Consider the following 57,671-nt stretch of genomic DNA (forward strand, 5'->3'; position numbering starts at 1 on the left):
CCCCACGGTTATCCGCTCAATCACACGGCTTAAGCGCTCAATCCCCACGGTTATCCGCTCAATCACACGGCTTAAGCGCTCAATCCCCACGGTTATCCGCTCAATCACACGGCTTAAGCGCTACAATCCCCACGGTTATCCACATCACGCCCCTCAGCAAGCAATCTTATCAGCCACACCAACCATTCAATCACCAAAAGATCATCAACTTTACTCCACATCCACTATTTTCCCCAGGAAATAACTAAATTTCTCTTTAAAATTTCATTTAACCTAATAGTCTATGGCTTGTTGGGGTATATTGATAGTAAGACACGTACGATAGCAGGGGAGGGATTTCTATGTTCATGACTATAATTAAACGCTTCTTTAAAGAACGCTTTTTTGATCAGGCGGCGCAGAACGCTTACTATTTGTTGCTTTCGGTATTGCCTTTTTTGCTTGTAGTGCTGTCTATTGTACAATTCTTACCTGTAGAAGAGGCTAGTATTTTAGCGTTGCTACGTCCATTTGTGCCAGATGAATCTTTTCAGCTGATTGAGCAAAGTGTTCAGTCTGTACTCTATAAAAGTCATGGCAAGTTACTAGCACTCAGTGTGCTAGCTGCATTATGGACCACATCCATTGCGGTACAATCATTTGCCCGTTCATTGGACATGGCGAATCGGAGGCTTCATCAGCAACCGCTATGGATTAGCATAATCCGTAATCTCGGTGTAACTATTCTATTCATGCTTATCGTACCGATGTCTCTATTTTTGCCGTTGATTGAAAAACTTATGCATACAGTCATTGCGTATTATGATGTGCTAGATGCATGGGAAGGCTGGTTGTATATTTGGCCCAATATAAAATGGGGTCTTGGCACATTCTTTTTATTTTTGTTCTTCTTATTATTTTATCAACTTATGCCAACGGGAAAGATGAAATGGAAAGAGGCGTTGCCAGGAGCTTTGCTTTCAGCATTTGGCTGGCAGTTAGTTTCATTATTATTCGGAGAGTATGTATCACGGGTGGATTACTCTAGGCTATATGGACAATTAGCCGGGATTATCATGCTAGTGTTATGGTTTTATCTAACGGCAGTAATTATTATTCTTTCTGGATTATTGAATGCAGAGTGGAAAAGGAGGAGACGGATTACATGAAGATTTTAGTGGTGGATGACGACATACATATTTTGGAATTGGTGAGTATTCATTTGCGACAGGCAGGGTATACCGTCGTGAAGGCAATGAATGGACTAGAGGCACTTGAGGTAGTCGACAAAGAGTGGCCAGATTTAGCGGTGGTAGATGTGATGATGCCAGGCATGGATGGCTATACGCTAACGAAAAGGCTTCGTGAGGATACGGAAATCCCAGTTTTGTTGTTGACAGCTAAAGGCGAGATGGAGGACAAGGAGCGTGGCTTTTTGGCTGGATCAGATGATTATTTGGTAAAGCCATTTGAACCGAAGGAGTTATTGTTCCGGATCCATGCTATTTTGAGACGTTATGATAAAGCGGTAGACCGGATGATTCAGGTCGGTCCTTTAGTGATCAATCGCCAGAGTTATGAAGTAGTGCTTGGTAAGAAGTCATTATTGCTTCCATTAAAAGAGTTTGAATTGTTGTCAGTGTTAGCTTCTCGCCATGGTCAGGTGTTTACGCGCGAAGTGTTAGTAGAGCGCGTATGGGGCTTTGATTATGAAGGAGATGAACAGACGTTGAGTGTGCATATTAAACGTTTGCGGGATAAGCTCGAGAAGCTTACGAGTCAGGTGAAGATTGTGACGATACGTGGTGTTGGGTATAAGCTTGAGGTTTTGGAATGAAGTCGCTGTACGGGAAGTTTCTCGTCTTAACAGTTGGGATCATGGTGTCAAGTGCGATAGTAGCGTTCCTTTCCGTCAACACCTATTACCACCGATATTTAAAAGATGAGAACGATGCGAAGAATGTTAAAGTTGCCGAGGAGATTGCTTTGTTCATCGAGGCGAATGACAGCATAAATTTACCAGCCTACTTTGATATGCTGGCCGGAGCGGGGTATAAGCTGCTCGTCAAATCGCCTGATGGTGACTCGATTGTCTACGGGGAAGCATTTCGGGATGATAACCTAGAGTATGGAGCGGTTCAGAAGGTCTATAGTGGCCAAGTCTATCATGGTATGCGGGACCTAAAGGCAGAAACGTTTGTGACGGGTTATTTCTCTAATGAATCCGCTAATACAGTAGGTGTACCGTTTATGTACGATGGAAAAACGTATGCATTGTTTTTGCGACCAGATATTAAAATGCTCTTCACGGAAATCCACTATTTGCTCGGTGGCATGGTTATAGTCATGGCGATTATCAGTATTCTCGCGATGCTCGTCGTTGCGCGGAAGCTGATTGCACCAATTGTTGTATTGACGAGAGCGACGAAGAAGGTAGGCGAGGAGCAGTTCACGAGTGAGCTGTCGATTGATCGTCGAGATGAAATTGGGCAACTGGCGAATAGCTTTCAACAGATGATTGATCGTTTGAGTGAGAATGACCAAATTCGAAAAGCGTTTGTCAGTGACGTATCGCATGATTTCCAGTCACCATTATTGAATATTAAAGGATATGCAGATTTGTTAATGGATGAAGAGTTACCAGCTATTGAGCGTATACGTTATGCGGGAATCATCCAGTCTGAAACAGAACGCCTATCGACTTTGACGAAGCAGCTACTATTGTTGACATCACTCGACCAGCTTATCTCGCCATTGCAGAAAAAAGTATTCCGTGTGGATCAGCAAGTGAAAGAAACTGTGCGAAAAGCACAATGGTTATTGCAAGAAAAAGAAATGTCCGTCATGCTTGAAGTCGATGACATCACGTATGAAGGTGATCCTGCATTTCTTGAGAAAGTATGGGAGAATTTATTGTCGAATGCACTGAAATATTCGCCGGATGGGGGAACGATTGACATCCGATTGACTGAGAGGAACAATGAGGTCTATTTCTCTATTGAAGACACAGGAATTGGTATGTCAACTGAAACTAAGAATCGAATATTTGACCGTTTTTATCGTGCAGACCACTCGAGAACGCGCGAAGTGGAAGGGACCGGTCTTGGATTATCTATTGTTGAACAGGTAGTACGTCTTCATGATGGCCGTGTGGAAGTGGTCAGTGAGTTAGGTAAAGGTACCCTATTCATTGTATATTTACCGAAGCTGTAACAGGCTGTTCATCTTCCGTTCATCTCGGAGTGTTATAATAAATGTAATATAAAGACGACAGGAGGAAATATAAAATGCAAGAAAAGTGGAGTGTACGATTGATTCGTATTGCAGCAATTTTTGGTTTAATTGGGACGGTTCTTGGTTCCCACATGGCAGGGGCCGGTTCGTATGCGTTCCGTCCGATTCACGCGCATATTTTACTTGTAGGCTGGTTGTCTGTGTTTTCATGGGGCGTGTTCTACAAGATTTACCGGGTCCGTGCTAGAAAGCTGTTAACACTGCAAGGCTGGACAGGGATTATCGGTTCGATTGGTTTAACGGCGGGAATGTGGTTGCAGTTCATGCAGCCGTTTAATATAAATGAAGTATTCTCGCTCATATTCTATATCGTAGGCGGTACCGTGTTATTAATAAGTTTTGCTTTATTCGTAGTTGTAACATTTATGATCGAAAAAACACCTGCTGCACGTCAATAAATAATTACCCAAGAATCTGGTTCACTCCGGATCCTTGGGTTTTTTGTTGTCGAATTTTACGGGAAAATTTTCACTGATAATCAGTAGTTTCAACAAATATTGCATCACTCCTATGACATACTAGAGCGACCTAACAGATGAAGGAGCGAATGACAATGACTGCTCGCAATCGGTTTCACCTCATTATGATTTGTTTTACTGTCTTGATTGCTGGAACGTTGTTAATTAAACAAACGGCGAGTTCAGAACAACAAAAGATCGAAACAATAGGAATAGATTATGCCTCGATGAATCAGTCCGTAGAAAAGGTGCTGAAAGATATGCCCGAAATAGCAAAGGAGCTGGCATCTATTCAATCCGGAAAGCATGAGAATCAGCTCGACCAATCATTTTCAACAAGTAAGACGGAGTTCCGTTTACGTGTGAAAAATAATCTTACTGGGCAAGAGCACTCTTCTCCGTTTCTGAGAGGTATCGCGGAGAAGCAAACAGAACATTATCAAGATGCTTTAGATATTGCTAAAGAAGCATATGGGATTACAGTAACGGAAGACGAAATAGATGCGTATATTGAAGAGAATGTATCGACAATTTGGGACGCGGAAAAACGAAAGTATGCGAAGTCGCTACAATTAACACTAAATGAACTGGACTATCAATTTGATCGAGACGTCTATGTGATGAATGTACTCTGGGAAAGAGTATTACCTATCGTGATGCAAGAGTTTCCGCGAAAGCGTGGCGAAAGTGGACAAGCGTATGGAAAACGATTGAAGGAAGAGTTTTTCAGTGGTCAAGAGGATTCTGTTTAGGAAATGCTAATAATATAAATGCGAGAGACTAATCATGAAAGGAGATTAGTCTCTTTTCTGCTGTATACAGCACTAAGAGTTTAAGAGTTTTGTAAGAGGTGGTCATTATACTCGTATGAGTGAAGAATACGTCTATCGAAGGAGAAGGTGCAATGACTCGGAAATTTATAGGTTGGGCTCTTGTCATTGGCGGAGTGTTAATCGTTTGCTATCCGATGTTGAAGAATATCGCATACGACAAACAGCAACAGGAACTTCTTGAAGCCTTTGATCAGCTCGGTGCCATGGAAGACGTGGACTTTACGGATGAACCAGAAAGGGTATCGTCAGCGGAAGCACCAGTGGATAAGAAAAGCCCTTCACTTCAAGGTAGTCGTGGAATTGTCTCGATCGATAAAATTGATTTGAAGATGCTAATGTTCGATGGGGTTACGGAGAATGAACTCGGCAAAGGTGCGGGGATCATGGAGCCACAAAAAGACTTCACGAAACATAATGTTGGCCTTGCAGGACATCGCGCAGTAGCGGATGGCAAGCAGTTCAATCGGCTTGGAGAACTGGAAGTAGGCGACGACATACAGGTGAATACAAAGAATGAAATCCTTCATTACCGCATTACCGATACATTTATCGTACATAAAACAGACGTATCCGTATTAGAAGACAAAGAAACACCGCAACTCACACTCGTCACATGCACACCACTCGGTAGCTGGAATCCGCCGGACCGATTGATTGTGCAAGCAGAACTTCAAGAAGTGGAGAAGCGTTAACCAAGTTATTTATATCTACATATAGATAAGAGTTGTAAAAGAGGGATATTCATTTGAAGGGTCAGCAACAAACGACCCTGCCATACACAATGAAGAGAGAAGAGGGGAAGAAATTTTGAAGAAACAGATCAACATATTCATGCTTACACTTCTGATCATAAGCCAAACTATTCTAGGGCCGATTGGTGCAAGTGTGGCTAGTGCGGAAAGCTTTCCGCAGTCTACGTCGAATGATGTAGGGAATGAGGAAAATAAAAGAAATTCTGCTGAGGCGGATACAGAGAAGGTTGAGGTTCCCGAACAAGATCTAGTTAAGCCTGAGGAGCCGAAAGAACCGGTAAAGCCCAAGCCAGAAAATGAAGGATCTAATGATTCTGAAGAACAACTAGATAAACCTTCTGTGGATTCTGATGAGAAACCGGATGAAAACCCGGTTATAAAACCGGAGACTAAGCCAGACGAAGAGAATAAAGCGGAAAAACCAACTGATAAAGAAGATGAGATGGATGTAACGGAAGGCGAGGGTGAAGATTCTTCTGATCAAGAATCCTCTGACGAAGATGGAGATGAGGAAAGTGATGAAACTGCTGATGAAGATGAAGAGCAACTTGACGAAGATGAGAATGAACTATTAGTTGAAGAAAATATAAATCTTCAAGACAATGTCAATTTGAATTTTAATCATCTGATCGTTAATGGAACGGCTATCAGCAATGCAAGCGATGCAGCAAATGTTACTCCTACTATAGGGGACAAGGTTGAAGTTTATTATAAATTTATAATTAATGCAAAGCAGGAATCGGGTTTAGGATCGCACTTTACTTTTGACCTTCCACAATCCTTGTTGAACTTTAATCAAGGCGGTCTAAATGGCACAGTCAGCGAAGACGATGTGACATTTGAATTTACTACAGTTGGTAAAACTGTAACGGTAAAATTAATTGAAGGTACGCTTGAAGAAGAGTCTTTCTTTAATGGGACTTTAAAGTTCTTTGCAGAATTTAATGCAGACGGAACAAATGAAGGGTTAGAACAAGAGCTGGTAATACCTATAGCTGGATCGGATTCAATTACAATTCCATTCGTATTCAAACCAAAAGCTACTGGGCAGTCGATGACGAAGTCAGGTAAACCGGTTATTGAAGGAAATGCTCGTTATATAGAATGGGAAGTTTGGACGAATCGTGAAGGGACTTTATTGGAAGGTGCAACACTAAATGATACTGCGGATGGCAAGCATGAACTTGATGGAGACATCACAGTAGAGAAATTTGCAGTAGGATTATCAGGTGTAGGCAGTAGTAAGGATACAACTACTGCGACTTCATTCCCTGTAAGCTTAGAGAATGGACGATATGCATACAAGTTAACTTATAAGACGATTGTTACGCATGAACAAGAAAATGTTACAGAGAAGTTCACTAATACTGCTACTCTGAATAACAAGGGAAGTGAAATTTCTGCGAGTGCAGAAGTTAGCCATACTTATGGCGATAAGCTAAAGAAAACCGCTATTGTAAAGGATAAGTACAAAGCGAAGTGGCAAATAGCCTATAATTACTTCGGCAGTAAAATAGATTCACGGACATTAGTAGACACTATCAAAGGTCCGCATAAAGTCATTCCGGGTACTATCAAAGTATATAGTGTGACGGTAGACGCATCTGGATCGGGAACAATAGGATCGGAAGTCGCACGATCGGCAACCATTCATGATGATGGTAAGGGCTTCGATATTATTTTAGAATCTCCAAATGGTGAAGCGTATTTAATAGAGTATGAAACAGAAAATGAAAGCGATTTTGTTATTAATGGCGAAAACGTTGAAAATACAGTAACTGATGGACAAAATACAAAGTCAGATAGCTTTGGAATTAACGAAAATATCTTCTCTAAAACACGTGGTGCAATTGACTATGATAATAAAATCATTACGTGGACAATTAAAGTGACTGTAGAAAACGAAATGAATAATTTCATTATTGAAGATACATTTACAAATTTCGGTGAAGGTGGAACTCGTCAAACATTACTCGGTGAAGAGGGCAAGCAGTTTAACATATCTAATGGTAGTGAACCTATAATCACAGTAACTGATAAAACAGAAGGCTTTAATTTAAACTTTGGTAGGTTATCAAAAGGAACCAACTTTACTATCACTTACAAAACTAAGTTTGATATTCTTGAAAACGGTACAGCATATGGCGCATATGAAAATAAAGCGAATGCTAAATGGACTAGTCCCGTTGATTCTAAAGAATATAATGTTGAAAAGACAGCTGGATACTATCCAGGCGAAAGCTCACCAACAGGTCAAAACGGATATAAAAATGGTTCATTTGACTACGTAGATCAGGTTTTCAATTGGAATGTTGCAGTTAACATCAATAAACAAGCAATTAATGGATCTGTTCTTACGGATACTATTGAAGAAGGACATGAACTGATTACAGATTCAATCAAAGTTCACAAATTAATTTTATCTGGTGATGATAAAGGTGTACCAGGTGCGGAAGTTACTAGTGGCTTTACAAAGACAGTAGATTCAAAGCAAAAATTCACTATCAAATTCACTGAACATACGACTGATGCTTATATTATCACTTATCAAACAAAAGACTCAGATAACATTATTGGGAATGGCGGTAAAGCAATATACGAAAACAAAGCGGACTTCGTTACAACGAATAACAACACATTCCCGTTAAGTGCCGGCGTAACAGTAAAACATGCAAATGAATTGATTAAAAAAAGTGCCGAAATAAATGGAATTGAAGAAACTATTTCATGGACCATTGATGTGAATACATCTCATTCCAATTTGGGGCATATCACTTTGACAGATACAATGTCTAAGAATCAATTAATTCTAGAAAATACATTCCAGAAGCGTGAAATTAAGTTGAATGATACTGGCGGAATCAGCCATGGAGCATGGGAAACAGTATCACCGATTGTAAATAAGGAAAACAATAGCTTTACACTTGAACTAGGTAACTTAGATCAAAAGGGTTATCAAGTCAGCTATAAAACTTTCTTCTTAGGTGGAAATGGAGATAAATTCTCGAACGAGGCTTTCATTAACTATGAGGGAGAAGAGTCGGGAATATCCAAGGGTGACAATATCACGGATAAGAAATTCAATTTTAATGATGCAAGTGGTACAATTTCCTCTGCGAAAGGAAAACTGGAGCTACACAAAACTGGCTATAACTCAATTACAGGTGCTTCCAAAGATTTAAAAGGCATCACATTTGAATTGTGGAATAATAGTGGAACCATCAAACTTGCGGAAGCTATTACAAACGATGACGGAAGACTGACACTTGATGATATTCGCTATGGTAAATATAAGTTGAAGGAAACAGGAACTCCTAATAACTACGAAAAGTTGCCAAGCGAAGGACTAACAATCACGATGAACGATTCAATTAACTTCAATGAAAATGGCGGGGAACTTTATGAAGTTGTAAACAATGAAAAGGTGGACGTCGGAAACGCCTGTGAAGAATTTTCTCTACTCATCAAAGATACAAATAGCGACGCACGTAAAGACGTTGAACTAACATTTATAAGTGAAAACGGTAAAACAATCGTAACACGTACAACAGACGCGAATGGTAAAGTATCTGTGCCACGCAAAGAACTCCCAGCCGGAAAGTATACGGTTAAAGAAACAGGCGATAATGGAGTATACGAAACACTAGTTATTTCTTATGAAAAAAATGCTGACGGAGAATGTAAAGCAGTTGAAATCCAACCGGAAATAAAATGTACTGCTTTCACAGTAACAGTGAAGGAAACTGCAGATAAAGTACGTACAGGTGCTAAAGTAACATTGAAAAAAGATGGTAAAGATATTGTGACGGTAATAACAGATGAAAAAGGTGAATTCACAGTTCCAACAACTACTGCGGCTGGAGAATATAAGCTCTATGAAGGAAAGCAATTCTTGGGCGCAGTAAAAATCGACTATAATGACGGGAATTGTGGTGCAGAAGTTATCCAAGCACCAACTTGTCTAGACTTTGTACTAACAATTAAAGATGTCGATGGTGAAAGTCTAGATTCTTCCACTACAGTAACAGTAAAAGATAAGAATACAGGTGAGGTAATTGTAGAAGACGCCAAAACTGATAATTCAGGAAAGCTTGCTATCTCAGATTTAAAGCCAAGTGAATATGAAGTTCACGATGTAGATGGTGAATATCTAGGCGAGTTTGACGTTGATCTTGATTGTGCAGCAGAAATTCAGCCAGCACCAAAATGTACAGACTTCTTATTTACTGTAAAAGATGAAAACGGAGCGATTCGTCCTAATGTCGAAGTAACTGTAAAGAGTAAAAGCGGAGAATCTATGATTACAAAGACGACAGATGAAAAGGGAACAATCAAAGTACCTTCAAACACTTTGCCATCAGGTAAGTATGATGTCTACGAAGGAGAATTATTCATTAAAGAAGTAACAGTCAGTTATAAAGGAAACTGTGAAGGAGTTATAGCAGCTGCTCCTGTATGTGAAGATTTCACACTAACTGTCCAGTATAGAAGTGGAGAAGTTCGTCCCGATGTTGAAGTGACAGTAAAAAGTATAACGGGAGAAACCATTATTACTGCAAAAACAGATAGAAATGGTCAAATCAAAATCGATAATAAGAAAATGAAGCAGGGCACATATCAAGTATTTGAAAAGTCTTCTCTTATTAACTCATTCAAGGTAACTGATACATGTTCAGCAACAGTTAAGCCTAAACCACTGCCGCCTCAACCTGAAGTGTGTACAGACTTTACAATTGCTGTATTTGAAGAAGGCAACCCAGCAAGACCGGACATTGAGGTGGTCTTGAAAGACAGAGACAAAGAAGTGGCAAAAGGAATAACAAATATTAATGGAGATGTAAAAATTTTCAAATCGGTTCTGCCGAATGGTGACTATGAGGCATATGTGGATGGCAAAAAAGTTGGTACTGTGAAAGTAACGGATACTTGTCATGAAACAATCACCATCCCAACTAATCCAACATGTGAGAATTTCACCTTAACGATCATGGAAAACAATAATCCGATCATAAAAGGTAAAGAAGTTATCTTAAAGTCAGGTGACAAAGAAATCACAAAAGGCAAAACAGACGTAACAGGAAAAGTAGTATTCCCAATCAACGTTAAGCACGGGAAGTATGATGTAATCGTTGATGGCAAAAAAGTCGGGACAGTTACCGTAACAGAAACGTGTGAAGGCACAATTTCATATGCTCCTGTATGTGACGACTTTACTGCTACCGTAACGAAAGATGGTAAACCAGTAAAAGATAAAGAAATCGTCTTGAAAAAAGATGATAAGGAAGTAGCAAAGGGTAAGACGGATAAAGACGGCAAAGTAACATTCCCAGGTAAAATGCCGACAGGAGATTACGATGTCTATGTAGAAGGAGAAAAGTCAGGTAAAGTAACGGTTGGAAATCCTTGTGAAGCAGGAACCATTGTATTGGCTCCAACTTGCGAGTACTTTACGCTCACAGTGTATGAAGACGGTAAACCAGTAGGCCCGGGCAAACAGATCATGCTGAAACAAGGTGAGACAGTTAAAGCGGTGGGTACTACAAATGCACAGGGGAAGATTGTGTTTGATATTGCAAAGCTAGCTAAAGGTGAGTATGATGCATACCATCAAGAAGTAAAAATAGGAAAAGTGAACGTTACGAATACATGTGAAGAGACATTGACTCTAACGCATGCACCAGTATGTGAAGAGTTTACTGTAACGGTAACAGAAGACGGAAGATCGGTAGGGGCAGGAAAAGAAGTTATCTTGAAAGATGGAGATAAAGAAGTAGCAAAAGGTATAACAAATACCGATGGAAAAGTAATATTTCCTGGGAAATTACCGAATGGAGCCTATGATACATCCGTAGATGGTAAGGCAACAGGTCCTATTACAATTACAAATTCATGTGAAGCTGTCCTAAATGTAGAAGGATCATCTGGTGGCGGTAATCCAGTGGATCCAAACGAACCAGGTAAACCAGGCGAGCCGGTAGATCCAAACGAGCCAGGAAAACCGGGCGAGCCAGTGGATCCAAATGAGCCAGGAAAACCAGGTGAGCCAGCAGATCCAAATGAGCCGGGTAAACCAGGTGAGCCAGCAGATCCAAATGAGCCAGGAAAACCGGGCGAGCCGGTAGATCCAAACGAGCCAGGAAAACCGGGCGAGCCAGTGGATCCAAATGAGCCGGATAAACCAGGTGAGCCAGCAGATCCAAATGAGCCAGGAAAACCGGGCGAGCCAGTGGATCCAAATGAGCCAGGAAAACCAAGCACTCCATTGACACCGAGCACACCAAATATACCAGCCGGTTCTATTGGAGCCGCTGGAAGCAATACGAATGGCAGTAATGGCACTATCAGTAGTATTAGTGGAAGTAAAAACCCTAACACCTCGACAGGCAGCAATTTACCTCAAACAGGTGAAATTTATCCAATCATCCCAATCACACTAGGAATCTTGCTGATTGCAGGTGGTGTATGGGTTTTACGCAGAAAGAAGCATGCGTAAAAAATAAGTAGAAATTAGAAAGGTCAGCCACTTATGGGGCTGACCTTTTTTATAGTTCGTTTAAGAATTTTGTAAGAGTTTAACAGTATATTATATAAAAGAAGAAGAGTATCTCACAAAGGGGTGGACTATATGGCTTCTTCAAATTTTATGTATGATTTAGATACAAAAGAATACCTTTCAAATAAATTAAAGAATTTGTCAAAAAGACATGATCAAGTGCCCGTTGCAGGTTGTAGCAGTAGCTCAAAAGAATCTGTTCAGGAGTTAGAAAAAGAAATACTTTATTGGCGACAGCTTGCATGTCAAGACGACCTAACGAAATTACCAAACCGAAGAGCGTTTTACTTCACAATTGAATCTTACCTTCGAAAAGCAGATGATCAAGCAGAAAAGGTAGCATTTTTCTATATCGATATTAATCAATTTAAATTGCTTAATGATACGTATGGACATTGTGAAGCTGATAAATTATTGCAGGAACTAGGGCGTCGATTACAGGCATTCTCTGCAGTAGAAGAAGTTTTTCATTTTAGTGGTGATGAATTTGTCATTATTTATCGTTATCAAAATGATTTCCGATTAAAAATTAGTAATATCCTATCAACTTGTAATAAACCATTTCAATTGGCAAATGAAGAGATAAAAATAAACATTAGTATTGGAACTAGTTTATATCCAGTGCACAGTACAGATGTTGCTACATTGCTTGAATACGCTGATTCGGCCATGTACTCGGCAAAGCGCAGTAAAAACAATACGTATTATTTATATCAATAAATATATACAGATGAAGTTAGATTCTATTAATCTGAGACGGGAGGGGACAACTATGATTGCATACATGATAAATGATTATTATATATGTACGTCCTACGAAGAAGTATCTTCACTACTTCATGATATTTTGCATCACTCGCGCTTACCAAATACTATGGATATATATATATTTCATATTTGCAAAGGGAACTTAAATATAGAAAAACAAGAATTCATATCAGACAATGGATTAGTAATAAATTTGTCCTATAAAAAGTGTGAGGATATATATTACAATATAAATTAGACAGTAATTGGGAGGATAATGAATGCGAAAGATGAAAATAACAATTGTATGGACAGTCTATGAATAAAAGGTTATGGTTGATTGTCCCCTTTTTTGTAGTGGTTTTAATAGCCTTTCGACTAATCTGGATCGATTCCAACCAAAATATTCACACAGTAACTGCTGAAAATGGAGTGATAGATCTACGGGGTATGGGTGATTTATCGGAGGATATATTGCTAAACGGAGAATGGAAGTTTTTTGCGGAAGAGTTTATTACTCCAGGTGAAAGTTCCAAAAGGGTACCATCATTAATTCAAGTACCCACTGATTGGCAAGAACAATTTTCAGGTAACACGTCCTACGGTTATGGGACATATAGTTTGAAGATTTATGTAGATCGAGACGACACGAATATCTATCGATTGTATGCGAAGGACATCGTGTCTGCTTCGCGTTTTTTTGTGAATGGTGAGGAAAAGGTACAACTCGGAAAAACAGCAACGAATAGGAAGCAGGAAGAAGTCGACTATCGTCCTCAGACATTGCAGATAGAAAGTAATGCCGGGGAAATCGAACTCCTTATTCATGTATCAAATTTTCATTCATTGAAGACTGGCGGTATCATACAGCCGATGAAGTTTGGAGAGTGGTCGGCTGCAGAACAATCTGTATTTAAAGATTATGGTTGGCAACTTGCTCTTATGTCTATTGTAGGCTTGCATGGTGTATATTCATTTCTAATTTATTTCCTGTTTTCAAGGAAGAAGGATATGTTGTATCTTGCCTTATCTTTTCTCTCTGTAGCTATCTCGATAGCTATAGCAGATGATAAGTTATTGCTTTATTTCTTTCCGGAGATTTCATTTGCGGCTTGGTCGAAAATGAATGTAATCGTCTATTCAGGCGGTGTTTACCTAGTAGTATTGTATATTAAAGCTTTAGTGGATACTGTAGAGCACTCCTTTAGCAAGTGGGAGCGCTATTACTACCGGCTTCTAGGCATAGGATATGGAATACTCGTTATTTTGACACTTTTTTCAGTAGAGCTCGATGTACTGTTCCTCTATGCACTGATGCTTTTGATACCCTTACCGACTCCTTTTCTAATGTATCGGTTGTCGAAACGTGAAAAAGGGAACTATTTATTCTTTTTACTTGCAGGTATCAGTCTGATGTCTAGTATGATATGGGGATTATTTAAGGCGCAAATAATGCCAGAATTACCCTATTATCCCTACGAAATGCTCATCAGTTTGTTACTGTTTGGATTATTTTGGTTTAAACGTTTTTATATGGAGACGGAGAAAAGTCATAGTCTAGCTGCTTCACTACAAGAAGAAATTCATCAAAAAGATGAGTTTTTAGCCAATACATCGCATGAATTACGTAATCCTTTACATGGAATACTGAATATTACACAGACAATCTATGATAATGATCAGGATAAATTGTCACATGAGACAATTCGTAATCTGGAAACGCTTCTTTCTGTTGGTCGACAAATGACTATAGTTTTGAATGATTTGCTAGATAGAGAACACTTAAAAGATAATAAGTTACAGCTTGAGCAACAAGATGTCAAAATCTTGCCGATTCTGACAAATGTATTTGATACACTTAAATTTATGAAAGAGGGTAAATCTGTATCACTCGAACATTCCATTCCAGTTCAGTTCCCTAATATTATGGCGGATGAAAACCGATTGTATCAAATCCTGTTTAATCTAGTTCATAATGCGATAAAATTTTCAGCAGAAGGAGTAGTTCATGTATCAGCCGATGTGCAGAATAGGATGGCTGTCATTCGGGTAGCCGATGAAGGAATCGGCATGTCTCCAAAAGATGCACATATGATATTTCAACCCTATAAACAGGCAGAATCGGGTATTACCTCTACTGGGGGTGGGGGACTTGGTTTAGGATTAAGTATTTGTAAACAATTGATTGAAATGCATGGAGGAACGATTATTGTAGAAACGAAAGAGAATGAAGGCTCTACTTTCACATTTACATTGCCTCTTTCAGAACATCAACAACAACAGAGTTATGTTCCCGTTCCAGATCCAGTTCAACAAAAATTGAAATCTCTTGATTCAGGGACATCCTCAGCAAGTAATGCTACGGAACGTATTTTAGTCGTTGACGATGATCCAATGAACCTTCAAATTATTAAGCAGATGCTAAAAGCGGATGGATATTTGGTTGTAACGTGTACTTCAGCAAATGAAGCAATCAAAGAGTTGGAACGTGGATGTTGGAGTCTAGTAATCTCGGACGTCATGATGCCATATATGTCCGGCTATGAGCTGACACGCGAGTTGCGAAAGCGATTTTCACTGGCAGAGTTACCCATTCTATTGTTGACTGCCCGGACCCAGCAAGTTGATATTCAAATGGGGTTTGACGCAGGAGCTAATGATTATGTTAGAAAACCAGTAGAAAAGGTTGAGCTGATCATGCGTGTACGGGCGTTGACGAATCTAAATCAAACGATTGTTGAAAGGATACAAATGGAAGCGGCATGGCTACAAGCACAAATACAACCGCATTTCCTGTTCAATACACTTAATACAATTAGCGCACTCAGCGAGATTGATCCGGAAAAAATGGTGAAGTTACTGGATAAATTCGGAACATACCTTGAGCAAAGTTTTACAATCCAAAATCTTGCATCAACTGTCTCTTTGGAGAAAGAACTGGAATTAGTAGAGGCTTATATATATATTGAAAAGCAACGCTACGGAGACCGTTTGCAAGTTGAGATGGATATTGCACCAGTCCAAGTTGAAGTACCCCCTCTATCCATCCAAACATTGGTAGAAAATGCGATAGAACACGGCGTGCTGAAGAGACCTGAAGGTGGTACTGTATGGATTAAAGTGTCGGAATGTGACGATACAGTAGATATATCGATTTCTGATAATGGATTAGGGATGGAACAAGATCTAGTAACGCTTCTGCAAACGGATACGAATATCCAAGCAGGTGTAGGCTTACCGAATACACATAAACGACTTCGCCAGTTGGGTTATTCAGGATTGACAATCGATAGTATACCGAAGATAGGCACTGTCATTCGATTCTCTATAGACAAATAGTAAAAGGAAGAAAATCAATACGATTTTCTTCCTTTTACTCATATATTAGCACATAATATTTGATTAAATAATTCATTGGTAGATTCACTAGGGGATATTCCTAATTCTTCAATCAACTTCTCTTTGAAGTTATGATATGCCTTGATAGCCTCAGTTCTTTTACCTTGTTGCAGATAGTGTATTAAAAGTTGCTGTAGAGCTTGTTCTGAATATGGATCCAAAAGAACTAAACGTTCCAGTGAAGTTTGGAGTTGGGGAGTATCCTGATGAATTGTGTAATAACTAATCATTCGGTGAAGTAATTTTATCGCCTGCTGTTTCATATGTTCGGCATGTGTGTAAGACCAATCATAACCTTCTAATTCCAGGTAATCACCTTTATACTTTTGAATACTTTTTTCAAACTTCTCAATAGTAGCATCTGTCGCGTTGATATGTTGCTGAACGAGTTGATTCATTTCCAGTGCATCGCAGTGGAAATTCACTAATTCTAGGCGATAGCTTTGATTGGTAAAAACAATCACTTTGGAAAACCCTAAACTCTCTAGTGTTTTTCGTAAATGGGAGAGAGTGGTATGTAGTTGTATCTTAGCTTTCGAATATTCAGTATCGGGCCAAAGCGTTTCAATTAGTACATCACGATGGATTAATTCTTTATGATGCGTAAGGAAATAGGCAAATAGTTCTTTAATTTTTATCGTTTTCCATTTAACAAACTCTTGCTTATATTGCACAATGAATTCTTGGAAACATTGTATTTCTAATTGTTTTCCAGATTCAGGTTGTAAAATGGAGGCAGAAGAGAGTGCTTGTGTTAATCGTGTAATAGTTTTTTCAAGACGCTCATTTGTAAGAGGTTTTAGTATGAAGTCAATGGAATTTAACTCGAATGCCTGTATTGCGTAATCACGATAAGCTGAAACAAATACTATTTTAATCGTTGGATCTATACTTAAAAGATGTTCAGCCAGATCTATTCCATCGATTCCAGGCATGGAAATATCCAAAAAAGCCACGTTAAAAGAAAGATCTTTTATATCTTCGAGCAAATGCAATGAATTGGTAAATGTCTTGAGGACTTGCACCTCTTTGAATGTTGCCAACTTATGCGTGAGCAATTGTAAAGCTAACGGCTCATCATCTACTAAAATGGCACGAATCACACAGATCATCTCCTTCATTTTCAAAATACTATTACTAGTATATGACATTTACTATGAGTTTGTCTTACAAATGGTAAAGCATTTCCTGTTGCTAGTGTAAATAATAAAATCCACAGAAATCACGGCAAGAATATGTGCTGTATGCTATATTAAAGACAACATTCTAATGAAATGGAGCGGGAAAAATGATAGAAATTGAAGGGATGGTGATTGGCATGGAATTGGGCAATGTCTTAACGTTACTCTTATCTATCGCTACAATTCTCAATATCCTGCTATTGGCATGGGTTTTGTTTATCGAAAGAAGAGATGTAGGAAATACATGGGCGTGGATTATGCTTCTAGTGTTCATTCCTATCCTCGGTTTCTTTATTTATCTGTTCTTCGGACGTAGTTTAAAACAGAAGAATTTCTATAATCTTTCTGTTGCAGAAAGAAAGGCTGAAAAAACGGAAGTTGATAAACAATTATTGCCAGAAAACTTGGCCAGACTAGAAGATAATACGTTATTAAAAGAACATGCCGAATTAATTCATATGAATCTAAAATCAGCTCATTCACTGCTTTCCAAAGATAATCATATTGAAATATTTGATGACGGACATAAAAAGTTTGCTGCCTTGTTTGATGATATTAGCTCTGCTACAAAAGAGATCAATATCCAGTATTATATTATTCAGTCTGATTCCCTTGGGACTAAGTTACGTGATCTTTTGATTCAAAAGGCGACAGAGGGAGTTAAAGTCAGACTCTTGTATGATGAAGTAGGCTCAAAGAAAACACCTCCCAAATTTTATAATGAATTACGCGCAGCAGGTGGAAGAGTGGAAGTATTCTTTCCATCGTTGTTTCGTCTAGTAAATTTTCGAGTCAATAATAGGAATCACCGAAAACTTTGTATTATTGATGGGGAAATCGCGTATATTGGCGGTTTCAATGTTGGAGATGAGTATCTTGGACTTGATGAAAAGTTTGGCTATTGGCGCGATACGCACTTTAGGATTAGAGGCGGCGCTGTCAATCATATTCAAGCGAAATTCATTTTAGATTGGCATCAGGCGAGTAAAAAGGAACCCGGTGATTGGGGAGATTACTTATTTCAAACCGAAAAAAATATTGGCACGAGTCCAGTACAAATTGTTTCAAGCGGTCCGAATTCCGAGACGGAACATCTGAAGAATATGTATATCAAGTTACTATTATCTGCTAAAAAAAGTGTCTACATTCAGACACCGTACTTTATTCCGGATACAAGCTTTATGGATGCCTGCAAAATTGCGTTGCTGTCAGGCATCGATGTACAGATTATGATTCCGTGTAAGCCTGATCATCCGTTTGTCTACTGGGCTACTTGGTCGTATGTCGGGGATTTGCTTGATTATGGCGCGAAGGTATTACTGTATGAGAATGGTTTCTTGCATGCGAAGACTATTGTGGTGGATGAAGAAGTAGCTGTAGTAGGTACTATGAATATCGATTCACGTAGCTTCCGATTGAATTTTGAAGTGACCGCGATTGTCTATGATGACAAAGTAGCGGCGCAGTTGACGGGACTGTTCCGTCAAGACGCGGAACAGAGTTCTGAGTTGACGAAGGAACGTTATGAGGAGCGGTCATTACTAATTAAGTTTAAGCAATCGATTTCACGGTTGTTGTCACCCATACTCTAATGGTGTAAAACGTATATTATATTGTTTAGTAATGGGTACGCGTAATCATAATAGTATGCAAAAAAGAAGCAGCCTTGTGCTGCTTCTTTTTATTAGTATTTACGTTACATAAAGACCAAGTTCAGTTTTCCGTCTTTTAGCTCCAACGAAGCATCGAACTTTTTCCCATCGGCCGAAGTGAAGCCTTTGATGACGTTTGTCTGCCCTTTAGTACATAATAATTTCACTTGAGGCACAGTTAGTTTCTTTTTCAGGAAGAGCCCTGGGAAGGTTTGCTTGCAGCCATTTTTATAGTTACTACAACCGTAGAATTTAGGATGTTCAATGATGTTGCCTTTGCCACATTTTGGACAGGGCGCGACTTCAGTTCGTGTATACGAGCTTTTGCCAGAAGAGGGACGTGGCGGCAGCACGATATCAATCGTCTGTTTTTCAATCTGGACAGGTACGTCTTCAATCAGTTTTTGGATGAATTTCGATACACTCCCCAGAAAGTGTTGACCTGTTCCTTCACCATTGCCGATTTTCTTTAAGTACGTCTCCCATTTCGCTGTCATGGAAGGGCTGGCAAGCAAGCTACCTTCAATGGTCTGACAGAGTACGCGTCCTTTGTCGGTGATCGATACAATGTTTTTCGTCACGGAAATATAGCCATGCTTTTTAATGGTTTCAATAATTCCGCTTCTTGTCGCTTCTGTTCCAAGCCCTTCAATTTCTTTCAAAATATCCGTTTCGCTTTGATCTTCTACCAGCTTCCCGCATGTTTTCATCATGGCGATCAACTGGCCTTCTGTATAAGGTTTTGGAGGCTGTGTCGCACCTTCTTTGATACCAATTTCGCTTTGCACGGTTTCCTCTCTCTCAAGTGGCGGTAAGGCGGGTTCTTCGGTATCCTTTGCCTTCTTTGGCGCAGCAAAAAGTTCTTTCCAACCTTTATCGCGTTCGGTTTTGCCCGTTGTGAAGAATGGCAAACCGTTGACGTCGGTCGTTACTTTCGTTTCTGTATATAAGTAATCCCGATGGAACATAGCTAGTGTCGTTCGAATGACTTCTTCATAAAGATTGCGCTCAAGTGGTGACAACTTTGTCAGTGCTGCAGGGGTCGGTAGCTTTTTTGTCGGGATGATAGCATAGTGTTCCTGTACTTTCGAGCTGTCAACATATCGTTTTTTCGGTGTGCGGGAAACGACCTCAAAAGGTTGCTCAATGAGTTTTTGATAGTCTTCCACAGCCGCTAGCAAGTAGTTGAATTCACTTGGTGTGATGTGACGTGTATCCGTCCGTGGATACGATACAAGCTTCTTTTCGTATAGAGTCTGCATGGTTTTCAATACAGTCGCAGGACTTGCTTTCCATCGTCGGTTGGCAGTTGCTTGCAATGTTGAAAGTGAATGCAACTGTGGCGGTGGTGTCCGTTTGTCTGTATGGGTCAGCTCACTAATGACCCCGGGCGTCCGTTTTGTAATATTGCGGCTGTTGAGTGCTTCCGCAATTAATTCACGCTTAGGTTCCTTAAGCTTTGCTTTTCCTTTATACGTACCGTGCGCCGCAGTAAAAATGGCTTCCGCTTCGAAAAAAGGTTCCGATACGAACGTCTCGATTTCGCGCTGACGTTGATAAATCAAATAAACGGTAGGGGATTGCACACGACCGATAGGAAATACTTCCTGAACGCCTTTGGCTTTCAACAACAGTGTATAGAGCCTAGAACCATTCATCCCTACGAGCCAGTCGCTGATTTGTCGTGCCTTTGCTTCTTCATAGAGTTGTAGATCTTGTCGATTATCCCGTAGATTCTCGAAGCCTTTTCGTACTTCATCCGATTCCAGCGAGTTAATCCATAGTCGCTCAATCTTCTGGTTGCGAGCTCCCGTCATATAATAGATGGAATAAAATATATTTGAACCTTCGCGATCCACGTCACATGCGTTGATGACATGATCAGTCGCGCGAATAAGCTTCTTGACTACTTGGAATTGCTTATACTTTCCTGGTGCTACTTGAAACTCATAACGCTCGGGTAAGATAGGTAAACTGCCGAGGTTCCAGCGTTTCCAAGCAGGATTGTACGTATGCGGCTCTTTTAATTCCACGAGATGCCCAACACCCCATGTAATGAAGGCGCCTTGGGGGAATATATCGCACGGTTGAATTTCTGTATAGCCGTCGTGTTTACGTGTAGTAAATGCGTCTGCGTAAGCTTTGGCCTGGGATGGTTTTTCTGCTAATATTACTGGTCTCATAAAAACACCTCTTTGGCTTCGATAATAGAAACGCTAGTTCCAATATTATCGCATAAATGGAGGAAGTTTACGAATTCATGTTTTGGGGTGACTATAGAATGAAGAAAATAGAAAGGATATCTAGCTGAATCATTGAGTTGAAGATGTCTTCTGTATTAAAGATAAAGAACACTTGAAAAGCCAATTATTTGTTGTTATTTTTTACGGCATTGGAGGTTTTCAATATGTAGATTTGGAAGACTGTTTGATCAAATGACTGCTAGTAGTTGTGATAAAAGGGCAAAAGAAAAAAGCGTGTTTTAAAAAAGACTAATTAAAACACGCTCTTATAGTACTGAATGGGATTAACCTTTTATAAAAAGGATAGATCATTTTTGTAAATCTTCATTGACTAAATATGTGGTACTTGAGAAAATATTTTTTTCGACTGACTTGAACCAATTGTTAATTTACCTTCATTCATTTTCAAGATATAGAATACCTACAAAGTTACCCCTCTATCTCAAGTATAATCTTACCGATATTGCGGTTCTCTTCCATATGGAGATGAGCTTTTCCAACCTTTTCTAAAGGGAATGTAGTGTCAGTAACGGGTACTATATTTTTTTGTTCAAAATAAGGGATTACGTTTTCGGCAAATTCTTTGGTCAAAAGAGCTTTGTATTCGTCACTTCTTGGGGTTAGTAATGTCCCTGTTAATTGAATGCATTTTGACATCAAATTAAATAAGTTTACCTTTTCGATCTCACTTCCACCTAGTATTCCGATAAGAACCCATCGACCTTCATTCTTAATACTGGCTAAATTTTTCTCCCAGTAATCAGCACCAATAAAGTCTAAAATCAAATCTACGCCTTTACCGTTTGTTGCTTTTAGAACCTCTTCATCAAATGACTGCTCCTTGTAATTTATAAGGACGTCAGCTCCAAGTTCTCGGCAAAAATCGAGTTTGCTTTTAGAACCAGCAGTAACAATAACCTTAGCATTACAAAGTTTTTTTGCTAATTGAATTGCTGCCGTTCCAACTCCGCTTGCACCTGCATGAATTAATACGGTTTCCTGATTTTGAAGTTTGCCTAGCCAAAATAATGTTTGGTAAGCAGTTAAGAACACTTCAGGAATCGCTGCAGCTTCTTCAAACGATAAGGAATCGGGAATTTTCATCGCTCGATCTGCTGGCATAACAGCAAACTCTGCATAACCGCCACCATTAACAAGTCCCATCACTCTATCTCCAACCGAAAAGGAACTATCACCATTTACTTCAACCACAGTTCCGGCAATTTCTACGCCCAAAATAGGGTTTTCAGCATACCCTACTTTCCCTTCACGGGTTATAATATCTGTACGGTTTACCGCTGTTGCATGAACACGTATAAGCAATTCCTTCTCTTTTGGTTGAGGACTAGCAACTTCAACAAGCTCCAGTTGTTCTGGACCACCTGGTTTCTTTACAATTATAGCTTTCATAAATATTCCTCCTTTTAAAAATACCCTTAGAAAAAATCTAAGAGAAAAAGCTTCGCAACATTTTAGCGCGCGACTTTATTTTAACTATCCCAACCTTTTAATCGATTTACAATTATCGAGGCTTATCATGCTAGGATGGCTAACCAATTATACATCCTTTTCTAACAGTTTTCAGCTTCAGTTAAATCTAGAAATGTTAGCAGGAGACTAATGTTACTATGATAACCCTTCATATCAAGTGTCAAACCTGAAGACCTCGAAATTTTATGTGAAGCACTGATCATCTAAAACCTTTTTATATGATCGACCTATTTTGTTAAAAGCCAAGCACGTAAATAGTCCGTTTCCTTGTCCAGTAAGAATTAATTCAAGATTGAATAATGTCTGGCCACAGTTATACAATCTCACATTTGGGAATGGAGTGCTATTAGCCGTGTAGTAGAAAAAAGAGTTTTCATGACAAACAAAACAGGTAGAAGAGTAATAGAGGATCTAAAAAATTAATTACCTGTAACCTTTTCCCGTCTTATTCGAACTACTGTATAGAAACTATATTAAGGAGCGGATTTTTTATGAAGTTGAATAAATTTGTACCATTTGCGATGTCGACATTGCTTATTGGCGGCGTGGCGGTACCTGAAGCAGTTAGCGCAAAAGAGGAAGTGAAGGCCGAAGTGACATCTGATGAAAAAGCTTTTGTTAAAGTAGAAGGAACAATCGAAGGCATAGAAAAGAACGAGGAGTTCACACTGTACACGATTAAAGGAAAAGAAGAGTCTTCTGCATTGGCTATTAACAAAGAAACGCTAATTTTTGATAATACGGGAAAGAAGGTCGAATTGAAGAAAGGTGACAAAGTATCTGCCTATACCCATGCAGATAAACCCATGATTATGATTTACCCACCGCAGTACACTCCAGATGTAGTCATTGTAGAAAAAGATAAAGAGAACACTGCAGTAGTTGGAATATTTGATGACGAAATGGTGGATTCGTACTTGAAGCTACAGTTGAATATAGGTGACAGTACAGACATTTCCAGCATTTCGGGTAATAAAGTAAAAGCTGATGACTTGAAAGGTAAAGACTTGCTGGTATTCTACAAAGAAACAACGCGAAGTATTCCAGCTCAGACAACGCCAGAGAAAGTAGTTGTACTTGACGGAAATACAGTAGATGAAGATGCTACTGTAGAACAAATCATAGAAGACGATCATTATATGGTTGATGGTGTGAAGATGGTGCCGCTTCGTTTGCTTGCTGAGAAACTTGGATATGTAGTGGATTCGACTGGTAATGGTGCGATCATATCTAAAGGTGCTCCATCTTACACAATTACACGTGGTCAGAAGGAATATGGCTACAATAAATCATTGTTGAAGTTTGAAGTGGCACCGGAGCTACTTGAACCGAAGAAGACCTATGTACCAGTAGAGCTTATTGATGAATTGATGGAGTAATTAAACCATATAAAAAAGGCAGGGGTCCGTGGACTCTTGCCTTTTTTGATATTTACATCAAGACTTCCTTTTCTTTTCTATTGGATAGAGGTTTGTAAAGTAATCGTTCGTAATGTCCCGTACTTGTCCACTTAAGAATAGTACCGCAATCACGTTAGGAATTACTACGATTGCGAGTAATAGATCAAGAAAATGCCAGACGAATTGCAATCCACCAAGTGCTCCGATGATGATCGCCGTGATATATGCCCCGCGTATTACGACAGAGAAGTTGGGTCCAAATAAGAACTCTGCCTGCTTTTCTCCGTAATATATAATGACTACAATCGTTGTAATCACGAACAAGAATAATACAATGGATATGATAATTCCACCGAGGGAAGCACCGAATACTGTACTATACGCTTCTGTCACCATGTTCGCCGCGTTGTCTGCGTCAATGACTTTCCAAACATCTGTAGTCAGTATGACGAGTGCAGTCATAGTACAAACGATCAATGTATCCACGACGACTTCAAAGACGCCCCAGAAACCTTGTTTAGCGGGATGACTATTCACTGCCGCTGCATGGGCTATTGGTGCTGTACCGATACCGGCTTCATTGGAATATAATCCGCGGGCGAGTCCCCATCGAATTGCTGCGGCTACACCGGCCCCTGCGAAACCGCCTGCCGCTGATATCGGTTCAAATGCATGTGTGAAAATCAAGCCAAATGCTGTAGGTACTGCATCGATATGAGCTCCGATAATAATGAGTGCTGTTAAAATGTAGACCACGACCATGGATGGAATTAGACGTTCCGTTACACGTCCAATCGCTTTAATTCCTCCGAATGAAATGAGTGCAACCAGTAAGGCGACGAACATACCTGTTACGATTGGAGGTAAACCGAATGAACCTTCAAGGGTCGTTGCGATGGAGTTAGATTGCACCATAGTACTCGCCATAACTTCTAACATGAGGGCAAATGCAAAGATATACGCAACCTTTTTCCAGCCAAGTCCTTTTTTTATGTAATACATCGGACCACCGACGTAATCACCGGCAGCATTCTTTTCACGATATTGGATACCGAGTACGACTTCAGAATATTTCGTACCGATTCCAATCAGTGCGACAATCCACATCCAGAAAATCGCACCAGGCCCACCTAGGGCGATGGCTACAGGCACTCCCACGATATTCGCTGCTCCCATTGTGGAGGCAAGCGCAGAGGTGGTTGCTTGAAAAGGAGTTAGCGTGCCGTTCCCAGAACCTTTAGACATAACCTTTCCAAAGGTTTGACGAAAAATGTGAGGCATATATCGGAACTGGAAGAATTTTAGACGAATGGTGAGAAACAATCCGCCTCCTAGAAGTAAAATGATGATGGGGAATCCCCATAAAAAGTCCGAGACGATTTCTACCCATTTCGTAAACGGATTCATTGGCAACGACTCCTTTGGTGGTTTGATACTACTCAAACAACTAGTTATTTCGTTTCGGTTTACGAAGTAGTTGTCTACTATACTAGTGAATGTATGGAAGAAATGTCAAATGAAATTGGAAATGTACTTATTTTTAGTGCTTGAGTCATTGCTGATAGATACACAACGAAATTATATTTGGAAGAGTAAGGACAAGCCTTCTTGCCACAAATTACTGTATAAAATATATAGAATTATTTGAAATCAATTGACAAACAGCTAAAGACCATGTAATATTACGTTCAATATTACATTGCAGACGAAGAATGGAACTAGTAAAAATGTTTATGTCTATATAGAGAGCTGATGGTTGGTGGAAATCAGCAGACGCACATTTTGAACTCATCCATGAGTCACTCCCTGAAAGTTCTACAGTAAGGGACGTCGGTTTCCTCCGTTAACGGGATAGACAGTAATAGCTGTCGATAAGGGGATTTGCCAAGTATGGCGAATCAATTAGAGTGGTACCGCGAGTATAACCTCGTCTCTATATTTCAATATAGAGATGAGGTTTTTTTGTTTTTATTTTTTTAAAAAAAGGAGTGCAAAGAGATGAGCAGAAAAATTTGGGTTTTTGATACAACATTACGTGATGGAGAACAGGTACCAGGCGCTAAACTGAACCTTTATGAAAAAGTAGAGATTGCACAACAATTAAAGAAGCTTGGCGTCGATATTATCGAAGCTGGTTTTCCTGCTTCATCCCAAGGTGATTTTGAAGCGGTGAAGGCTGTTGCGCAAAGAGTAGGCAACACGAATGACATCATGGTCACAGCATTGGCACGCGCAGTTCAAGCAGATATTGATTCGGTTTATCATGCAGTAAAGTATGCAGAAAATCCGATGATTCATATGGTGTTAGGCACTTCTGATATTCACGTGGAAAAAAAGTTCAATAAATCAAAGGACCAGATCCTTCAAATAGGCGTAGACGCAGTGAAATATGCAAAAACATTAATGCCCCAAGTACAATATTCAACGGAAGATGCTTCACGTTCGGAGTTCGAGTATTTATGGCATACAATCGAGTCCGTTATGAAAGCGGGTGCAACTATGATCAATGTGCCTGACACAGTGGGCTTTGCAGAGCCTGAAGAATTCGGTGCGATGATCTATAAATTAAATGACCGCATGAAAAACTTGAATCCGGATGTCTTATTAAGTGTTCACTGTCATAATGACCTGGGAATGGCGACTGCAAATACACTAGCAGCAGTCAAGAATGGCGCGGATAAAGTAGAATGTACAATTAATGGAATCGGAGAACGAGCAGGAAATGCTGCACTTGAAGAGGTAGTCATGGCATTGAAAACAAGAAGCTCAATTTATAATGTGAGCACACAAATCAACACAAAAGAAATTATGAATACTTCTCGCCTTGTATCTAGCTTCATGGGATTGGATGTGCAAGTGAACAAGGCGATTACGGGTGATAACGCCTTTGCACATTCGTCAGGTATACATCAAGACGGTTTATTGAAATCCCGCGATGCATATGAAATTGTTCATCCGGAAGACGTCGGATTAGATGATATGGAATTGATTTTGACGGCACGGTCAGGGCGACATGCAGTGAAAAACGCCCTTGAAAAGCTAGGATTCACTCATATGAAGCCCGAGGAATTCGAAGGTATTTTTGAAGGATTCTTAACGTTGGCAGATAGAAAAAAGGAAGTATATGACCATGATTTATATGTAATTGTTGAGAATTATCATGAAAAGTATGACAAAGAGAATGTAACGAATTACAGTGACCATTTCTTTGAATTTGAAGATCTACAAGTGGTCAGTAACTCTAGTTTCCCTTCAGCCAGCGTCAAGATTTGCAAAGGAGGAGAAGTTTTCAAGTCGAGTGCTGTTGGCACAGGTCCAATCGATGCACTGTATTCAGCAATTGCAGAAATCACAATGATACAAGTTAAATTGATTGGCTATGATATAAGCAGCGTTTCACGGGGTAAAGATGCATTAGGAAAAGTGAAAATTACGATTGCACATGAAGGAGAAAATTATGTCGCGAAGGCAGCAGACACAGATATTTTAAAAGCAAGTGCACTAGCGTACATCAATGCGGTCAATAGCGTAATCGTAGCGAAAATAAAGGAATCATCTGAGCACAAGCTTGCTGTGAATATTTAATTATCAAATTAATTGAGACGAAATACTTCGATTTTTATATTCACTTAGATGATCTGTGAAATACACAATTTATATTTTGAAATCGAGTAAGTGCCACAGGCTAAGCTTTCTAAATAAGGCGACATGTGAATATAATTTTGTCGTTCGAGAAGGAAGCTTTTTCTTGCATTATAGGTAACAGTAAGTGCTGATAAACGTCAATATTAAGCGTGGAGACAAGCGATGGATTGCACGATATGCGAAACAGATATGGTTGTTTGATTGGTCATTCCATAAAATAGAATCTCCAGAGAAAATACTATACAAACAATAATAAAAGGCTACGCTCGGCAAGAAGTTACTCATGCCGAGTGAAGCCTTTTTATTATTGCCAAGTCCATGATAATAGTTCTGTTATTCCTCGTCGCGACAATAATCCCGGATCAGTCGAGATGCTTTTGACTGGCTGATCTGGAGGTCGGATGCCACACCCCTCGTTGAACCAAACTTCTGATAGGATCTCCTGACCATGGTAGCTGTTACATTATCTAATGCCTTTTCTAGTGAATTGGAATAGGCGAGTTCAGGAATTTCTTTTACTTTTTCCAATAGTACTTCCGGTAAATCTTCTGTAGTGATAACTGCATCACTTGTAATTACCAGTCGCTCTATTAAGTTTTCTAGTTGTCGCACATTGCCTGGCCACGAATAATGATAGAGCACATTCAAACAATCTTCAGAAATTATTTTAGTAGAGTGATATTTATTATTAAAATTATTCAGAAAACTATAAGTTAAAGGGATGATGTCTTCTTTGCGTTCATTCAATGGTGGCATGTGTATGTCAATAACGTTGAGTCGATAAAACAAATCTTCACGGAAAGTTTTATTTTCTACCATCTTCGGTAAGTCTTGATTTGTTGCAGCAATAATGCGGATATCCACTGTCTTGCTTTCGTTGCTACCAATCGGAATAAATTTCTTATCTTGGATAACTTGAAGAACTTTCGCCTGTAGAGGCAAAGCCAACTCACCTATTTCATCCAAAAAAATGGTGCCGCTATCGGCTGCCTCAAATAGACCAATTTTACCGTCTTTTTTGGCTCCGGTAAATGAACCTGCCGTATAACCGAATAACTCCGATTCAAGCAAATCCCCTGGAATGGCTGCACAATTCACATTAAGGAAAGGACCATCCTTTCTCTTACTCATTTTATGTAATTGATAAGCGATGACTCCTTTTCCGGTTCCCGACTGACCATGTACTAAGATAGTAGAATCTGTAGGCGCCACCTTTTCACAGAAACGTAGTATTTTTCGCATTTTCGCGTTGTTCGTAATAATTGTACTTGCAAAAACATCATCCAGTGAGTTTGTAAAGTCCAATTCTTCCTCTTTTACAAGCCGTTTGAAGTCCTGTATTTCTGTTGCTGTGCACACAATATATTCAATTTCATTGTGCGAGTTCAATATAGGGAAAGCCCTAGTCAGCAACTCGGCACCTATATGGGTTTGTTGGCGTACTGAAACGGGAGTTTTCTTTTCCAGAACGAGTGGCACTACAGAAGGGGTCCAATAACCATCGTTTAGAAAGTCGTCATTATACTTGCCGAGCACGTCAGTTTTTACCATGCCATAATGCTTTTCGCAATTTCGATTTACATAGACAATTTTAATTTCTTTATCCAACACATAAATTTCATCCGATGAATAATCCAATATGTTAAGCAATGATTCCAAGGAAAGATCCATTTTCACTTGTTCGTTCTCATGGGACATACTATTTCACCTTCCTGTTATTTTTGTGAGTCAATTTTGAGAATATTTATATACTTTCGGTTTACAATTGATTCAATTGTGACTCAATTGTACCAGCGTTTTGTAAAAAAGACGATAACAATCTTATTCCCATGCCAATCTCAAAAGTTGGCACGATACTTGCAATAGTATTTAGTAACGTGGCAAGGATGAGGGAATTCCCTGATTGCCCGGTAACCATATATAAAAATGACAACAAGGAGGCACAATATGAACAGAGCAGCCGAAGTTAGCGATATAACAATTATTGGGGGAGGACCAGTCGGCTTATTCACTGCGTTTTATGCAGGACTTCGACAAATGTCTGTAAAAGTTATTGAAAGTTTACCACAACTAGGCGGTCAACTTTCTGCATTATATCCCGAAAAATATATTTATGATATTGCGGGCTTTCCTAAAGTTAGAGCTCAGGAGCTAGTAGACAATCTGGTTGAACAAATGAATCAATTTGAGACTACTATCTGCTTAGGTGAGACGGTAACGGAAGTCTTGAAAGAACATGACGGTGTTTTCAAATTGACTACAAATAGTGGGGTACATTATTCTCGAACAATTATTATCACTGCTGGTAACGGAGCTTTTCAAGCAAGGAAAATGGAAATCGAGAGTGAAGAGAAGTTCAAAAATCAAAATATTCATTACTTCGTTCAGAATATGAATCAGTTCCAAGGCAAGAAAGTGGCTTTGTTTGGTGGAGGAGATTCAGCAGTAGATTGGGCATTGATGCTTGAGCCGATTGCCGAAAGGGCTTCCATTATTCATCGGAGAGATAAGTTTCGTGCACATGAACATAGCGTAGAATTGTTGAAACAATCCAGCGTGAATTGTTTGACACCATTTGTTCCAGTTGAATTGGTGGGAGACGAGAAAGTTGAAAAGGTTATCATCAAGCATTCGAAAACAGATGAGTTAGTAGAGCTCGAAGTCGATGACGTATTGATCAATTATGGTTTTGTTTCATCATTAGGCCCTATCAAAGACTGGAATCTTGAAATAGATAAAAACTCTATAGTGGTAAATTCAAAAATGGAAACGAATATTGAAGGCCTTTACGCAGTGGGCGATATTTGCACATATGAAGGAAAAGTTAAGCTAATTGCATCAGGTTTTGGAGAAGCGCCTGTTGCGGTGAGTAGCGCAAAAGTATATATAGATCCGACTGCAAAAATGCAACCTCTACACAGTACTAGCGTTATGGGGGAAGCGGAAGAAGTACCAAAGAAAGTGAAAGTTGGAGTCAACTGATTAATTTTAGATAGGAGGCTAGGAAATGGCGCAATTTACAATGGTGGAGCGAAGTACATGTATCGCTTGTGGAGCATGTAATCCTGTTGCTCCTGAACTATTTGACTACACTGCCGATGGATTTGCTTTTGCATTATTGGATGACAATGAAGGGGTTACGGAAGTTCCAGAAGATTTGATTGAGGATTTGGAAGACGCGTTTGAAGGTTGTCCGACCAACTCTATCAAAATGGCAGATACACCGTTTTCCTGTCAGAAGATTAAAGCTAGTTAATGAAATAAAAATGAATTGTAAAATATAACTCTGAAGGAGAATGAAAAATGGCTTATAATAAAGTACAGAACGCAACGGAAAGAACTTTCGAGAGAACGATGCCTTACAATCTATTTACGGATCCAGAGGTGCTGAAAAAAGAAAAAGAAATGATTTTTGCAAAGAGTTGGCAATTAGTCGGCCATGTTAGCCAAGTTGAGAAAAAAGGTGCATTTTTTACTGCTGAGATTGGCGATGACCCACTTATCATTATTCGCGGAACAGATGAAGTCCTACGCGCGTTCTATAATGTTTGTCCTCACAGAGCGACGAAACTGGAGAAAAGTGATTCGGGCAAAAAGAAAATTCTACAATGCTCGTATCATGGCTGGACATTTAAAACAGATGGGGCTTTAAACAAAGCACCGAACTTCCGTAGTGAAGAAGATGCTGCTTGCGTTCAAGACGCGTGCTTGCGTTCCGTCAGAATGGAAGTAATTGAGTCTTTAATTTTTGTTAATTTGGATGACAACGCAAAACCATTGGCTGAATCATATGGCGATTTCTTCGATCGTCTAGGAAAGTTTGAATTCTTGAAGAATTTACAGTTTACTCACAAGAAGTCCCGTCATATTAAAGCAAACTGGAAAGCGTTTATTGAAAACTATCTTGAATGTGATCATTGTCACGTAGCGCATCCAAGTTTTATTGACACTTTAGACATGGATGATTATCAAATCATTACGTGTGAGAACTATTCAATCCAAGGTTCTATGGTGAAGCCTGATAAGCAATACGGAGAAGTAAATCTAGATGAAGCGGAAATGCAAGGTGGGTCATTCTTCTGGTTATGGCCAAACTTGATGCTGACAATTTATCCGGGACCTGCAAATATGGCTACTATTCAGTTAGTCCCGATCGATGAAGAAAATACTGAAATCGTTTATACGTATTACTTTAGCGAAGACAGCTTGGAGAAATTGACTCAGGAAGAGAAAGACTTAATGACGTTCGCGGAGCAAGTTCGCTTTGAAGATATCGAATTGGTTGAATTAGAGCAACTCGGCTTCAAATCACGTGCATTCAAGAAAGGCCGCTACTCACAATCTGAACAAGCAATCGTACAATTCCATGAAATGGTTCTGGAGGCGCTCAATGAATAAATTACTTGATAGAACAACTAATAAACAATTAATGATCAACGGGGAATATGTTGAAGCACCAAATTATGCCCCACTATATTCCCCATACTCTAATGAAAAAATTGCTGATATTGCTATGGCGGATCAAGCACTGACAGAACAAGCAATTGAAGCCGCGTATAATGCTAGAAAAATTATCGGTAACATGCCAGCGTTTAAACGTGCCGAAATATTAGAAAATGTTGCAAGTATACTAGCTGAGAGAACGGAAGAGGCTGCGAAAGTCATTTCAAGTGAATCTGCGAAGCCCATCATGTTTGCAAGAGCTGAAGTGTTAAGAACAATCGAGACATATAAATTCGCTGCAGAAGAAGCAAAACGTATCCATGGAGAAACGATTCCATTTGATGCTGCTTCAGGCGGTGTAGGACGCATTGGATATACATTACGTGAACCGATCGGTGTAATCGCTGCCATTACACCATTTAACTTCCCGATGAATTTAGTGGCGCATAAAGTTGGGCCCGCAATCGCTGCTGGGAACCCAATCGTCTTGAAACCGGCATCTCAAACACCTTTATCTGCCTTATTCATCGCAGAAGTATTTAAAGATGCTGGTCTTCCGGCGGGTGTGCTAAATGTCATCACGGGACCAGGTGGTGTGATCGGTGACGTTCTTGTCATGGATGAGCGTGTTAAAATGGTCACGTTTACTGGAAGTCCAAGTGTCGGAATCGGAATCAGCAATAAAGCTGGACTGAAGAAGACGACATTGGAATTAGGATCTAACTCTGCGTTGATCATAGATAAAGACATAGATATTGACTCTATTATCGATCGCTGTATTATGGGAGCTTTCTCGAATCAAGGTCAAGTATGTATTTCAACACAACGAATCTACGTTCACGAAGATCTTTACGAAGAATTCACGACTAAATTTGCGGCTGCTGCCAAACAGTTGAAGTTAGGCGATCCGCTTGCAGAAGATACGTATATTTCATCGTTGATTTCAAAGAAAGAATTGGAACGTACACTTAGCTGGATTGAAGAAACAAAGAAAAGTGATGCAGAAATTCTTGCAGGCGGCAATGCGCAAAACGGTGTCTTGGAGCCTACAATCATTGCACATGCAGATCATGCACTAAAAGTTTCTTGCCAAGAAGTGTTTGCGCCAATTGTCGTGGTGAATAAAGTAGATTCCGTGCAAACAGCTGTTGAGTTAGTCAATGACTCTCGTTTCGGTTTACAAGCGGGAATCTATACAAATAATGTACAACATGCTCTATATGTTTCGAAAAACTTGGAAGTGGGTGGCGTGATTATCAATGATGTGCCTACCTATCGAGTGGACCAAATGCCTTACGGCGGTGTGAAAGAGAGCGGAACAGGACGAGAAGGCCTGAAATATGCCATTGAAGAAATGACAGAAATGAAACTCGTCGTCTGGAATCAAGGATGAAAGTGGTGGATTTGAAAATGAAAACGTATAAAATTGCAGTTATTGCAGGAGATGGTATTGGCCCTGAAGTTATTGACGAGGGGATTAAGGTTTTAAAGAAAACTGCTGAACTAGATGGCGGCTTCACATTTGATTTCACGTATTTCCCATGGGGTTGTGAATATTACACACAACAAGGACGGATGATGGCGGAAGATGGCATTGAGCAGCTAAAGGAATTCGATGCTATCTATTTAGGGGCAGTTGGTTTCCCAGGTGTTCCTGATCACATTTCCTTGTGGGATCTCTTGTTGATTATCCGTAAGAGTTTCGATCAGTATGTCAATATACGTCCTGTGACGTTGCTCGAAGGGGCACATACCCCACTGCAGAATATCGAACGCAAAGATATTGATATGCTGTTCATTCGTGAAAATACAGAAGGTGAATATTCGGGTGCTGGCGATTGGCTATTTAAAGGTCAAGAGCATGAAGTGGTTCTGCAAAGTGGTGTATTCTCTCGAAAAGGTACAGAGCGAATCATTCGCTATGCTTTCGAGACGGCAAAAAAACAAGGACGCAGCTTAACAAGTATCAGTAAAGCAAACGCTTTAAACTATTCAATGGTTTTCTGGGATCAAGTATTTGAAGAAGTGAGTGCAGAATACCCGGAAGTCAAAACCGCTTCTTATTTAGTGGATGCTGCTGCGATGCTCATGATCACTGATCCCAAACGTTTTGAAGTAGTTGTCACTTCGAATTTGTTTGGCGATATTTTAACGGATGTTGGAGCAGCAATTGCAGGCGGCATTGGTTTAGCAGCAGGTGCGAACATTAATCCTGAAGGCACATTCCCTTCTATGTTTGAACCGGTACATGGCTCAGCTCCTGATATTGCAGGAAGAGGCGTTGGGAATCCTCTAGCTACTATCTGGTCAGCAAGTCAAATGTTGGATCATTTCGGTTACGATCAGTATGGAAAAAAGATAATAGAAGCCATAGAACAACTATTGGTTGAAGATAAAGTTTTAACGCCTGATATGCAAGGAAGTTCTTCCACTTCGGAGGTAGGCGATCGTTTGATTACTTTATTGGAGCAATCAATTACGGCGCGTGTTTAACTATAACCTATCGGTGTTTTTCAACACCGATAGTTTTATTACAATGTACGACTCAAGAGATCCATTAATGAAATTAGATTGAATCACAGAGGGTTACAAGGAGTGTATATATGAGATTCGAGACAATTGATAAACAGATATTGGCCATTGCCTTGTCAATAGTTGCAATACTGACTGTACCTATTTTAATCAATCCTGTTAAAGGAACCTCTTTTTTAAACTCGGTTCTAAATTCGATCACCGCAAACTTCGGTCCTCTTTATTTATGGGTTTGTTTGGGGTTATTCGGCTTTTTGATTTGGCTTGCTTTCAGTAAATTTGGTAAGATTCGATTGGGGAACACGAAGCCGGAGTTTTCAACTTTTAGCTGGTTAGCATTAATTTTTACTGCGGGCATTGGGTCAGGTATTATGTATTGGGGGATTATCGAATGGGGCTTTTATTATACCAGTCCTCCATATGGCATTACAGCTGAGTCCGTTGAGGCCGCAAGTTTTGCTTCTACATATGGAATGTTTCATTGGGGCTTTTCAGCTTGGGCTATTTATTGTGTACCTTCCATTCCTATCGCATATGCAGTATACGTCAAAGGTCAAAAGTCTTATCGACTGAGTACGGCTTGCCGAGGCATCATAGGGGATAAAGCAGATGGCTTACTTGGCAAAGTGATTGACGTATGCTTCATGTTCGGTCTGATCGGTGGCATTGGGACATCTTTAGCTCTGGGAACACCATTGTTAGCTGAAGGAGTGCATGCTCTTTTCGGCGTCGAGAAAACGCTTACATTGAATTTGTCGATTGTTGTAACATTAATGGTATTCTTCTGTATCTGCCTTTATTTCGGGTTGAAAAAAGGATTGAAGTTATTAAGCGACTGGAATCTGTATCTCTATATCGCTATTGCAGTTTTTATCTTTATTTTTGGGCCTACACTCTTTATTATCTCAAGCTTTACAGACAGTGTCGGTGTACTGTTCCAAAACTTCTTTAGAATGAGTTTGTATACAGACCCTGTTGGGAAATCAGGTTTCAGTGAGACTTGGACACTCTTTTACTGGGGATGGTGGTTCTCTTACGCACCTTTCACCGGCATGTTTGCCGCTCGTATTTCGAAAGGTCGTTCGATTAAGGGACTAATTCTAGGACAGTTACTAGGTGGAACATTTGGCTGTTGGATTGCCTTCGCGATCTTCGGAAACACGAGTATGTATTTTCAAATGAATAACATCGTTCCTGTACTGGATATCCTTCAGAAAGATGGGGCTCCTGCTGCCATCTTAGCTTCTTTAAATGCATTACCACTTGGTGGGATTGTCATGGTACTATACTTGCTGATTGCAGCTATCTTCCTTGCGACTACTGTCAACTCGGCTGCCTATACATTGTCAGACGTGGCGTCTATAAACTTACAGGAAGGTCAAGAGCCAGCAAGATGGTACCGTGTATTCTGGGGAATCATCTTAACAAGCATCTCAATTGTTTTAATGTATGGCGATGGCTTAGAGGCTCTACAGACTCTATCCATCATTACGGCATTACCTCTGGTCTTTATCATACTATTAATGGTTGCGTCATTCATGAAGTGGGTGCGCCAAGGTGAAAGAGATGGCATCCATATTTATGAGGGAGCGCCATATGAAGAACCAGAAGAACAAACCGTTGAAATCACTATTGAAAGAGGTACGAAGAATAAAAAGACAGCCAAAGTCATTGAAAAAGAAAACTTGATTTAGATTTGCGATTTTCAGTTTTGAGAATGAAAAGGCAGCTCCCATTCACAGGAAGCTGCCTTTTCTCATGCGTAAATATGAAATATATATTCTTGTCCGTTTTTAACAGGGTCTTGGGCAAATTTGTAACCGTGAGCAATTGCTTCTTCGGGTACGTTGCGGAAAGAGCCGGGGCAATCGGTGATGACTTGTAGCAGCTCGCCTTTATTCATACCTTCGAGAGTTTCCAAAGTGTAAATAACAGGGTAGGGACAGGATTCGCCGCGAAGGTCGAGTGTGAAGTCCGCTTCTAATTTAGCTTGCATGTATGCTCATTCCTCTCTTAATTGCTAGTTTTCGTTGATAGCGTTTTTCCCCAAATACAGTTAACGCATAGAGCCCCCCAAGCATTAACAGTGTGATAGAGATGGCACCAATCGGTCCCAGCGTATCGAGTAGATTGATTTTCGTGCCACTCTTGACTAATACATTATAAACACCGAGGTGATCCCATGCATAGGCAAGGAACGTAGCACCGATGATATTGCCCACAAACACTGGTAAAAACAGTATTTGACCTTCCATCAAGCGGTACATCATCCCTGTTTCACAGCCTGAAGCCATAACAATGCCAAGTCCGAATAATGCACCGCCGACAAATGTGCTAAGAGCGGCGATTTGTGTGATCGGTGTTAAATCATAGATTGAAATGACAATGATCGTCAAAATAGAACTGACGGCCATTCCTATGATGATCGCCTTGGCCATGATGCTGCGTCCCACGAGAAATAAATCACGGAATGCAGAAGTGAAACAAATTTGTCCACGTTCGATTAGAATACCGAATGCGAGACCAAATAGTGCACCTAAGCCAAGTAGTTTTTGTCCTGAAATAAAGAAGTATATTATGAGTCCGATGTAAAGAGCGGCGATGACTCCACCAACGTACGGTTGAATTATACGCTTTTTTAGCTGTGTTGGCTTTGCATTCCCTCGAATCAACGAAGGCTTGCCTTTCCACCAACGTGTTTTAGTTAGTTTAGCACCGAAGAATGTACCAATACCTGTCGCCACAATGAAAATCCAAGAGTGGAAGGAAAATTGCGGAACACCCGTGAAGAAAGCAGCCAAGTTACAGCCGAGTGCCAAACGTGCACCGAATCCCGCGATAATTCCACCGATTAATCCTTGTACATAGCGCCGCTTTTGCTGCGGGAGACGGATTTTAAAGCTATTACTAAGCAACACCATAATGAGCGCGCCTGCAAACATTCCCCAGACAATCCAGCCATCCGGCCGATTCCACGTTGTACCTTGTAGATGTACCATATCAAAGTATTGCCAGTCTGAGATATCTACTCCGAACAGCAGTAAAATATCTCCACCAAGCCGGGTAAATTCACCGGTAACCGCCCATACAGTTGATGTTAAGCCAAAATATAATGCACTCAGAATACCAGCCATCAATAAGACGAGATAGGGATTCCAATAGCGTTGAAAGATAAATTGTATGCTCGATTTCATATGATAGCCCCTTAAAAAGTTCTTTTTCTAGTGTAAACCTAAATGACGAGAAATCAAGTGCAATGTGAATAAAGTTTATTCAAAAACTCGGCATAATAGACTATGGTATTCGATCAAATGTAATGATGTGTAGCCTAAGCATTTCACTTTAAAACAAAGAGAAATAAAGATTGTTAACAGATTAATTTGATATATATGTTAAGTTGACAATTTTAAAACAAGGTTATAGTCTGTAACGTAGGTTCTTTTGAGGAAGAGCATAACGAGAATTTGAATGTGTCTGTAATGATGATATCTATTATAGTACGGGAACAGTTTTTCTTCATTACGTTCCTGTACTTGGACATAACCGGAAGGGAATATGGTGTACTTTTTATCGAGTGCTGTCATACCGGGGTTGAAGCAGATGAAATCATAGTATGGTATACGGACTGCTGACGCGGACGATACTTTTACTAACAATCGCCAGGTTATGACGGGTCGAAAGAGCTTTAGAAATAGAACGGAGGAGAAATATAATAGAAGAGTATTGGCAGTTCATACGTAAAAAGATTGATTGGCCGGTGTTTATATGTAGTGGAGGAGTATTGTTGGCATTTGTGTTGTTTTCACTTTTTAAAGTGGAAGCGGTAAATGCATTTGTGAATAAGGGGTTTGAATTATCTATTCGCTACTTTGGAGCTTATTGGCAGTTCTTAATGATTGCGACTTTCGTAGTCGGAGCAGTTTTAGCCATATCCAAGTACGGAAAAGTACGTTTAGGAGATTCTCAAAAACCTGAAATGAGTTATTTTAAGTGGGTAGCAGTTATTTTGACTACTGGACTTGGAGCGGGAGGAGTTTTTTGGGCGGCAGCAGAGCCTATGTATTACTTTTTGGACGTCCCTCCCATGCATAAAGGAATCACAGGGGGGACAGAAGAAGCAATCGGTCCTGCACTAGCCCAAAGTTATATGTCATGGGGGTTTACTGCATGGTCAGTGTATGGAGCGATCAGTGCAATCATACTGATTTATGCGCACAAGCATAAAGGTATGCCTTTGAAACCCCGCACTCTCCTGTATCCTATTTTGAAAGAAAAAATCTTGACAAGTAAATGGGGCACAGCGGCAGACGTGTTTTGTATAATCGGAGCTGCGGCAGGAACGATTGGTCCGATCGGCTTCCTTGGTTTACAAGTTAGCTATGGGCTCAGTTCTATTTTCGGAATTCCCGACCAATTTACTACACAGCTCGCTGTCATCGTTATTTTGACTGGAGTTGTTCTAGTTTCCACACTTACCGGCATCAATAGAGGAATTCAATTTTTAAGTAAGCTGAATGTCAATATGGTAGCAGTAATCGCTGTATTTCTATTATTGCTCGGGCCGGGGCTATTCATCATCAACTCTTTCCTGACTTCTTATGGAACGTATGTCAGTGAATTTATTACTATCAGTACATTTCGCGGGGACAATGCGTGGCTTGGCTCATGGATGTTATTTTTCTTCGGTTGGTTTATCGGATTTGGGCCGTTAGTGGCGCTATTCGTAGCGAGGATCTCCAATGGAAGAAAGATCAGAGAGATATTTGTTGTAGTCGCCATTATTGCACCCGTTGTAGCCAATCTTTGGTTCACAATTCTAGGAGGAAGCGGTATATTCTATGAGTTGAAAAATGCGGGGTCTGTGAGTGAACCGTTAACTGAAGGCGGCTTACCCAGTGCAATTATTGCCATAGCAGAGCAGATGCCACTTGGAACTATCATGCCGTCTGTTTTCTTGATACTAACCACTTTGTTTGTGGTGACTACGGTGGATTCCATGTCTTACTCAATTTCAATGGCCGTAACAGGTGAGGGAAATCCACCAAAATTAATTCGTGTATTTTGGGTTATTATCATGGCGGCAATTGCCACGATACTTATAAAGATTGGCGGGGGTGGAATTGGAGCGTTACAGTCCTTTGTAGTCATCGCGGCCGTCCCGGTATCCATTCTATTACTTCCTGTTATTTGGTATGCTCCTAAGGTAGCCAAAGAGTTAGCAGTTGAGCAAGGGATAGTCAAAAGTAAGTAATGCATGTAATAAATAAAGTTTTGTTGTATCAATAAAAGAGCCCCTCATTTCTTGCTTGCCATGTACGGACAAGCAGGCGATGGGGGGCTCCGCTATTTAATTGGAAATCATTCATTGATAATAGTAAGTACTTCCTCTATGTCCTTCCTATTCTCAGCATCAGGAATATGGGCAGGGTAGCCAATCATCAATGTCCCAACAATTTTTTCGTCTGGTGCTACATCGATTGCATCTTTAAATATAGGATCGTGCGTCCAATCATTAGTACGCCAGATCATACCGATACCGCGTTCCCACGCAGCGAGTTGGAAGTTCTGAACCATTGCGGAAATTGCTGCATAGTCTTCATCCCATCGTTTTTTACGGGAATCTTCCGGCATAATGACGACTAAGTGAAGTGGAATGTCACGGAAATATGCTGCTTTGTTTTTAGCTTTGTCTGGTAAGGTACCGTCTCGTTCCTGTGAAGCTAGAAACGCTTCCACAAACTTTTCCTTGCCAGCGCCTGAGTATAACTGAAAACGCCATGGTTGAGTCAATTTATGGTTAGGTGCCCACTTTGCAACATTCAGTAATTCGATCACTTCATCTATATCAACTGGATCTGTTTTGAATTTCTTAATGGAGCGTCTGCCTATGATCGACTTTTCTACTTCGTTTTTCCCTACATAGCTCATAATGTAAAACTCCTTTAACTAAATAGAATCATTCTAAATGAAAATCATTATCAACTACTATCGTATCATAAAAAACCCCGGGAGAGCAAAGGATGCTCTTCCGGGGTAATGATGATCTTATTTCAAATAATAAATAGGGGAGCCAGGTCCGAGATCAATTCCTAGCAACATCCAAATAATTAACGTTGCGCTCCAGAATAGTAAGAAGAACATGGAATAAGGGAACATAACGGAAACGAGCGTTCCAATCCCCATTTTCTTATCGTACTTCTGCGCAAACGCAATAATGATCGCAAAATAAGTCATAAGCGGTGAAATAATATTGGTTGAAGAATCTGCTACACGATATGCCATTTGCGTCAGTTCAGGGGAATAGCCGAGCTGCATCATTATTGGCACGAAGACGGGTGCCATCATGGCCCATTTCGCAGATGCACTACCGATGAACAAGTTGATGAATGCTGCAATTAGGATGAACATCAGTAACAACGGAATCCCCGTTAAATTAATACTATCAAGGAAGTTTGCACCGTAGACACCTAACACTAAGCCCATGTTGGACTCTGAGAAAAATGCAACGAACTGACTTGCCGTGAAGGATAAGACGATAAACATTCCCATTGCAGACATCGTCGTGGACATCATAGCGGCTACATCTTTGTCGTTACGAATCAGTTTCGTTACTCTACCGTAGACAAGACCCGGCACAAAGAACAAGAACGCAATGATCGGCACAAGCGATTTCATGAATGGTGATTTAATGATTGGCATATCTGCTTCATCCCCACGCAATGGAGCACCAGGGAATACGACAAGAAGCGCAACCAACGCTCCTGCAACAATGACAGAAACACCTGCCAAAATCAAACCTTTCTTTTCAAGACGAGTTAGCTTTTCAACTTTCTCACGGAATTCACCGTTATATTCGCCAAGACGTGGCTCGACAATTTTTTCTGTGACCCACGCACCAACGAATGTCAGAACGATAACTGAAAATGCGATGAAGTAGTAGTTCATGGCAATATTCATACCTTCTGCATATTCGGGATTGATGATCGCTGCTGACATGATCGTCAATTCGCCAAGTAATGCATCGGTACCAGAAAGTAACAAGTTTGCACTAAATCCACCGGAGACCCCGGCAAAGGCAGCTGCTAGACCCGCAAGAGGGTGTCTACCAAGTGCTGCAAACAATACCGCACCTAGTGGCGGTAGGACAACATAGCCCGCGTCAGACGCCACACTCGACATAACGCCTGCAAACACTAATCCAAGCGTGATCATTCGTTTTGGAACAGACATTACAAAGCCGCGAAGTAACGCGCTGATCAATCCTGACCCTTCCGCAACACCAATTCCAAGCATCGTGATGAGTACGACGCCAAGCGGAGCGAACCCGATGAAGTTATCGGTCATATTCGTAATGATGTAATGAATACCTTCACTACTTAGTAAGTTATTTACTTCAATCATTTCGCCTTCTTTACCCGGATGTTCTGCACTAACTCCGAAGTAAGAGACTACTGCTGAGATGACGATTACCAACAAAGCCAAAACAGCAAATAACGTAACCGGATGTGGTAATCGGTTACCAGTTTTCTCAATCATATCCAAAAACTTTTGGAAAAATCCTTTTTTCTGTTGATCCATGATAATCTCCTCCCACTTGAAAAATACTATTCAATACATCACGAAAAAGTATAAATTTTTCAGATATTATCAAGTATATAGAAGAACTCATTACAGGGAAATGCTTTATTGAAATAATTAAATTGGAAGATAGTTGCGACTCTTGCGAGGAGGGTGAATAGTATAAAAACGAAAGAAAAAACCTACCAAATAAAATAATAGGTAGGCGTGTGCTAATCATTTAGTATAACTTCACATTAGTTACCAATATCCTACAAGTAAGTAAAATAGATGCTTTCTTGCTTGCGAAGCAGGAACCATAATTAGTAGCGATAACTTTATCGGCCCTTCCAAAGACTGTGGCAACAATTTATTTTAGTGGCCTTTCCTTAAATCCACGCTTAAAAATTTCTTGTACATTATTGATTGTAACGTATGCATCTTCATCTACCTGTTCCAAAATACGTCGCAATTGAACAATTTCAGCTTGGTTGATAATAATATATAAAATCGCTTGTTTCTCGAGCGTATAGCCGCCACGTCCATCGAGAATCGTCACACCTCTGCCCATCGTAGTGAGTAATTCTTGTCGAATGTCTTCTTGGTGTTTCGAAATGATCATCACAGCTTTTCGATCATCTGCCCCGTCGACGATTTTGTCGATCACTTTTGCACCCACGTAAACAGCAACGAGTGTAAACATTGCTTTTTCTTTACCGATTACAAAAGCCGATAATAAGATGACAGAAATGTCGATGACTAACATTGCTTTCCCGACGCTCCAGCCGAGCCATTGCTGAAGCATCCGTGCCACTGTAGTCGCACCTCCAGAAGTACCGCCAACACGAAAGATCATTCCGAGACCACCACCAACAAATAAACCAGCAAACAACGCAGCCAGTAATGTATCGCTACCTAACTGTTCTCCCCAATTCTTCGTCAGCTCAAGGAAAATGGATGAGAATATGATAGTGATGACCGTATAGAGAATCGTCCGTTTACTGAAGAATTTGTACCCGATTGCAACAAGTGCTAAGTTGATGATGAAGCTGACAAGTCCAGGTGACCATTCGAATAAATAGTATGTAATAATAGTAATCCCGATGACGCCGCCTTCAGATAGCATATTCGGAATCGCAAAGTAGTTAATACCAATTGCGAATAGGAATGACCCTAAAATCAAAGTGGTGTAATCAAGTAGTCTTCGTTCCATTCAATCCCCTCTTTCTAAAAGCGGCATTTTCGTATAGTGCTTTTGTATTCTTGTGGCACTACTACTGCAACAGTACTTTACCTGTTGTTCTCCCTATCAAAACGTATAAAGTAACCAGTTCTGATTGATTCTTTGGATTTTCAGTCAGCGTCAATAAAAATTCCTTTAATGACTGGTACATTTTCATCGTCTTTACCATCATACGTACCATAAACGGAAACTTCGAAGCCTTCCATAATATCCGTACGTTCTCCTAGTCGGATATCTTTTACATATACAAATTTATCCGACGATTCGACCGCTTTGCTTTCCACGGTAAACGTATCTTCGTTAATAGCCGTTACAATTCCAAGAAACTTCACTTTGGAATTGACGGGTACTTCATCATCAGCGAATGCAGCATACTCTCGTTCTACCGTATCTGCTTTTAAACCTTCTTCCACTTCGTCACTTGCTTGTTCTATCGGTGCTGTCTCTTCTGCTGGCTTCGTTGATTCAACTGATTCTTTTGGCTCTTCATTGCTACAAGCTGCTAATACCGCAACAGTTATCATCATGGCAAATAGTTTTTTCAAGAAAAATCGCCTCCATTAGTAATCATAAGGAACTTTTGCAAAAAAGAAAACCTTTGTCTTTGATTAGAGTCATAAAAAAGATTACGAGAATAGACTAGATTCAAATGATTAATATAAATAGAAAGGATGGAGGAGTGAACAAGCTATTTACAAAGTCTTCCGTAGCGTTGGCAGTTTTAGTAATGATCTGGGGGATTAGCTGGCCGATTTACAAACTATCTATCGTGTATGCACCGCCACTATTATTCTCGGGAATGCGTGCGTTGCTTGGCGGTTGTTTAATTGCATTGCTGATTATAAAACTGCGTGACAGATTGCAATGGCGTCAACATTGGCGGAAGTATTGTATTTCAGCTTTGTTCAACACCGTCCTGTTTTTCGGATTGCATACGATTGGACTTCACTATTTACCAGGCGGGTTATTCTCTGTACTCGTATATTTCCAGCCGGTTCTTCTCGGGTTATTTGCTTGGATGTGGCTGGATGAAAGAATGACTCCAATTAAAGTAACGGGCCTGTTAATTGGATTCATCGGAATTATTGTAGTGAGTGTTGAGCACTTCACTACTCATATTTCCATACTGGGTGTGCTATTAGGTGTACTGACAGCTTTCTTTTGGGCAATTGGCGTCGCGTATGTGAAGAAAGTAAGTGGAGAAATCGATGCGTATTGGATGGTTGCGATGCAATTTACTATAGGAGGTGTGGTGCTACTTGTACTCAGTACCATTACAGAGAGTTGGTCTGCAATAGAGTGGCATCCAATGTATTTATTCGGGCTTGGATTTGGCGCAACGCTGGGAATTCCTGTTGCCTATATCATTTATTATTCGCTGATTCGTGCGGGAGAGGCAAGCAAGGTGGCTGTCTTTACCTTTTTAGTCCCCGTCATTTCTGTATTTATCAGTACAGTATTTGTCGGTGAACCGATGACGCATACATTATGGGTAGGCTTGTTGTTAGTCGTTGTCAGTATTTGCTTTGTTAATTATCAAAAGAAGGTTCCTGTTACATTGATCGATAATAATGATTAGGAGTATTGAAGAAAAAGAAGAGTTACTGCTCCAATAGTTCAAACCTCATAAAACAATCAAAAATTGACGTAATACCTTTTATTGGTACAGTGTCGACTCATTCAAAATAGGTTGAGTTTATAGGGATTTGCTGAATTCCTATGTGCTATCTTTTATCTTTTCAAATCCGAAGTATAGTACAATATGATAGAAAATATGTCTGCTATAACAGTTCGTAAAGGGAGATGGCTATCATTTCTACGGAAAAGGAAACAATCATTATGGATGAACTGATGAAACAAATTGTTTCAAAGACTATCGCATATGGGGAAAGATTGCCCTCTGAAAACATTCTGGCAAAAACACATAATGTACCCAGGATAACTGCTAGGAATGCATTAACAAAGTTAGAGGAACGGGGTTTTATTTATTTAAAACAAGGCAAAGGACGGTTTCTAAAAGAGCAGGCAATACAAATTCAGCTGTCTTTAACTGCGGGGACGAGTTTTACTGAAAAGATGAAGGCTTTAGGGTATGAATTGGAAACCCGCACGATAGATTGTGAAAAAATAACGTACGACGAACATATGTATCAAGTATTGGAAACGAAGAAATCAGACGCTATTTACAAAATAGGAAGATTGCGTTTGATTGACGGTGAGCCAATTGCTATTCATTATTCTTTTGTCAGCGAGACGACTATACCGCGTATTAAAGAAGATGGCTTCGATATCCAATCAATGTTTGGCTATTATCGGAAACTTGGCTATGGAGAATTTAACAGCCGCAAATCCCTGCTAAGCATCACATTTCCAACTGCTGGCGAGCAACAATTGTTATCTTGCAAAAGCATGGTCCCGCTCATAATGGTTGAAAGCGACTGTGTGGACCAGAAAACTGGTAAGGTGCTTGAATATACTAAAGTGCTATATCGCAGCGATAAGTTCAAATATGATATTACAATGAATTCATAAACAAGCAAAGGTCTCTCCACCTTGCTTGTTTTTTTATGTCCAATTGTAAAGGATGTTTACAATATACTAACCGTATCTTAAAACTCACCAACTTGGCGACAAGTTACTATTAATTTATAGAAAAGGAGGGAGCACATATGAAAAGAAGAAAAAGAACGGAAATTCTTATTCAAGAAAGAGGCCATCTTGCAAAAGTATTTGCTGAAACCATAACGGCTGCATATGAGTGTCGTGAAATTACAGCGCCTCAATATGGAATGACGATGATCAAAATGCGTGAAACGGCTAAGAATTCCTTGTTCTATATGGGTGAAGTCCTGGTAACGGAAGTAAAAGTGGAAATTGCCAATCGCATCGGCATCGGCATTGTCGCGGGGATGGAAGAGGAGCTTGCTAAGCATTTGGCAATCATCGATGCAGCGTATAAAGCCGAGTTGCCTGAAACGTCTCTATGGGAACCCCAGTTGATTGCTGCTGAGGATGAAATCAGAAAAGAAAAAGCAAGACGACAAGCAGAATTAATCGGTACAAAAGTCAATTTTGAAACGATGGAAATATAAATACTTACTTGAAACAAAGTAGACAGGAGAGAGAGTATGGCGATTGATAAAGTACATGATTTGCAATATGTCTATCGTAAATTACTGCATAGTATGTCACGACCTGGCACGATTTCATCCATTACTGAACCGATGAAACGAATGGATTATTCTATTCCGTGCAGTGAAGCTTTACTTTTAACTGCCATGGCATTATTGGATGGAGAGGCCACTTTCCATATTATATCCAATGAACACCAAGAGCTAATAGAAAAGATATCGGAATATACGTCTGCTAAATATGCAGCCATTCATGAAGCTGATTTTGTCATAGTCCTTTACGAAGACAATGAGCAAGAGATACAACAGGCTATGGAACGTTGTAAAATCGGTTCTCTCATCGATCCACAGCAATCTTCCACTTGGCTTGTTGAAAGTCCTGTTTTACAAAATGATGGTCAAACGGTTTTAAAAGGTCCGGGTATTCAAACGGAAGTGCTCTTGCAAACAGGATTTCTAGAAGTATTATGGCAAGCACGAAATCAGCGAACGAAAGAATTTCCGATGGGAATCGACTTGATTTTTATAGATCAAGATTCACAAATTGCTTGCGTACCCAGAACAACGGCAGTGGCATGTAAGGAGGTGGGATAAGTGGGTTATGTTCCTGTAAAAGGAGGCACAGAGGCGATAGAGGCTTCTATCAAACGAGTGAAATTTGAACGACTCAAAGGGGAATCCATCCTTGAAATAGAAACTATTTTGTCGACGATGAGAGCTTTGGTTGATCAAGTCATGTCGGAAAGTAGTTTATATTCACCGCAATTGGCGGCATTGGCGATCAAGCAAGCAGAGGGAAGCATGGAAGAAGCAGTATTCCTTATGCGTGCCCACCGATCTACCTTGCCGAGATTGTATTACAGCCAGTCAGTTGAAACAGAAGCGATGTTTGTAGAACGAAGAATTTCTGCAAGCTTTAAAGATATACCAGGCGGTCAATTATTGGGTGCCACGTATGACTATACACATCGGCTTTTAGATTTTGATTTGATCAATGAAAAAAAAGCTGATAATACGCATTGGCTGCACAGCTATGCTAAAGAACTTCAAGAGGTGAAAGTGGAAGAAACGATTGAACGCTATCCGAAAGTTGTAGAGTACCTTCGTAAAGAAGGATTGTTTGAACAATATGAAATGGATAATACAGAACCTGAAGATATTACGAAAAGAAGTTTGGAATTTCCGGCAAGCCGCAGTGCGAGACTGCAAGTCCTGACCCGCGGACAAACAGGTGCGCTCACTTCTTTGGCATATGCCTCGTTGCGTGGATATGGAGAAGTCCATCCTACTGTAGGTGAAGTGCGTGTAGGTTCACTACCGATTTACGTTAAGCATCCGAACGAGGAAGATGGTTCAGCGGACGAAGAGTTTTATATCGGTGACATTCAAGTAACCGAAGTAGAATCGTTTGTGCCCGTCAATGTGAAAAAAGAACACAATGAAGACGAACTGGAATTTGAGATTGGGTATGGGATTTGTTATGGACAAAATGAAACCAAAACGATTGCAATGAGTATTCTCGATCAATGTCTAGAACACCTAAATGATGAATTTCCAACGCATGATGAAGAATTTGTACTGCTTCACATTGATTCAGTGGAATCCAGTGGGTTTATTTCCCACTTGAAGCTACCACATTACGTGACGTTCCAATCTAAATTAGACAGTATTCGGCAAGTGAAGAAAGGGGTGCAGGTCAATGAAGGCTAACACGCATTTTGCTTTTTTTGATGAAGGTTCAAAAAAAGAAATTCGTCGCGCTACTCTAAAAGCTGTAGCGATTCCAGGCTATCAAGTGCCATTTGCTTCTAGGGAAATGCCCATTGCACGAGGCTGGGGAACAGGTGGTTTGCAGCTTACACTTTCGCTTATTGGCCAAACAGATGTGCTGAAAGTGATCGACCAAGGCTCTGATGAATCGGTCAATGCAGTGAGTATCAAAAAGCTAGTTCAAGATACAACGGGTGTACAACTGACAGAGTGTACAGAGCAAGCGGACATCATTCAATCAAGGCACCGGATTCCGGAATGTTCATTGACGAAAGAGCAAATTCTTGTGTTACAAGTACCGATACCAGAACCTCTGCGTGCCATTGAAGCTAGAGAGTATGTGACAAAATGTATGCACGCAGAAGATGATTATAGTGGTGCATGGCTGATGTTGTTCGAGCAAATTATGAAGTATGGAAAAACGGCGACAACTGCTGATCATCCCGTGTCCGTTCACGATCGTTATGTCATGGCGCCAAGCCCGATTCCAAGATTCGACAACCCAAAAATGAATCATTCTGAAGCATTGATCCTTCTGGGAGCAGGAAGAGAAAAGAAAATATATGCTGTACCGCCATATACATCCGTCAAATCGTTAGCTTTTGATGATTATCCATTTACTGTCGAATCTTTTGAAGGAGCTCATTGTCATTTATGTGGAGCAGTAGATGTTTTCCTGGATGAACTCATAGATCACGAAAAGAGTGAAACGATTTATCAGTGCAACGATTCGGCTTATTGTATAGAACAATTAAATAAACAAGAGAAAGTCGAGGTGGAAAGCACATATGCATGAAACTCCGATTTTACAGGTTAAGAATTTGCGTAAGCAATATGGCGCGGGCTGTCTTGTATGCCGAGATATACAGCAAAATAGTTTGGAGAAAAATTACTGTAAAAATTGTGGAACAGTTTTTGCCGTGCGAGACGTCTCTTTAGATCTTTATCGTGGAGAAATTTTGGGGATTGTTGGAGAAAGTGGAAGCGGCAAATCGACGATGATGCAGTGCTTATATTTTGATACCGACATCACATCCGGAGCGGCATACATTAACCGACCGGGGAAAGAAAATGAAAATGTTTTTGAATTATCCTCTCAGCAAAAGCGGTTGATTCGAAATCATGATTATGGCATGGTGTATCAAAATCCCGTCCACGGGCTGAAGATGAACTTTTCATCGATTGGCAATATAGCGGAAAAATTAATTGCGGCAGGAAATCGAAATGTGTCGGATATGGAGGCCACAGGAAAAAGGTTGCTTACGAATGTTCATATTCCGTTGCATCGCATGAAAGAGGAACCTGAAAATTTTTCGGGTGGGATGCAGCAACGCGTACAAATTGCTAAAGCGTTATCGAATAACCCACCTATTTTGTTTTTGGATGAAGTAACAACTGGGCTAGACTTGTCGGTGCAAGCAAATGTACTAGATTTAATCAAAAAAATCCAAAGAGAACTACAAATCAGCATGATCGTGGTGTCACATGATTTGGCAGTGATTCGGATGCTGGCTGACCGTACTATTGTCATGTTAAACGGCGAAATAATTGAAGAAGGTTTGACAGATCAAGTTTTAGAAGACCCACAACATGCGTATACACAACAACTGGTGTACTCATTACTATAGGAGGAGCTGCTGATATGTATGTAATCCACAATGGGAATATCATAACGGAAAATGAAATACTTGAAGGTTTTGCGGTTGTTGTAGAAGGAGAATTCATTCAAGATATCATCCCCCAGGAAGACGTTATGAAATTTCCTGAAGCTAACCGGATAGATGCCGGCGGCGGATTTATTTCTCCGGGGTTTATTGACATTCATTCTGATTATATTGAAACCATTGCATCGCCAAGACCTTCTTGCATGATGGATTTCGATTTAAGTTTGCGAGAGGCTGAAAAAATTTTGATCAGTCACGGGATTACGACTATGTTTCACTCCCTGTCCTTTTATGGGGAAGACGTCTTTACAAAGAAAACGATGCACCATCCAAAGAATATCCAGCGTATGATCGATGCCATCCATTCCACACATAGGAATTTGCACTTGATCCGTCATCGTTTACATGCACGATTTGAGATTGACAATATGGATGGTGTGGCGAGTCTTGTGCAGAATATAGAAGATGACAAAGTACATTTGCTCTCTTTTATGGATCATACGCCGGGACAAGGGCAATATCGTAATTTAGAAGTGTACCGTGAAACATTAAAAGGATACCGCGATCTATCGGATTCAGACATCAATGTGCTGATCGCGGAAAGACAAACAACAGAGTCTCTAACGACTGAAAACATTAAGGGAATAGCAGAGATTGCTGCGAAGAAAGGTATTGCCATTGCCTCTCATGATGATGACAATACTCAAAAACTCGAATTAGTGAAAACCTTTGGTACGACCATTAGCGAATTTCCGATTACGTTAGAAGTTGCGAAGAAAGCGAAAGAACTTGGCTTGCATACGATTGCGGGTGCTCCCAATGTTTTACTCGGTGGTTCACATTCTGGCAATTTATCTGCAACAGAAGCAATTCGTCACGGTTGTGTAGATATTTTATGCAGTGACTATTATCCAGCGGGTCTCTTGCATGCGGTCTTTGCATTGCATGAGCAATATGGCAACGATCTGCACAAAATGTTCTTGATGGTTACATTGAATCCGGCGAAAGCAGTTCGAATAGATGATGAATTGGGATCCATTAAAATTGGGAAGAAAGCCGACCTGCTAGTCATTGAGAGAATGGATGACGGTTATCCGATGTTGACGACGACAATGGTAAACGGAAAGCTAATTACGAAAACAAATTACCGCACAAACTAATGTAATTGGAGAGGAGCATCATCGTGATGTCCATACTGAAAATCGCTGGATTCGGCAAACGTTTCACTATTCATCATTTAGATAAAACCATGTCAGCTACAGAGAATATTCATTTTTCCTTAGAAGCTGGTGAGTTCATTGGTATTGTGGGAAAAAGTGGGAGTGGGAAATCAACGATCTTAAAAAGTATTTACCGTACGTATTTACCCGATGAAGGTGAGATCCTATACGACTCACAGAGCTTTGGACTTGTGGACTTGTCACAAGTGAGCGATCGACAAATGCTGTACTTGCGTAAATACGAAATAGGTTATGTATCTCAATTTTTAAATGTTATGCCAAGGACAACTTGCCGACAGTTAGTGACCAATGCGTTGCTGGAAATGGGGGAATCTGAAATAACAGCCAATGTTGAATCTGAAAAAACGTTAGCTCATTTCGAACTGGATCCCAAACTATGGGACAGTTATCCAAATACCTTCTCGGGCGGCGAGAAATTACGCTTGAACATTGCCATGGCTACGGTGAAAAAACCTAGGCTATTATTGCTTGATGAGCCGACTGCTAGTTTAGATCAGCAATCAAAAGTAAGAGTTCGTGAAATGATAGAAAAACTAAAGAATAATGGGACAACGCTTGTAGGGATTTTCCATGATATAGAGTTCATGGAAGGGTTATGTGACAAAGTGTTCGACATGAAGGCGAAAAAACTCGTGCTAGAAAATAAGGTGGGTGTTGGTTCTGAAAGCTGATTTACATGTTCATAGTCACTATTCAGATGGCTCGGATTCTGTTTCTACTGTTTTTCAAAAGGCTGTACAGGCTGGCTTAACACATATTAGTTTTGTCGATCATGACACCGTAGCCGGATGGGAAGAAATCCGAACTGCAAGTAAGGAATTTGGCATCATGGCACTACCCGGAGTTGAAATATCAGCTTATGATTTCCAGCGGCAACGGAAGGTACATGTGCTTGGTTACAACTATGATTCCGATGCAGTACATATCCAATCGATTTGCCAACCTTTACTAGAAAGAAGGCATGCTCACTCGCTTTGGCAAATAGAACAAATCATAAAGGCCGATTATTTGCTTGACAAGGACAGAATTCTTGAAACAGCGAAATCTTCCGGAACAATTTACAAACAACATATTATGAAAGAGCTGACGGAAGATCCGTTTACTTCCGTTGCCTATCAACAATTATATAAAGAGTTATTTAAAGGACAGGGTATCGCTTCAGGTGATATAGAATACATCGATGTGTATGATGCCGTGGAAGCCATTAAAGCTGACAGCGGATTGGCTGTAGTTGCGCATCCAGGTCAGCTGGATTCATATGATTTGATCCCTGAATTGGTGGAGGCTGGACTTGACGGTATTGAACGCCATCACTTTGATCATACAGCCGAAGATCGTAGACGAGTTGAAGAACTAGCCGAACAGTATCATCTGTTAATGACAGGCGGCTCAGATTTTCACGGTGCATTTGGGAAAGAAATTGAAGTGGGCGATATTGTGAGTCCTTCCAATTTTTAAGGGGCAGATAAAAATGGTGTAAAGAGTCTATAAAGATCCTGTAAATACGCACCTTGCGTTATCTTTCTGTGTTTCAATAAAGTGGAGTAACCAGTTGAAGAGGAGTGAACTTGATGAAGAAATTGAATTCGGTCTTTGCAATACTTGCGTCAGTCACCTTACTAATGTCTGCATGTTCAAGTGGCCAAGCAGGGGCGGAAAAAAAAGAAGTGGATGACGTTATCAGTATCGTCTGGTATCCGAATGAATCGGGAAATGACATGAAAACTGCACGAGATGAAATTGGAAAAGCTGTCGAGGAAACAACCGGGAAATCGGTAGAGCACAAATTGACGACTGATTATGCAATTGCAATTGAAACTATGGTGAATAATAACGCGGATCTTGCCTACATGGGTGCGCAAGGGTATGTCCAAGCGAATAAAGGAAATGAAGCGAATAAGCCGTTAGTCGTTTCCACTGGCCCGTCTGGTACATTGGACGATGCCTTATATTATAGTTGGCTTGCAGTAGACATAGAGGATCAAGAAAATTTTAAAGTAAACGGTGAATTTTCTTTAGATACATTAGCGGAGAAAAGCATTTCATTTGTTTCAAATAGCTCAACTTCAGGGTTTGTAATTCCTTCCTCAACGATAATTGAGCATTTTGCTGAAAGTAAGAAGTATGGAAACTTGAATTCCGAAGATCTAATGGAGGGTGGCCCTCTATTTTCACAAGTCTTATTTGGTAATTCCCATCAAGGTTCAGCGGTGAATGTATTGAATGACAGTTCAGACGTGGCGGCTTTTTGTGATACGTGTGTCGAATCCTATGTAGACGTGGTAGAAGGTGAAGAGAATGAAGTGGGATCAGTATATAAAGTAAAAAAAGATGCCGCTGAGCCATTTAATCGTGTAGTCGGTAAGGAATTCACCCTAATGGAAGTAACACCTGTACTAAACGCTCCATTTGTTGCGAATACGAATGTTCTTGGTCAAGAAGACTTTGATAAATTACAAAAACTATTCACTTCAGATGAATTTGCCAATAACGAAGAAATCTTCGTCCCGAAAGATTCTAATGCAGCAGGCTTATTCTATAAAACAGAAGAAGAGCGTTTTGAGCCAGTTGAAGACGCTTGGTTTAACCCGGTCCGAAATCTTTTTAATGAATAGGTAAGTCTAATCAAAGCGTGCATAGAATTGTACGCTTTGATTGTATATATATTCGAATAAAAGAGGAGCGAGAAGATATGTCTTTATTAACAGTAGAACAACTTGGGAAATCATATAACAATCAAACGAAAGTCTTGCAAAATGTAAACTTTGAAGTGGAAGCTGGTGAATTCATTTCAATCATCGGTCCTTCAGGCGCGGGAAAGTCTACCTTGCTTCGATGCATCAATCGAATGGTTGACATTGATGAAGGCGCAGTCGTCTTTGATGGAGCAGATGTAGGGACGTTGAACAAAAAGGAATTGCGAAAGTTGCGAACGGATATCGGTATGGTGTTTCAGCATTATAATTTGGTGCCCAGATTATCTGTCATTGAAAACGTTCTACATGGTCGATTTGGGTATAAAACGACACTACAAGGAGTTATGGGCAGATTTACAGAGGAAGAAAAAGAGCGAGCATTTTATTTGTTAGAAAAACTGGGGATTGCTGATCACGCCTATAAGCGCTGTGATCAACTAAGTGGGGGACAGCAACAGCGAGTTGGCATTGCACGTGCATTGATCCAAGAACCTAAAATTGTTTTATGCGATGAGCCTATCGCTTCTCTTGATCCGAATGCTTCTAAAATCATCATGGATCATTTGAAGTCCATCACCGTGGAACTTGGTATTTCATGTATCGTGAATCTGCATCAAGTTGAAGTGGCACGCGATTATTCAGATCGTATTATAGGGCTCAGGCAAGGACAAGTAGTCTTTGATGAGATGAGTCATCGATTGACTATGGAACGAACGGATGTCATTTACGGTACTAAGACAAAGCCTGTGCCAGTAGTAAGAAAACTAGCAACGGTATGAGGAGCTAACTATTGTGAATGAAAATAGAATGCGATACAAGAAAAACCAACAGATGATCGTAGTGGTCCTTCTTCTAACATTATTAACATATCTGTCATCCGTGATCACAGACTTTAATATTTTACATGGACTTGCGACGTTACCAGAAGCTTTTATATGGATATTTTCCAACTTGGTGATCACTGATGAATCACTTGAACGTATGCCAACCATTCTAGACAAATTACTTGAAACTATCCTCATGTCTATTGCGGCAACAACAACAGCTACTATTCTATCACTTTTCTTGGGAGTGATGGGCTCAAAATCGGTGGGGACGAGCAAGGGACTTGGCATTCTGGCAAGGTTTATAGCATCGCTTTCAAGGAACATCCCCGTAGTAGCCTGGGCATTGATTTTACTTCTATCGTTTGGGCAGAACTCTTTGACAGGGTATCTCGCTTTATTCGTTGGTTCCGTCGGTTTTCTAACTCGGGCGTTCATTGAGGTCATTGATGAGTCGAGCCAAAGTGCGGTAGAAGCGTTACAAGCAACAGGCGCAACATATATCCAAATTATTATGAAAGCGGTCATTCCTGAGTGCTTGCCGCAAATGATTAGTTGGATACTGTTTATGATTGAAACGAATATACGCAATGCTACGTTGGTAGGAATCTTGACAGGGACAGGGATCGGCTACACATTTGACTTGTATTATAAAACACTCAATTATCATGGAGTGGCATTAGTAACTGTCAGTATCGTCGTGGCTGTCATCCTCATTGAACTACTATCAAACCATGTACGGAAGGTGATTCTGTAATGCAAGCGACAACACATATCAAGCGGCGGAGTGATGGTCGGATTAGTATAAAGTCGGGCAATCAAGTACAGCTTGTAATGCAGTTGACTATACTCCTTCTAACTGTATTGACTATCATAGCCTTCCTATTCTTTGATTATACAGGGCTCGACATCCAACAAGCTATCCAAGAAACAGCCTATAATTTACGGGTTATGTTTTTAGAACCGGCCCTCAGTCATTTCGGTTGGGGAGAAGCCTTCTATCAAGTGAGTATCACGCTTGGACTCGCCTTTTTATCAACGATTCTGGGAGCCATTCTTTCGTTTTTTCTAGCACTGACTGCAGCAACTAATTTGACCAATGAATGGATCACTAAAATTGTTCGTGTTTTTTTGGCCTTTATCCGTGCCGTCCCAACGGTTTTATGGGTATTAATCTTTGCCATTGCAGCTGGATTAGGAAGTGAAGCGGCAGTGCTTGGCATGCTGTTTCATTCTATTGCGTATTTAGTAAAAGCTTATTCTGAAGCGTTTGAGGAAGTGGACAAAGGAATTATCGAGGCGTTAAGAGCTACGGGTGCGGGTTGGTGGCATATTGTAGTACATGCCATACTCCCTTCGACATTTACATATCTTATGTCCTGGACTTTTCTGCGGTTTGAAATTAACTTTGCGGTAGCAGTTGCAATGGGAGCGGCAGCTGGAGCTGGAGGTATCGGTTTCGAGCTGTTTATGGCTTCGAGCTTCTACTTTGATTTGCGTGAAGTAGGAATGATTACATATATGATCCTAGTACTAGCGATAGTATTGGAGATCATCTCCACATTGCTGAAAAACCGCTATTTTCCTGCAAGTATGAAAAATTGAGTTCTCTACTTCTCCTTGTAAATGGGAGAATAGTATGTACACTGAAGGCCAACTCAAGGGGAGTTGGCCTTCAGTGTTTCTTTATTCCGTGATTAAAGTTGGTATCTAAATTATCCATTATATTGCTTTGTTTTTTGGAAGAATTCTGCTAGTACAAGTTGCTAAGTAATCAGAAAAACCTGAACGGTCGATACCGGACAGGCTTTTGCTTTTATAATGCATTAATGGCTTCTTTAATCGATGTAGCGCCACCAATTACTTGGAACTCTTTGCCGATTGTTGAGTCGTTTTCTAAACAAGCGAAGATAACTTCCGCTATATCATCCCGTGGTACTTCCTTTGGTTCAACAGTAGTCGCGGCTTCAACTTTACCTGTTCCTTTGTCATTTGTTAAAGCACCTGGATGAATCATTGTATAGTCTAGATTAGTCGAGCGTAACCATTCATCTGCGTAGTGTTTTGCCACAACGTAAGGAGCAAATGATTCCGACGCTTCCTGGATTGCTTTACGTGTAGTGTCGTATGAACTAATCATGATGAAGCGTTTAACATTGGCTTTTTCTGCAGCTTGTATAGTTTTGATAGCGCCATCGAGGTCAATCATCATAGTTTTATCTGGACCTGTTTTGGGGCCGGAGCCTGCTGTGAAGACGATGGCATCTACATCATCTGCTGCCTTTACGATGTCGTTTACTTCGCCTTCAAGATCTACAAGTACGGTTTCAGCCCCGATCTTCTCAAAGTGTTCCGCTTGTTCCTGCTTACGGATCATTGCCTTTGCTTCAAGCATATCGCTATCTTGAATCAATGATACTAGCTGCTTTCCGATTTGACCGTTTGCACCTACAACTAATACTTTCACTGTATTTTCATCCTTTCGATATATAAATATAATAAATGTACCTTCTTACTATACCCGTCCTATTCCATTACAAAACTGTACATTGGTATTCAGGTTGCTATAATACGTGTACGATTACTTATTTTATTAGGAGTAGAACTTATGAATATCAAATTAATGTGGCGTCAATTCTATCAATCGGAAGCGGCCAGAATTGTATTTATTGCAATCATGACAGCTCTTACCGGTGAATTGAAAGTGATGCCGTTTGACGGAGAAATGTTCCGTTTTGCGCTTGGTGGTATTGTATTCTTTTTACTGATTCTCATCTATCCGCCTGTTTCAGTTTTGCGTACAGGGTTCGTTACAGCAGTTACTGTAGTCGTATTTCGCGTAATGAAAGAGCTATGGTTTGGCGCTGCTTTGTCTGATAGTTTACTACTGCATATGCCAGTGTTTTTATTTTACTTTATCGTAGCGATAGGTTGGCATGTTGT

General features: G+C 40.2%; 46 protein-coding genes and 1 other annotated feature (1 of these 47 running past the window's edge). Of the genes, 34 read left to right on the top strand and 12 right to left on the bottom strand.

All coding sequences use genetic code 11. The features are described 5' to 3' along the window. Nucleotides 1-341: 341 nt before the first annotated feature. The 9 genes from CSV73_RS12935 (at nucleotide 342) to CSV73_RS12980 (ending at nucleotide 15,955) form a co-directional block, all read left to right on the top strand. Nucleotides 342-1,148: a YihY/virulence factor BrkB family protein gene (locus CSV73_RS12935; RefSeq protein WP_085132345.1), complete on the top strand. Its 807-nt coding sequence runs from the start codon at nucleotides 342-344 to the stop codon at nucleotides 1,146-1,148. Continuing rightward, nucleotides 1,145-1,816: a response regulator transcription factor gene (locus tag CSV73_RS12940; protein ID WP_085132346.1), complete on the top strand. Its 672-nt coding sequence runs from the start codon at nucleotides 1,145-1,147 to the stop codon at nucleotides 1,814-1,816. Before CSV73_RS12935 ends, CSV73_RS12940 begins: the two co-directional genes overlap by 4 nt. Next, nucleotides 1,813-3,192 (top strand): sensor histidine kinase, encoded by a 1,380-nt coding sequence (locus tag CSV73_RS12945; RefSeq protein ID WP_085132347.1) that lies wholly within the window; start codon nucleotides 1,813-1,815, stop codon nucleotides 3,190-3,192. The genes CSV73_RS12940 and CSV73_RS12945 overlap by 4 nt, the downstream gene beginning before the upstream one ends. Nucleotides 3,193-3,266: 74 nt before the next feature. Continuing rightward, nucleotides 3,267-3,671, top strand: coding sequence for a hypothetical protein (locus CSV73_RS12950; protein ID WP_085132348.1), 405 nt, complete (start codon nucleotides 3,267-3,269; stop codon nucleotides 3,669-3,671). A gap of 155 nt (nucleotides 3,672-3,826) precedes the next feature. Continuing rightward, complete coding sequence (locus CSV73_RS12955; protein WP_099627806.1) at nucleotides 3,827-4,483, top strand: hypothetical protein; 657 nt, start codon at nucleotides 3,827-3,829, stop codon at nucleotides 4,481-4,483. A 152-nt stretch (nucleotides 4,484-4,635) separates the two neighbouring features. Continuing rightward, entirely contained in the window at nucleotides 4,636-5,256 is a 621-nt protein-coding gene (locus CSV73_RS12960; protein WP_099627807.1) for a class D sortase, read from the top strand. 115 nt (nucleotides 5,257-5,371) lie between these two features. Beyond that, nucleotides 5,372-11,809: a collagen binding domain-containing protein gene (locus CSV73_RS16910; RefSeq protein WP_099627808.1), complete on the top strand. Its 6,438-nt coding sequence runs from the start codon at nucleotides 5,372-5,374 to the stop codon at nucleotides 11,807-11,809. Nucleotides 11,810-11,941: 132 nt separating this feature from the next. After that, nucleotides 11,942-12,589, top strand: coding sequence for a GGDEF domain-containing protein (locus tag CSV73_RS12970; RefSeq protein WP_085132352.1), 648 nt, complete (start codon nucleotides 11,942-11,944; stop codon nucleotides 12,587-12,589). Between the two features lie 345 nt (nucleotides 12,590-12,934). Continuing rightward, nucleotides 12,935-15,955, top strand: coding sequence for a hybrid sensor histidine kinase/response regulator (locus CSV73_RS12980; protein WP_143560433.1), 3,021 nt, complete (start codon nucleotides 12,935-12,937; stop codon nucleotides 15,953-15,955). A 38-nt stretch (nucleotides 15,956-15,993) separates the two neighbouring features. Here CSV73_RS12980 and CSV73_RS12985 read toward each other — a convergent pair whose 3' ends face one another. Further along, nucleotides 15,994-17,118 carry a response regulator gene (locus tag CSV73_RS12985; RefSeq protein ID WP_158232353.1) on the bottom strand — a complete coding sequence of 375 codons (1,125 nt, stop codon included), beginning with the start codon at nucleotides 17,116-17,118 and terminating at the stop codon, nucleotides 15,994-15,996. Between the two features lie 215 nt (nucleotides 17,119-17,333). Between CSV73_RS12985 and cls the strand changes: the two genes are divergently transcribed. Beyond that, nucleotides 17,334-18,788: a cardiolipin synthase gene (gene cls, locus CSV73_RS12990; RefSeq protein WP_099627835.1), complete on the top strand. Its 1,455-nt coding sequence runs from the start codon at nucleotides 17,334-17,336 to the stop codon at nucleotides 18,786-18,788. A 104-nt stretch (nucleotides 18,789-18,892) separates the two neighbouring features. On the opposite strand, the gene CSV73_RS12995 is transcribed toward cls, so the two are convergent. Both CSV73_RS12995 and CSV73_RS13000 read right to left on the bottom strand, forming a co-directional pair. Further along, nucleotides 18,893-21,031 carry a type IA DNA topoisomerase gene (locus tag CSV73_RS12995; protein WP_085132356.1) on the bottom strand — a complete coding sequence of 713 codons (2,139 nt, stop codon included), beginning with the start codon at nucleotides 21,029-21,031 and terminating at the stop codon, nucleotides 18,893-18,895. A gap of 489 nt (nucleotides 21,032-21,520) precedes the next feature. Further along, nucleotides 21,521-22,501, bottom strand: a complete 981-nt coding sequence (locus tag CSV73_RS13000; protein ID WP_099627810.1) for an NAD(P)H-quinone oxidoreductase — start codon at nucleotides 22,499-22,501, stop codon at nucleotides 21,521-21,523. A gap of 572 nt (nucleotides 22,502-23,073) precedes the next feature. On the opposite strand from CSV73_RS13000, the gene CSV73_RS13005 reads away from it, so the two are divergent. Beyond that, the gene (locus CSV73_RS13005; RefSeq protein ID WP_099627811.1) at nucleotides 23,074-23,961 is read left to right on the top strand and encodes a stalk domain-containing protein; all 888 of its coding nucleotides are present in this window, start codon (nucleotides 23,074-23,076) and stop codon (nucleotides 23,959-23,961) included. A 57-nt stretch (nucleotides 23,962-24,018) separates the two neighbouring features. Here CSV73_RS13005 and CSV73_RS13010 read toward each other — a convergent pair whose 3' ends face one another. Further along, complete coding sequence (locus tag CSV73_RS13010; RefSeq protein ID WP_099627812.1) at nucleotides 24,019-25,389, bottom strand: alanine/glycine:cation symporter family protein; 1,371 nt, start codon at nucleotides 25,387-25,389, stop codon at nucleotides 24,019-24,021. Nucleotides 25,390-25,681: 292 nt separating this feature from the next. Continuing rightward, nucleotides 25,682-25,920, top strand: a binding site (T-box leader). Nucleotides 25,921-25,980: 60 nt separating this feature from the next. Here CSV73_RS13010 and CSV73_RS13015 point away from each other — a divergent pair. Then, nucleotides 25,981-27,567, top strand: coding sequence for a 2-isopropylmalate synthase (locus CSV73_RS13015; protein WP_099627813.1), 1,587 nt, complete (start codon nucleotides 25,981-25,983; stop codon nucleotides 27,565-27,567). Between the two features lie 393 nt (nucleotides 27,568-27,960). Here CSV73_RS13015 and CSV73_RS13020 read toward each other — a convergent pair whose 3' ends face one another. Next, nucleotides 27,961-29,325, bottom strand: a complete 1,365-nt coding sequence (locus CSV73_RS13020; protein ID WP_085132361.1) for a sigma-54 interaction domain-containing protein — start codon at nucleotides 29,323-29,325, stop codon at nucleotides 27,961-27,963. A gap of 249 nt (nucleotides 29,326-29,574) precedes the next feature. Here CSV73_RS13020 and CSV73_RS13025 point away from each other — a divergent pair, with 249 nt between their 5' ends. The 6 genes from CSV73_RS13025 (at nucleotide 29,575) to CSV73_RS13050 (ending at nucleotide 36,296) form a co-directional block, all read left to right on the top strand. Beyond that, nucleotides 29,575-30,609 (top strand): NAD(P)/FAD-dependent oxidoreductase, encoded by a 1,035-nt coding sequence (locus CSV73_RS13025; protein ID WP_085132362.1) that lies wholly within the window; start codon nucleotides 29,575-29,577, stop codon nucleotides 30,607-30,609. Nucleotides 30,610-30,634: 25 nt separating this feature from the next. Further along, on the top strand, nucleotides 30,635-30,883 hold the full coding sequence (locus CSV73_RS13030; protein WP_085132363.1) for a ferredoxin: 249 nt from the start codon (nucleotides 30,635-30,637) through the stop codon (nucleotides 30,881-30,883). Between the two features lie 47 nt (nucleotides 30,884-30,930). Next, entirely contained in the window at nucleotides 30,931-32,025 is a 1,095-nt protein-coding gene (locus CSV73_RS13035; RefSeq protein ID WP_085132364.1) for an aromatic ring-hydroxylating oxygenase subunit alpha, read from the top strand. Next, on the top strand, nucleotides 32,018-33,463 hold the full coding sequence (locus tag CSV73_RS13040) for an aldehyde dehydrogenase family protein (protein ID WP_099627814.1): 1,446 nt from the start codon (nucleotides 32,018-32,020) through the stop codon (nucleotides 33,461-33,463). Before CSV73_RS13035 ends, CSV73_RS13040 begins: the two co-directional genes overlap by 8 nt. A 17-nt stretch (nucleotides 33,464-33,480) precedes the next feature. Next, nucleotides 33,481-34,563, top strand: a complete 1,083-nt coding sequence (locus tag CSV73_RS13045; protein ID WP_099627836.1) for a tartrate dehydrogenase — start codon at nucleotides 33,481-33,483, stop codon at nucleotides 34,561-34,563. A 110-nt stretch (nucleotides 34,564-34,673) separates the two neighbouring features. Beyond that, nucleotides 34,674-36,296, top strand: coding sequence for a BCCT family transporter (locus CSV73_RS13050; protein WP_085132366.1), 1,623 nt, complete (start codon nucleotides 34,674-34,676; stop codon nucleotides 36,294-36,296). A 62-nt stretch (nucleotides 36,297-36,358) separates the two neighbouring features. On the opposite strand, the gene yedF is transcribed toward CSV73_RS13050, so the two are convergent. Continuing rightward, nucleotides 36,359-36,598 carry a sulfurtransferase-like selenium metabolism protein YedF gene (gene yedF / locus CSV73_RS13055; protein ID WP_099627815.1) on the bottom strand — a complete coding sequence of 80 codons (240 nt, stop codon included), beginning with the start codon at nucleotides 36,596-36,598 and terminating at the stop codon, nucleotides 36,359-36,361. Beyond that, nucleotides 36,588-37,796, bottom strand: a complete 1,209-nt coding sequence (yedE, locus tag CSV73_RS13060; protein WP_099627816.1) for a selenium metabolism membrane protein YedE/FdhT — start codon at nucleotides 37,794-37,796, stop codon at nucleotides 36,588-36,590. Before yedE ends, yedF begins: the two co-directional genes overlap by 11 nt. 515 nt (nucleotides 37,797-38,311) lie before the next feature. Here yedE and CSV73_RS13065 point away from each other — a divergent pair. Further along, entirely contained in the window at nucleotides 38,312-39,853 is a 1,542-nt protein-coding gene (locus CSV73_RS13065) for a BCCT family transporter (RefSeq protein WP_199093108.1), read from the top strand. 107 nt (nucleotides 39,854-39,960) lie between these two features. On the opposite strand, the gene CSV73_RS13070 is transcribed toward CSV73_RS13065, so the two are convergent. The 4 genes from CSV73_RS13070 to CSV73_RS13085 form a co-directional block, all read right to left on the bottom strand. Beyond that, nucleotides 39,961-40,530 carry a nitroreductase family protein gene (locus tag CSV73_RS13070; protein ID WP_099627818.1) on the bottom strand — a complete coding sequence of 190 codons (570 nt, stop codon included), beginning with the start codon at nucleotides 40,528-40,530 and terminating at the stop codon, nucleotides 39,961-39,963. 117 nt (nucleotides 40,531-40,647) lie between these two features. After that, nucleotides 40,648-42,180: an AbgT family transporter gene (locus tag CSV73_RS13075; protein WP_085132371.1), complete on the bottom strand. Its 1,533-nt coding sequence runs from the start codon at nucleotides 42,178-42,180 to the stop codon at nucleotides 40,648-40,650. A gap of 349 nt (nucleotides 42,181-42,529) precedes the next feature. Then, nucleotides 42,530-43,372 carry a YitT family protein gene (locus tag CSV73_RS13080; RefSeq protein ID WP_085132372.1) on the bottom strand — a complete coding sequence of 281 codons (843 nt, stop codon included), beginning with the start codon at nucleotides 43,370-43,372 and terminating at the stop codon, nucleotides 42,530-42,532. A gap of 140 nt (nucleotides 43,373-43,512) precedes the next feature. Continuing rightward, complete coding sequence (locus CSV73_RS13085) at nucleotides 43,513-43,947, bottom strand: hypothetical protein (RefSeq protein WP_099627819.1); 435 nt, start codon at nucleotides 43,945-43,947, stop codon at nucleotides 43,513-43,515. Between the two features lie 134 nt (nucleotides 43,948-44,081). Here CSV73_RS13085 and CSV73_RS13090 point away from each other — a divergent pair, with 134 nt between their 5' ends. The 14 genes from CSV73_RS13090 to CSV73_RS13155 all read left to right on the top strand — a co-directional run bounded on the left by CSV73_RS13090 (nucleotide 44,082) and on the right by CSV73_RS13155 (nucleotide 56,333). Beyond that, nucleotides 44,082-44,981, top strand: a complete 900-nt coding sequence (locus CSV73_RS13090; RefSeq protein WP_099627820.1) for a DMT family transporter — start codon at nucleotides 44,082-44,084, stop codon at nucleotides 44,979-44,981. A gap of 260 nt (nucleotides 44,982-45,241) precedes the next feature. Then, nucleotides 45,242-45,934 carry a GntR family transcriptional regulator gene (locus CSV73_RS13095; RefSeq protein WP_099627821.1) on the top strand — a complete coding sequence of 231 codons (693 nt, stop codon included), beginning with the start codon at nucleotides 45,242-45,244 and terminating at the stop codon, nucleotides 45,932-45,934. A 137-nt stretch (nucleotides 45,935-46,071) separates the two neighbouring features. After that, nucleotides 46,072-46,494 carry a phosphonate C-P lyase system protein PhnG gene (gene phnG, locus CSV73_RS13100; protein WP_099627822.1) on the top strand — a complete coding sequence of 141 codons (423 nt, stop codon included), beginning with the start codon at nucleotides 46,072-46,074 and terminating at the stop codon, nucleotides 46,492-46,494. 36 nt (nucleotides 46,495-46,530) lie between these two features. Then, nucleotides 46,531-47,127: a phosphonate C-P lyase system protein PhnH gene (phnH, locus tag CSV73_RS13105; RefSeq protein WP_099627823.1), complete on the top strand. Its 597-nt coding sequence runs from the start codon at nucleotides 46,531-46,533 to the stop codon at nucleotides 47,125-47,127. Next, nucleotides 47,128-48,243 (top strand): carbon-phosphorus lyase complex subunit PhnI, encoded by a 1,116-nt coding sequence (locus CSV73_RS13110; RefSeq protein WP_099627824.1) that lies wholly within the window; start codon nucleotides 47,128-47,130, stop codon nucleotides 48,241-48,243. Then, the gene (locus tag CSV73_RS13115; protein WP_085132379.1) at nucleotides 48,233-49,099 is read left to right on the top strand and encodes an alpha-D-ribose 1-methylphosphonate 5-phosphate C-P-lyase PhnJ; all 867 of its coding nucleotides are present in this window, start codon (nucleotides 48,233-48,235) and stop codon (nucleotides 49,097-49,099) included. Before CSV73_RS13110 ends, CSV73_RS13115 begins: the two co-directional genes overlap by 11 nt. Continuing rightward, nucleotides 49,092-49,931: an ATP-binding cassette domain-containing protein gene (locus tag CSV73_RS13120; protein WP_099627825.1), complete on the top strand. Its 840-nt coding sequence runs from the start codon at nucleotides 49,092-49,094 to the stop codon at nucleotides 49,929-49,931. The genes CSV73_RS13115 and CSV73_RS13120 overlap by 8 nt, the downstream gene beginning before the upstream one ends. A 14-nt stretch (nucleotides 49,932-49,945) precedes the next feature. Beyond that, nucleotides 49,946-51,127 (top strand): phosphonate metabolism protein PhnM, encoded by a 1,182-nt coding sequence (gene phnM, locus CSV73_RS13125; RefSeq protein ID WP_099627826.1) that lies wholly within the window; start codon nucleotides 49,946-49,948, stop codon nucleotides 51,125-51,127. 26 nt (nucleotides 51,128-51,153) lie between these two features. Next, nucleotides 51,154-51,879 (top strand): phosphonate C-P lyase system protein PhnL, encoded by a 726-nt coding sequence (locus CSV73_RS13130; RefSeq protein WP_099627827.1) that lies wholly within the window; start codon nucleotides 51,154-51,156, stop codon nucleotides 51,877-51,879. Then, entirely contained in the window at nucleotides 51,869-52,666 is a 798-nt protein-coding gene (locus tag CSV73_RS13135) for a PHP domain-containing protein (protein ID WP_099627837.1), read from the top strand. Before CSV73_RS13130 ends, CSV73_RS13135 begins: the two co-directional genes overlap by 11 nt. Before the next feature lie 113 nt (nucleotides 52,667-52,779). Beyond that, complete coding sequence (locus CSV73_RS13140) at nucleotides 52,780-53,823, top strand: PhnD/SsuA/transferrin family substrate-binding protein (protein WP_099627828.1); 1,044 nt, start codon at nucleotides 52,780-52,782, stop codon at nucleotides 53,821-53,823. Nucleotides 53,824-53,900: 77 nt separating this feature from the next. Next, nucleotides 53,901-54,683: a phosphonate ABC transporter ATP-binding protein gene (gene phnC / locus CSV73_RS13145; RefSeq protein ID WP_085132384.1), complete on the top strand. Its 783-nt coding sequence runs from the start codon at nucleotides 53,901-53,903 to the stop codon at nucleotides 54,681-54,683. A gap of 13 nt (nucleotides 54,684-54,696) precedes the next feature. Next, complete coding sequence (locus CSV73_RS13150; RefSeq protein WP_085132385.1) at nucleotides 54,697-55,485, top strand: PhnE/PtxC family ABC transporter permease; 789 nt, start codon at nucleotides 54,697-54,699, stop codon at nucleotides 55,483-55,485. Then, complete coding sequence (locus CSV73_RS13155) at nucleotides 55,485-56,333, top strand: ABC transporter permease subunit (RefSeq protein ID WP_099627829.1); 849 nt, start codon at nucleotides 55,485-55,487, stop codon at nucleotides 56,331-56,333. The genes CSV73_RS13150 and CSV73_RS13155 overlap by 1 nt, the downstream gene beginning before the upstream one ends. A gap of 211 nt (nucleotides 56,334-56,544) precedes the next feature. Here CSV73_RS13155 and CSV73_RS13160 read toward each other — a convergent pair whose 3' ends face one another. Beyond that, nucleotides 56,545-57,195: an SDR family oxidoreductase gene (locus CSV73_RS13160; RefSeq protein ID WP_099627830.1), complete on the bottom strand. Its 651-nt coding sequence runs from the start codon at nucleotides 57,193-57,195 to the stop codon at nucleotides 56,545-56,547. A gap of 141 nt (nucleotides 57,196-57,336) precedes the next feature. Between CSV73_RS13160 and CSV73_RS13165 the strand changes: the two genes are divergently transcribed. After that, a protein-coding gene (locus CSV73_RS13165) for a sensor histidine kinase (RefSeq protein ID WP_099627831.1) crosses the window boundary here: on the top strand, nucleotides 57,337-57,671 show its 5' portion. The gene runs 940 nt beyond the window's last position; the window shows 335 of its 1,275 coding nt (coding positions 1-335); the start codon lies at nucleotides 57,337-57,339; its stop codon lies off the right edge, out of view.

Source organism: Sporosarcina sp. P1, from assembly GCF_002743155.1.
Lineage (GTDB): Bacteria > Bacillota > Bacilli > Bacillales_A > Planococcaceae > Sporosarcina > Sporosarcina ureae_B.

Coding starts and splice junctions, on each gene's coding strand:
- CSV73_RS12940 (WP_085132346.1), top strand. CDS start 1,145: ATGAAGATTTTAGTGGTGGATGACGACATACATATTTTGGAATTGGTG.
- CSV73_RS13115 (WP_085132379.1), top strand. CDS start 48,233: ATGAAGGCTAACACGCATTTTGCTTTTTTTGATGAAGGTTCAAAAAAA.
- CSV73_RS13045 (WP_099627836.1), top strand. CDS start 33,481: ATGAAAACGTATAAAATTGCAGTTATTGCAGGAGATGGTATTGGCCCT.
- CSV73_RS13120 (WP_099627825.1), top strand. CDS start 49,092: ATGCATGAAACTCCGATTTTACAGGTTAAGAATTTGCGTAAGCAATAT.
- CSV73_RS13040 (WP_099627814.1), top strand. CDS start 32,018: ATGAATAAATTACTTGATAGAACAACTAATAAACAATTAATGATCAAC.
- CSV73_RS12945 (WP_085132347.1), top strand. CDS start 1,813: ATGAAGTCGCTGTACGGGAAGTTTCTCGTCTTAACAGTTGGGATCATG.
- CSV73_RS13155 (WP_099627829.1), top strand. CDS start 55,485: ATGCAAGCGACAACACATATCAAGCGGCGGAGTGATGGTCGGATTAGT.
- CSV73_RS12950 (WP_085132348.1), top strand. CDS start 3,267: ATGCAAGAAAAGTGGAGTGTACGATTGATTCGTATTGCAGCAATTTTT.
- CSV73_RS13025 (WP_085132362.1), top strand. CDS start 29,575: ATGAACAGAGCAGCCGAAGTTAGCGATATAACAATTATTGGGGGAGGA.
- yedF (WP_099627815.1), bottom strand. CDS start 36,598: ATGCAAGCTAAATTAGAAGCGGACTTCACACTCGACCTTCGCGGCGAA.
- phnG (WP_099627822.1), top strand. CDS start 46,072: ATGAAAAGAAGAAAAAGAACGGAAATTCTTATTCAAGAAAGAGGCCAT.
- CSV73_RS13070 (WP_099627818.1), bottom strand. CDS start 40,530: ATGAGCTATGTAGGGAAAAACGAAGTAGAAAAGTCGATCATAGGCAGA.
- CSV73_RS13050 (WP_085132366.1), top strand. CDS start 34,674: ATGAGATTCGAGACAATTGATAAACAGATATTGGCCATTGCCTTGTCA.
- yedE (WP_099627816.1), bottom strand. CDS start 37,796: ATGAAATCGAGCATACAATTTATCTTTCAACGCTATTGGAATCCCTAT.
- CSV73_RS13130 (WP_099627827.1), top strand. CDS start 51,154: ATGTCCATACTGAAAATCGCTGGATTCGGCAAACGTTTCACTATTCAT.
- CSV73_RS12970 (WP_085132352.1), top strand. CDS start 11,942: ATGGCTTCTTCAAATTTTATGTATGATTTAGATACAAAAGAATACCTT.
- CSV73_RS13095 (WP_099627821.1), top strand. CDS start 45,242: ATGGATGAACTGATGAAACAAATTGTTTCAAAGACTATCGCATATGGG.
- CSV73_RS12980 (WP_143560433.1), top strand. CDS start 12,935: ATGAATAAAAGGTTATGGTTGATTGTCCCCTTTTTTGTAGTGGTTTTA.
- phnM (WP_099627826.1), top strand. CDS start 49,946: ATGTATGTAATCCACAATGGGAATATCATAACGGAAAATGAAATACTT.
- CSV73_RS13030 (WP_085132363.1), top strand. CDS start 30,635: ATGGCGCAATTTACAATGGTGGAGCGAAGTACATGTATCGCTTGTGGA.
- CSV73_RS13020 (WP_085132361.1), bottom strand. CDS start 29,325: ATGTCCCATGAGAACGAACAAGTGAAAATGGATCTTTCCTTGGAATCA.
- CSV73_RS12960 (WP_099627807.1), top strand. CDS start 4,636: ATGACTCGGAAATTTATAGGTTGGGCTCTTGTCATTGGCGGAGTGTTA.
- CSV73_RS12935 (WP_085132345.1), top strand. CDS start 342: ATGTTCATGACTATAATTAAACGCTTCTTTAAAGAACGCTTTTTTGAT.
- CSV73_RS13080 (WP_085132372.1), bottom strand. CDS start 43,372: ATGGAACGAAGACTACTTGATTACACCACTTTGATTTTAGGGTCATTC.
- CSV73_RS13005 (WP_099627811.1), top strand. CDS start 23,074: ATGAAGTTGAATAAATTTGTACCATTTGCGATGTCGACATTGCTTATT.
- CSV73_RS12995 (WP_085132356.1), bottom strand. CDS start 21,031: ATGAGACCAGTAATATTAGCAGAAAAACCATCCCAGGCCAAAGCTTAC.
- CSV73_RS13015 (WP_099627813.1), top strand. CDS start 25,981: ATGAGCAGAAAAATTTGGGTTTTTGATACAACATTACGTGATGGAGAA.
- phnH (WP_099627823.1), top strand. CDS start 46,531: ATGGCGATTGATAAAGTACATGATTTGCAATATGTCTATCGTAAATTA.
- cls (WP_099627835.1), top strand. CDS start 17,334: ATGGAATTGGGCAATGTCTTAACGTTACTCTTATCTATCGCTACAATT.
- CSV73_RS13075 (WP_085132371.1), bottom strand. CDS start 42,180: ATGGATCAACAGAAAAAAGGATTTTTCCAAAAGTTTTTGGATATGATT.
- CSV73_RS13035 (WP_085132364.1), top strand. CDS start 30,931: ATGGCTTATAATAAAGTACAGAACGCAACGGAAAGAACTTTCGAGAGA.
- CSV73_RS12955 (WP_099627806.1), top strand. CDS start 3,827: ATGACTGCTCGCAATCGGTTTCACCTCATTATGATTTGTTTTACTGTC.
- phnC (WP_085132384.1), top strand. CDS start 53,901: ATGTCTTTATTAACAGTAGAACAACTTGGGAAATCATATAACAATCAA.
- CSV73_RS13140 (WP_099627828.1), top strand. CDS start 52,780: ATGAAGAAATTGAATTCGGTCTTTGCAATACTTGCGTCAGTCACCTTA.
- CSV73_RS13000 (WP_099627810.1), bottom strand. CDS start 22,501: ATGAAAGCTATAATTGTAAAGAAACCAGGTGGTCCAGAACAACTGGAG.
- CSV73_RS13010 (WP_099627812.1), bottom strand. CDS start 25,389: ATGAATCCGTTTACGAAATGGGTAGAAATCGTCTCGGACTTTTTATGG.